At 63.2% G+C, this 57,671-nt stretch carries 48 protein-coding genes and 3 tRNA genes (2 of these 51 cut by a window edge); 9 read left to right on the forward strand and 42 right to left on the reverse strand.

Annotated features, from left to right (window positions below; genetic code table 11):
- The 15 genes from rimM to ftsY form a co-directional block, all read right to left on the reverse strand.
- A protein-coding gene (gene rimM, locus Q4G32_RS05920) for a ribosome maturation factor RimM (protein ID WP_303349957.1) crosses the window boundary here: on the reverse strand, positions 1-370 show its 5' portion. It extends 203 nt beyond the left edge of the window; the window shows 370 of its 573 coding nt (coding positions 1-370); its start codon is at positions 368-370; its stop codon lies off the left edge, out of view.
- 106 nt (positions 371-476) lie between these two features.
- A complete protein-coding gene (locus Q4G32_RS05925) occupies positions 477-719 on the reverse strand; it encodes an RNA-binding protein (RefSeq protein ID WP_303349958.1) in 243 nt (80 codons plus the stop codon).
- Positions 720-740: 21 nt separating this feature from the next.
- Entirely contained in the window at positions 741-1,199 is a 459-nt protein-coding gene (gene rpsP, locus Q4G32_RS05930) for a 30S ribosomal protein S16 (RefSeq protein ID WP_303349959.1), read from the reverse strand.
- A 257-nt stretch (positions 1,200-1,456) separates the two neighbouring features.
- A complete protein-coding gene (locus Q4G32_RS05935) occupies positions 1,457-2,653 on the reverse strand; it encodes an ABC transporter permease (RefSeq protein ID WP_303349960.1) in 1,197 nt (398 codons plus the stop codon).
- Complete coding sequence (locus Q4G32_RS05940; RefSeq protein WP_303350116.1) at positions 2,650-3,510, reverse strand: ABC transporter ATP-binding protein; 861 nt, start codon at positions 3,508-3,510, stop codon at positions 2,650-2,652. Before Q4G32_RS05940 ends, Q4G32_RS05935 begins: the two co-directional genes overlap by 4 nt.
- Before the next feature lie 284 nt (positions 3,511-3,794).
- On the reverse strand, positions 3,795-4,508 hold the full coding sequence (locus Q4G32_RS05945) for a response regulator (RefSeq protein WP_303349962.1): 714 nt from the start codon (positions 4,506-4,508) through the stop codon (positions 3,795-3,797).
- A 120-nt stretch (positions 4,509-4,628) separates the two neighbouring features.
- Positions 4,629-6,128, reverse strand: a complete 1,500-nt coding sequence (locus Q4G32_RS05950) for a sensor histidine kinase (RefSeq protein ID WP_303349963.1) — start codon at positions 6,126-6,128, stop codon at positions 4,629-4,631.
- Between the two features lie 67 nt (positions 6,129-6,195).
- Positions 6,196-7,506, reverse strand: a complete 1,311-nt coding sequence (locus tag Q4G32_RS05955) for a hypothetical protein (RefSeq protein WP_303349964.1) — start codon at positions 7,504-7,506, stop codon at positions 6,196-6,198.
- A gap of 221 nt (positions 7,507-7,727) precedes the next feature.
- The gene (locus Q4G32_RS05960) at positions 7,728-8,429 is read right to left on the reverse strand and encodes a transcriptional regulator (RefSeq protein ID WP_303349965.1); all 702 of its coding nucleotides are present in this window, start codon (positions 8,427-8,429) and stop codon (positions 7,728-7,730) included.
- Between the two features lie 297 nt (positions 8,430-8,726).
- Positions 8,727-9,209, reverse strand: coding sequence for an NUDIX domain-containing protein (locus tag Q4G32_RS05965; RefSeq protein ID WP_303349966.1), 483 nt, complete (start codon positions 9,207-9,209; stop codon positions 8,727-8,729).
- 26 nt (positions 9,210-9,235) lie between these two features.
- On the reverse strand, positions 9,236-10,861 hold the full coding sequence (gene ffh / locus Q4G32_RS05970; RefSeq protein WP_303349967.1) for a signal recognition particle protein: 1,626 nt from the start codon (positions 10,859-10,861) through the stop codon (positions 9,236-9,238).
- Positions 10,862-11,016: 155 nt separating this feature from the next.
- On the reverse strand, positions 11,017-11,670 hold the full coding sequence (locus Q4G32_RS05975) for a GtrA family protein (RefSeq protein WP_303349968.1): 654 nt from the start codon (positions 11,668-11,670) through the stop codon (positions 11,017-11,019).
- Between the two features lie 166 nt (positions 11,671-11,836).
- A complete protein-coding gene (locus Q4G32_RS05980) occupies positions 11,837-12,175 on the reverse strand; it encodes a P-II family nitrogen regulator (protein WP_303349969.1) in 339 nt (112 codons plus the stop codon).
- A 46-nt stretch (positions 12,176-12,221) separates the two neighbouring features.
- Positions 12,222-13,526, reverse strand: a complete 1,305-nt coding sequence (locus tag Q4G32_RS05985; RefSeq protein ID WP_303350118.1) for an ammonium transporter — start codon at positions 13,524-13,526, stop codon at positions 12,222-12,224.
- A gap of 210 nt (positions 13,527-13,736) precedes the next feature.
- Positions 13,737-14,894: a signal recognition particle-docking protein FtsY gene (gene ftsY / locus Q4G32_RS05990; protein ID WP_303349971.1), complete on the reverse strand. Its 1,158-nt coding sequence runs from the start codon at positions 14,892-14,894 to the stop codon at positions 13,737-13,739.
- Between the two features lie 122 nt (positions 14,895-15,016).
- Between ftsY and Q4G32_RS05995 the strand changes: the two genes are divergently transcribed.
- Complete coding sequence (locus tag Q4G32_RS05995; protein WP_303349972.1) at positions 15,017-16,321, forward strand: MFS transporter; 1,305 nt, start codon at positions 15,017-15,019, stop codon at positions 16,319-16,321.
- 20 nt (positions 16,322-16,341) lie between these two features.
- On the opposite strand, the gene Q4G32_RS06000 is transcribed toward Q4G32_RS05995, so the two are convergent.
- Positions 16,342-20,166 carry an AAA family ATPase gene (locus tag Q4G32_RS06000; protein ID WP_303349974.1) on the reverse strand — a complete coding sequence of 1,275 codons (3,825 nt, stop codon included), beginning with the start codon at positions 20,164-20,166 and terminating at the stop codon, positions 16,342-16,344.
- A gap of 159 nt (positions 20,167-20,325) precedes the next feature.
- On the opposite strand from Q4G32_RS06000, the gene Q4G32_RS06005 reads away from it, so the two are divergent.
- From Q4G32_RS06005 to Q4G32_RS06020, 4 genes are all read left to right on the forward strand, one after another.
- Entirely contained in the window at positions 20,326-21,354 is a 1,029-nt protein-coding gene (locus Q4G32_RS06005) for a 3-oxoacyl-ACP synthase III (RefSeq protein WP_303349975.1), read from the forward strand.
- Positions 21,351-24,125 carry an alpha/beta fold hydrolase gene (locus tag Q4G32_RS06010; RefSeq protein WP_303349976.1) on the forward strand — a complete coding sequence of 925 codons (2,775 nt, stop codon included), beginning with the start codon at positions 21,351-21,353 and terminating at the stop codon, positions 24,123-24,125. The genes Q4G32_RS06005 and Q4G32_RS06010 overlap by 4 nt, the downstream gene beginning before the upstream one ends.
- Complete coding sequence (locus tag Q4G32_RS06015) at positions 24,122-25,270, forward strand: NAD-dependent epimerase/dehydratase family protein (RefSeq protein WP_303349977.1); 1,149 nt, start codon at positions 24,122-24,124, stop codon at positions 25,268-25,270. The genes Q4G32_RS06010 and Q4G32_RS06015 overlap by 4 nt, the downstream gene beginning before the upstream one ends.
- Positions 25,271-25,372: 102 nt before the next feature.
- On the forward strand, positions 25,373-26,527 hold the full coding sequence (locus Q4G32_RS06020) for a hypothetical protein (RefSeq protein ID WP_303349978.1): 1,155 nt from the start codon (positions 25,373-25,375) through the stop codon (positions 26,525-26,527).
- 138 nt (positions 26,528-26,665) lie between these two features.
- On the opposite strand, the gene mutM is transcribed toward Q4G32_RS06020, so the two are convergent.
- From mutM to coaD, 5 genes are all read right to left on the reverse strand, one after another.
- The gene (mutM, locus tag Q4G32_RS06025) at positions 26,666-27,718 is read right to left on the reverse strand and encodes a bifunctional DNA-formamidopyrimidine glycosylase/DNA-(apurinic or apyrimidinic site) lyase (protein ID WP_303349979.1); all 1,053 of its coding nucleotides are present in this window, start codon (positions 27,716-27,718) and stop codon (positions 26,666-26,668) included.
- 3 nt (positions 27,719-27,721) lie between these two features.
- Positions 27,722-28,552, reverse strand: a complete 831-nt coding sequence (rnc, locus tag Q4G32_RS06030) for a ribonuclease III (RefSeq protein WP_303349981.1) — start codon at positions 28,550-28,552, stop codon at positions 27,722-27,724.
- A gap of 5 nt (positions 28,553-28,557) precedes the next feature.
- On the reverse strand, positions 28,558-28,761 hold the full coding sequence (gene rpmF / locus Q4G32_RS06035) for a 50S ribosomal protein L32 (RefSeq protein WP_047690457.1): 204 nt from the start codon (positions 28,759-28,761) through the stop codon (positions 28,558-28,560).
- Positions 28,762-28,763: 2 nt separating this feature from the next.
- A complete protein-coding gene (locus Q4G32_RS06040; protein ID WP_303350120.1) occupies positions 28,764-29,309 on the reverse strand; it encodes a YceD family protein in 546 nt (181 codons plus the stop codon).
- A gap of 117 nt (positions 29,310-29,426) precedes the next feature.
- Positions 29,427-29,924 (reverse strand): pantetheine-phosphate adenylyltransferase, encoded by a 498-nt coding sequence (coaD, locus tag Q4G32_RS06045; RefSeq protein ID WP_303349985.1) that lies wholly within the window; start codon positions 29,922-29,924, stop codon positions 29,427-29,429.
- Between the two features lie 61 nt (positions 29,925-29,985).
- On the opposite strand from coaD, the gene Q4G32_RS06050 reads away from it, so the two are divergent.
- Entirely contained in the window at positions 29,986-31,287 is a 1,302-nt protein-coding gene (locus Q4G32_RS06050; protein ID WP_303349987.1) for an aminotransferase class I/II-fold pyridoxal phosphate-dependent enzyme, read from the forward strand.
- A gap of 12 nt (positions 31,288-31,299) precedes the next feature.
- On the opposite strand, the gene Q4G32_RS06055 is transcribed toward Q4G32_RS06050, so the two are convergent.
- From Q4G32_RS06055 to thiL, 5 genes are all read right to left on the reverse strand, one after another.
- Positions 31,300-32,655: a UDP-glucose dehydrogenase family protein gene (locus Q4G32_RS06055; protein WP_303349989.1), complete on the reverse strand. Its 1,356-nt coding sequence runs from the start codon at positions 32,653-32,655 to the stop codon at positions 31,300-31,302.
- Positions 32,656-32,786: 131 nt separating this feature from the next.
- Positions 32,787-33,368, reverse strand: coding sequence for a 16S rRNA (guanine(966)-N(2))-methyltransferase RsmD (gene rsmD, locus Q4G32_RS06060; protein WP_303349991.1), 582 nt, complete (start codon positions 33,366-33,368; stop codon positions 32,787-32,789).
- Positions 33,368-35,656, reverse strand: coding sequence for an ATP-dependent DNA helicase RecG (locus Q4G32_RS06065; protein ID WP_441327473.1), 2,289 nt, complete (start codon positions 35,654-35,656; stop codon positions 33,368-33,370). Before Q4G32_RS06065 ends, rsmD begins: the two co-directional genes overlap by 1 nt.
- Before the next feature lie 83 nt (positions 35,657-35,739).
- Positions 35,740-36,912, reverse strand: coding sequence for a DAK2 domain-containing protein (locus Q4G32_RS06070; RefSeq protein WP_303349995.1), 1,173 nt, complete (start codon positions 36,910-36,912; stop codon positions 35,740-35,742).
- A gap of 10 nt (positions 36,913-36,922) precedes the next feature.
- On the reverse strand, positions 36,923-38,083 hold the full coding sequence (gene thiL, locus Q4G32_RS06075; RefSeq protein WP_303349997.1) for a thiamine-phosphate kinase: 1,161 nt from the start codon (positions 38,081-38,083) through the stop codon (positions 36,923-36,925).
- A 72-nt stretch (positions 38,084-38,155) separates the two neighbouring features.
- Here thiL and Q4G32_RS06080 point away from each other — a divergent pair, with 72 nt between their 5' ends.
- On the forward strand, positions 38,156-38,731 hold the full coding sequence (locus tag Q4G32_RS06080; RefSeq protein ID WP_303349998.1) for a DUF3515 family protein: 576 nt from the start codon (positions 38,156-38,158) through the stop codon (positions 38,729-38,731).
- Positions 38,732-38,747: 16 nt separating this feature from the next.
- On the opposite strand, the gene Q4G32_RS06085 is transcribed toward Q4G32_RS06080, so the two are convergent.
- From Q4G32_RS06085 to leuC, 6 genes are all read right to left on the reverse strand, one after another.
- Positions 38,748-39,905 (reverse strand): D-alanine--D-alanine ligase family protein, encoded by a 1,158-nt coding sequence (locus tag Q4G32_RS06085; protein WP_303350000.1) that lies wholly within the window; start codon positions 39,903-39,905, stop codon positions 38,748-38,750.
- Positions 39,902-41,056 carry an NAD(P)H-dependent glycerol-3-phosphate dehydrogenase gene (locus Q4G32_RS06090; protein WP_303350001.1) on the reverse strand — a complete coding sequence of 385 codons (1,155 nt, stop codon included), beginning with the start codon at positions 41,054-41,056 and terminating at the stop codon, positions 39,902-39,904. Before Q4G32_RS06090 ends, Q4G32_RS06085 begins: the two co-directional genes overlap by 4 nt.
- Positions 41,053-41,883, reverse strand: coding sequence for a lysophospholipid acyltransferase family protein (locus Q4G32_RS06095; RefSeq protein ID WP_303350002.1), 831 nt, complete (start codon positions 41,881-41,883; stop codon positions 41,053-41,055). The genes Q4G32_RS06090 and Q4G32_RS06095 overlap by 4 nt, the downstream gene beginning before the upstream one ends.
- A gap of 13 nt (positions 41,884-41,896) precedes the next feature.
- Entirely contained in the window at positions 41,897-43,216 is a 1,320-nt protein-coding gene (murA, locus tag Q4G32_RS06100; protein ID WP_303350003.1) for a UDP-N-acetylglucosamine 1-carboxyvinyltransferase, read from the reverse strand.
- A gap of 246 nt (positions 43,217-43,462) precedes the next feature.
- The gene (gene leuD, locus Q4G32_RS06105) at positions 43,463-44,062 is read right to left on the reverse strand and encodes a 3-isopropylmalate dehydratase small subunit (RefSeq protein ID WP_303350004.1); all 600 of its coding nucleotides are present in this window, start codon (positions 44,060-44,062) and stop codon (positions 43,463-43,465) included.
- A gap of 103 nt (positions 44,063-44,165) precedes the next feature.
- Positions 44,166-45,629: a 3-isopropylmalate dehydratase large subunit gene (leuC, locus tag Q4G32_RS06110; protein WP_303350006.1), complete on the reverse strand. Its 1,464-nt coding sequence runs from the start codon at positions 45,627-45,629 to the stop codon at positions 44,166-44,168.
- A gap of 112 nt (positions 45,630-45,741) precedes the next feature.
- On the opposite strand from leuC, the gene Q4G32_RS06115 reads away from it, so the two are divergent.
- Entirely contained in the window at positions 45,742-46,524 is a 783-nt protein-coding gene (locus Q4G32_RS06115) for an IclR family transcriptional regulator (protein WP_303350008.1), read from the forward strand.
- Between the two features lie 28 nt (positions 46,525-46,552).
- Here Q4G32_RS06115 and Q4G32_RS06120 read toward each other — a convergent pair whose 3' ends face one another.
- The 10 genes from Q4G32_RS06120 to metG all read right to left on the reverse strand — a co-directional run bounded on the left by Q4G32_RS06120 (position 46,553) and on the right by metG (position 57,367).
- Complete coding sequence (locus Q4G32_RS06120) at positions 46,553-48,238, reverse strand: GTPase (protein ID WP_303350009.1); 1,686 nt, start codon at positions 48,236-48,238, stop codon at positions 46,553-46,555.
- On the reverse strand, positions 48,235-50,040 hold the full coding sequence (locus Q4G32_RS06125) for a dynamin family protein (RefSeq protein WP_441327474.1): 1,806 nt from the start codon (positions 50,038-50,040) through the stop codon (positions 48,235-48,237). The genes Q4G32_RS06120 and Q4G32_RS06125 overlap by 4 nt, the downstream gene beginning before the upstream one ends.
- A 248-nt stretch (positions 50,041-50,288) precedes the next feature.
- Positions 50,289-50,364, reverse strand: a tRNA-Glu gene (locus Q4G32_RS06130).
- Between the two features lie 94 nt (positions 50,365-50,458).
- Positions 50,459-50,531, reverse strand: a tRNA-Glu gene (locus Q4G32_RS06135).
- Position 50,532: 1 nt separating this feature from the next.
- Positions 50,533-50,604: transfer RNA gene (locus Q4G32_RS06140), tRNA-Gln, on the reverse strand.
- 135 nt (positions 50,605-50,739) lie between these two features.
- Positions 50,740-52,335, reverse strand: coding sequence for a glutamate--tRNA ligase (gene gltX, locus Q4G32_RS06145; RefSeq protein WP_303350013.1), 1,596 nt, complete (start codon positions 52,333-52,335; stop codon positions 50,740-50,742).
- 127 nt (positions 52,336-52,462) lie between these two features.
- Positions 52,463-53,239 carry a fumarylacetoacetate hydrolase family protein gene (locus Q4G32_RS06150; RefSeq protein WP_303350016.1) on the reverse strand — a complete coding sequence of 259 codons (777 nt, stop codon included), beginning with the start codon at positions 53,237-53,239 and terminating at the stop codon, positions 52,463-52,465.
- Between the two features lie 103 nt (positions 53,240-53,342).
- Positions 53,343-54,440: a branched-chain amino acid aminotransferase gene (locus Q4G32_RS06155; RefSeq protein ID WP_303350122.1), complete on the reverse strand. Its 1,098-nt coding sequence runs from the start codon at positions 54,438-54,440 to the stop codon at positions 53,343-53,345.
- A gap of 153 nt (positions 54,441-54,593) precedes the next feature.
- On the reverse strand, positions 54,594-55,703 hold the full coding sequence (locus tag Q4G32_RS06160) for a 3-isopropylmalate dehydrogenase (RefSeq protein ID WP_303350018.1): 1,110 nt from the start codon (positions 55,701-55,703) through the stop codon (positions 54,594-54,596).
- A gap of 86 nt (positions 55,704-55,789) precedes the next feature.
- Positions 55,790-57,367, reverse strand: coding sequence for a methionine--tRNA ligase (metG, locus tag Q4G32_RS06165; RefSeq protein ID WP_303350020.1), 1,578 nt, complete (start codon positions 57,365-57,367; stop codon positions 55,790-55,792).
- 176 nt (positions 57,368-57,543) lie between these two features.
- Here metG and Q4G32_RS06170 point away from each other — a divergent pair, with 176 nt between their 5' ends.
- Positions 57,544-57,671, forward strand: partial view of an AIM24 family protein gene (locus Q4G32_RS06170; protein WP_303350021.1) — the start only. The gene runs 544 nt beyond the window's last position; the window shows 128 of its 672 coding nt (coding positions 1-128); it begins with the start codon at positions 57,544-57,546; its stop codon lies beyond the right edge, outside the window.

Consider the following 57,671-nt stretch of genomic DNA (forward strand, 5'->3'; position numbering starts at 1 on the left):
TCACCCGCCGGTCAGGATCGGCCACCAGCACATCCATCTGCAACAGTTCGTGTTCGTACCAGGCGTCATCGGCGTCGTCGTCGGTGTCAGAGGAACCCTCAACGAACAACTGGCTGTCCCGCAGTGCTTCCGCAGTGTTGCGGTCCGTGACCTGCGCAAACCCCACCACCAGAATCTGCTTGTTCCAGCGTGCGGAACGCACCTCCAGTTCGCCTGAAGGCAGCACGGCGCGGGCGGCCTCGGAGGCGGTTTCCACGCTGAGCCTGGCCCCGGGAGCAAACCGCAACTGCGGCTCATCGGTGAAGAGCTGGACCGTCACTTCCCCGCGGATGCCGTGGGGCTTGCCAATGCGTGCCACTTTGACCTTCATTAGCGCTTCTGAACTCCTTGGTGAGGGTGTGGGACGACCGTGGCCCCGCACCCTGGACGGGTACGGGGCCACGGTACGTGCGAGGGCTGCTGACTCCAGACTGGTGTCAGCGTCGGCGGTCGGTGTCAATGACATCCACGCGGACGGATTCGTTGTCCGCCAGAGCGGAAACCACCGTGCGCAGGGACTTGGCAGTGCGGCCTTGGCGGCCAATCACGCGCCCCAGGTCATCGGGGTGAACCCGGACCTCCAGGCTTTCCCCACGCCGTCCGTTTTTGGCCCGGACGTCAACATCATCGGGATTGTCCACGATGCCGCGCACCAGATGTTCCAACGCTTCAGCGAGCATGATCACCCTCCGCCACCATCATCATTCAGCCTTGTCAGCCTCAGAGGATTCCTCGGCTGCAGCTTCCGTGGACTCGGCGTCAGCCTCAACGGCTTCCGCGGTGGGCTCAGCAGCTTCCTCAGCCTTGGGCGTGATGGCTTCCGGGATGATGACCGAGCCCTTGTCCGGGGCCACGAACTCAGCCTTGGCCTCGGGTGCCTTCAGAGTGCCTTCAGCACCAGCTTCACCCTTGAACTTCTGCCAGTCACCGGTGATCTTGAGGATGGCGGCAACAGCTTCAGAGGGCTGAGCACCCACTCCCAGCCAGTACTGCACGCGGTCGGAAACCACGCTGATGTAGGACGGGTTTTCGGTCGGGTGGTAAATACCGACCTCTTCGATCACACGGCCATCGCGCTTCTTGCGAGAATCGACGACGACGACGCGGTAACGGGGATCGCGCATTTTGCCCATGCGCTTGAGACGAATCTTGACTGCCACTGGTGCAATCTCTCCTGGTTCTTGAAATGTGTCGGGTTCACAGTTTTCGCTCCCGTGGGGCGGGCCGAACTGCCGTGGACCCTGTGGACACGAAATACGTGCGGAGAGAGGGTCCGCACGCATCGAGTACCCGGCCATTGTGCCAGAGATGTGCAACTCTTGCAGGCAGCGGGTACTCGATGTCGGTCAGATCAGTGTTCAGGGTCGGCAAGAACACCGTTCAATGTCGGCAGGAACACTGTTCGATGTCGGCAAGATCACTGCTCGATCTTCAACGCCTGACGCCAACTCAGGGATCGACCGCCCTGGAACACCGCCCGTTGATAGATCTTCTCTCCCAGCCTGACCATCAGCCATCCGAAGGCCAAACAGATGGCCAGGGACACAAACGGCTCCCACATCTGGGCTTGCCCCTCCAGGACTCTCACGGGCATGGCAATGGAGGAAATGATGGGGAGGTAGGAGGCCACCGCCAGCCACGGCCCCTGGGCCAGAATGCCGGCGAACATTCCAGCCAGCAGCACCATGGAAATGGTGGTCGAGTTGGACTGCAGATCCTCTGTGCGGGAGGCCAGCGATCCCAGCACTGCCCAGATGGTGGCCTGGGCGGCAAATCCAAAGACGAAGAACACTATGAACCAGCCGGCCGCTTGCAAGGCCCAGCCGAACTCGGAGGTGGCTCCCATGAGATTTGCGGTCAGCAACCCTGTGGCCCCGTACAAGGCAATCTGCCCAAAGGCCAACAGACAGTTGCCCAGCACTTTGCCGTACAGCAACTGGCGGATGGGAATGGCTGTGGCCAGGATCTCCACCACGCGGTTCTGCTTCTCCTCCAGCACCGAGTTGGCAATGGCCATGCCAAAGATCAACGCGGACATGTAGAACAGCATGGCGAACACCAGTCGCATCATGTACGTGGCAAATCCGCGGTCCTGCCCACCGGTCAGGAATTCCACGCGGGCTTGGGCGCCATCGGTGAGCTGCTGCTGGGTCATGCCTGCAGCTTGGGCGTTGCTGCTCATGGCGTACTCGCTCACGGCAGCCGTCAACGTGTTGTTCAGAGTGCCACCCAGCTCTGAGTCCGCCAGGATCACCCATTCGCCGTTCTCCTGGTACACGGCGGCGTCCGCCTCCCCCTCAGCCACGAGGTTTCGGGCGTCTTCCCGGCTGGTTTGTTCAGCTGAGAGTGAGTCCTCCCCGGAGAGCATGCCCGCAGCCATGGTCACCAGGTCCGTGCCTTCCGCGCTGTCCGTGGCCACGGTGAAATCGGAACTTCGGTTGGCCATGAAGGCGTTGAAAACCACCAGTCCCACAATCAGGACCACAGTGAACAGCGTGGAGAACAGGAAAGTCTTGTCCCGCACTTTCACCATGACCTCACGGATGAGAACAATCCGCCAGGGTTGTTCAGCGCTGTGGGTCGGCTGCTGCGGTGAGTCAAGCGTGGTGCTCATCGGGTCACCTCACGGTAGATCTCGGACAGGGTGGGGGTCAGGTCAGTGAATTCCAGTAATCCGTGTTCCACGGCGCGGCCCAGGAGGGCTTCGCGTGCTGCGGCGTCGGCCAGGATCACGGTGGCCCGGGTGCCTTCAATGTCTTCAACCTGCACCCCGGGCAGTCCACGTACCCAACCCACATCTCGGCTGCAGCGCAACAGATGGCGTTGCGGGCGGGAGGCGCGCAAGTCCTTGGCCGTTCCAGCGGCAAGGACCTTTCCCTGATCCAGAATCACCATGGAGTCGCACAGGCGATCCACCAGATCCAGTTGGTGGGAGGAAAACAACACCGGGACGCCACGATCCAGGTGCTCGCGGAGCAGATCCACCATGGAGTCCACCGCCACGGGGTCCAGGCCGGAAAACGGCTCATCCAGAATCAAGGCCTTGGGCTGATGCAACAACGCAGCCGCCACCTGGACCCTCTGCTGATTACCCAGGGACAGGGTTTCCAATTTGTCCTTGATCCGGTCCCCCAGTCCAAAACGATCCAGGAGACGCCCGGATTCAGCCAACGCATCCGCCCTGGACATTCCGCGTAGCTGCCCCAAATATCCCAGCTGATCAAGGATCGCCTGCTTGGGGTACAACCCACGTTCTTCCGGCATGTACCCGGTGGCCGCGCGATCAGCAGCGGTGATCGGACGGCCATCCCACAGCACTTCACCAGCGGTGATCTTCAGAACACCCATGATCATGCGCATGGTGGTGGTTTTCCCCGCACCATTGGCTCCGATGAATCCGGTCATCTGCCCGGGTTCCACGGCAAAGGAAACCTGATCCACCACAGTTTTGTCACCGAATGTGCGGCTCAGGCCGTGGACCTCAAGACGATGCCCGCTGCCGCCGGGGTGATAGGTGGTGGTGCTGTGGTTCCAACGGGGCTGGCCGTCCTGCGTGCCATCACGGTCTTGCTGACCTGGCTGCGCGGACACTGGTTCTGAATCGGTGGTGGACCGCTGGCTGGTCACGGGTACCTCCTGGTTGCCAAAAAGGATGCACAGGTTGCCACATGTATGTTCTGGCTGCTGACATGTGCTCTTTCAGCCAGCTTAGAAAGCCACACCGGTCAGGGGATCCGCCGCAAGGTGGAACTCGGTCAGGGGTTTGCTCCCCCGCGGGGATGGTTGACCAACCCCGTTCGGTAGGCAAAAACCACAGCCTGGACCCGGTCTCGGCTGCCCGTTTTGGCCAGCACATTGGAAACATGCGTTTTGACGGTGGCAGCACCCAGAAAGAGGGCCTGGGCGATCTCCGCATTGGACATGCCATCCGCCACCAGGCGGAGTACCTGCGTTTCCCGTTCGGTCAGCGAGTCCACGGACCTTTGTTCATCTGCTGTGCGGTGTACCTCGGAAGTTGCCGGCGGTGTGGTTGGTGACTCGGAGGTGGCGGAGCGGGTGCTCAGTTCCCGAATGACCTTCAGGGTGGCCTCCGGGGCCAACAGTGCGTGGCCGTCTGCCACTGCATGCAGTGCGTCAATCAGATCATCAGGGTCAGCATTTTTGAGCAGAAATCCGCTGGCCCCGGCCTGCAGAGCCGCAAACAGGTAGTCGTCCCGATCAAAGGTGGTCAAGATGATCACCTTGGTGCCGCCTGCAGCCACGATCTGGCCAGTGGCTTCAATGCCATCCATGACGGGCATCTGCACATCCATGAGCACCACGTCCACGTCTCCGCGAGCAGCGCGTTGCACCGCCTCCAATCCGTTGACAACTTGATCCACCACCTGAATGTCGGATTCGGTGGAGAGCACCATGGAGAAACCGGAACGCACCAGGGCATGGTCATCGGCAAGCAGCACGCGAATCATGTCTCAAAATCCTTCCATGCCGTGGCATCCATAAGGCCAGCGACATCCATGTGGCCAGCGACATCCGTTACGCCGGGTACATCCACTTGGCCAGCGACATCCGTTGGACCAGCAGTTCGCCTAGCCGGCTACCTCCGCCTGGCCAGTCACCTTCATCTGACCAGCGGAGCTCCCCCGATCGACGTCGGAGGAGTACCGGACCAAGGGAAAGTCAATGCGGACCCGCCATCCTGGGCCCGGAGTTCTGGGGCCAATGTCGCAACTTGCGCCGTGGATCTGCGCACGTTCGCGTATTCCCACCAGACCGTACCCGCTGCCGGAGGTGCCACCGCGTGGGCGACCGTTGTCCAGAACCTCCAATTCCAGAATGCGACTGGCCCCGGGTGAAACTTGGCGGGCTTCCTGTGAAGGATCGTGGGCTTCCAAACTGCGCACCACAACGGAAACCTGGCGTCCCGTGGAATGGCGGACAACGTTGGCCAATGATTCCTGGACGCAGCGGTAGAGGGAGAGCCCAAGTCCCGGCGGGAGATCGGCCAAGTCCTGGGATTCGATGGCAAGTGTCAGCGTTACCGAAAGCCCCATGTCAGCGTATTGGCGCACCAAATCCTGCAAGTCTTCGGCACCGTGGGCCGTGAATGCAGTGTGCTCAGGACCGTCTTCCCGTAGCACCCCCAATAATTGCCGAGTTTCTGTGACTGCGTGACGGCTGGAGGCTTCTACGGTGCGCATGGCCTGTTCAGCGGCTTCCGCGTTTTGGTGCAGCATCTTGCGGGCGGCACCTGCTTGGATGCCGATCGCAGAGACGTGGTGGGCCACAACATCGTGCAGTTCCCGGGCAATGCGTAGCCGTTCATCCACCACCGCACGGTGGGCCAGTGCATCGGCCTGTTCAGCGATTTTTACGGATTGCCGTTGAATCTGCTCTCTACGCCACGCGGCTCTCCAGGAGGCACGCCCCGCATAGACGGCACCCCCGAAAAAGGCGAGATTCACCAGCACCATGAGCAGGATGTAGCCGCTCAAGGGGTCAAAGGGGCCATCTCCCGCGTCAAAGTTTTCGGCTATGTCCCGAAAACTGGAGGCCACGGCAAGATCGATGGTGCCCCAAGCTGTGATCACCAGCCCCAGGGCAACAACCGCTATGCCGGCTGCTTCCCGGGATCGGCTCCACGCCACTGCCGCATAAATGGAGGCGAAATACACCACCTGCGTGGCCAAGGCCAAGGTGGACAAGATGTTGATGTAGCTACCCACCATGAACGCCACCGTGGAGATGGTCATGACCAGGATGGGCCAGCGTCGCCGGAAGATCAGCGGCAGTCCAATGGCCAAAATCACGGCGTAGCCCCACCAGCGCTGACTGCCCTCTGTGACGCCGTAAAAACTCTCCGACAACGCCAGGTTCAGAAGCGCTGCGGATGTGAGCAGCATGGCACCCACGGCATCACGGCGGTTCCCCTGCGGTCCGGGATCTGGCCGCTGCCAGGCACCCGCCTCCGGGTGTCCCATCAGCCCGGCCAACCCCACTTCTGGCCATCTCCGAACCCGTTGACGTGTTGTGGACTGAGCAGGCTCAGCCCCCGGGTCCACAGTGGTGACGGTGGTTTCAGTACTCACCCGCACCACGTTAGCGCTGCCAGACCGGCCGCGGATCCGCCTGGGGGCGGAGTTGGACTCGGCGCAGTTACCTGCGTTCTCCACCACGACGACGAATCGCCGAGTACCACGCCGTCATGCTGGCGGCATCCGTGAAGGCCAGTGCTGACAATGCACCCAGCGCCGGGGCAGCCTGTCCTGACCTGCGAGCCAGCGCGGCAAGGCCCGTACCGGCTGCCACTTCCAGCCCAGCTACGGCCAACAGGATTTCTGGCCGCTTCAACACCGCCCGGTGAAGACTGGGAACCACACCGGCTGCAGTGGGCTTCTGGGTCAGCGCCTGGACAAAAGCCTGCGCCGTGGTGCCCGGCTCCCAGTGGGTCACACCTTCGACGTCGTTGATGTCCTTTGCACCCTCCACAATCTTTGCTGCCAAGGGCGGAAGTCCCAGGAGTTGCAGCACAGATTCCAGAACCAACGGAGTGGAGGGCCCGTCCACGTAATTGGCCAGGCGTTTGGTGTCCACCGGATCCAGATCAAGTACAGAAGCCACAGATTCAATCTGCACCTGCGTGGTCCGGGAACCACAGATCCCCACCACCTCCCGGGTCAAGGCCGCCGCGGCAGAGGCATCCTCCGCACCGGACACTGCCGTCCACTGCGGCCCCCAGGACAGTCCGCAGACGGCATCCACGTGGTCCATGTCCGTGTAACTCGCAGGGTCTTCATCCCCCAGCAGCACTTCCAGGGAACGGGCCGAACCATCTGAGGAGACCGCAATGGCAGGTTCCGCCAAACCGGTGCGCAGGGCCCACCAGCCGTTTTCGTCGTCGGGAATCACCACGGACCAACCATCCCGGGAAACCGCCGTCAACCCAACCTGTGCAGCGGCCGCCAGCAGGGGTAGCTCCGGGGCGTCCAGGTGGACCACCAGGGCCCGGCGCAGGTGCGGGTGCACGGGTTCCAGCAATTGACCGGTCATCCGGTGCACAGTGGCTGCCAATTCCTCCACGGCGTCACCGGCCACCACGGATCCGTCTGCTCCCACGGTTGCCGTTCGGCCGTCGTCGTCCACCAGAACTGCAACCTGGAGGTAGGAAGGCCCTTCAGCACAGGCTGCCACTGCACGGTGGTACCCTAGAACGCTGCGAATCCCGCGCGGGGTGGGCACCAATTCCGCGGGCTCATCACCCGCTGGGTCACCCGGCAGGGTGTAGGGCTGAACACCGTCAATGCGGACTGCCAGCGGCAGGATGTTCCATCCGCCCAGCGCACGATCCCCAGCGCTCTGGGCAGCTCCTGTGGGCACGGCGCGATCCGGATCGTCAGCACCCATGCCGCCCGTGGGATCGGGCAGTGCATCGGACCCGCCGGCAGGTCCGTGATGTGAAGGTGTCATGTCCGTCATCGTACTAGCGCGCCCTGAATGTCCGCCTGCCCAAAACTAGATGATGTTTCTTACCGAGATACCCGCCTTCTTGGTCATGGAAAGGACCGTGGACCCGGTGCGTTCAGCAATCCGGGCCCGCGGTCCTCACCCATGTCTAGGAGCAGAAATCAGGAGATGATGACATCAACACCGATTCAGCGGATCTCCCAGCTGACCTTTGGCGTGGTTGGTCATGCGGCCGGTATTTCAAATTCCGTGGTGAACTCGTCAATGGTCTCGTCCGAGCCGATGACATCAGCGCCACGGCGGGTGTACTCCACCAGGTAGGTGTCCGCGCGCTCATCCGCCACGAATGCGATCCACCCTGTGTGCTCACCGCCGTCACGCCGTGATACATCCTCGAAGGGGGTGAATCCGGCCGACTCCATTTCAGACTCCACCGAGCGAGTCTTGTTGTTCCAGAAGTCAGCGCCATCGTCCCAGGAGATCTTGAAGTTCCCAGCCGAGACCAACCCACCGTACTCCGTACCCGGTGTGACCTTGACCTCCATGAGCACCACCTCGCCGCCGGCGTCAATGGTCTCGGCCTCTTCCTCCGACTGGAAGTCACGAACCACCGAGACCACCTCAATCGAGTCCCCCATGTCCGGATCCTCGATGGTTTCACCGACCTCAACTTCAGTCTGGTCGCCGCTGGCATCAGCCGCGGAACCTGCCTCGGCAGTCTCGGTCTCCGAGGCCTCATCAGTTGCTGCATCGGTGGGCGTGGCCGTGGTGTTTTCATCCGTGGCGGTTTCGGTGGCCGTCGTGGTCGTCTCAGTTTGAGACTCGTCTGTGCTGGAGTCCCCATTGCTGCCGCCACAGCCAGTGATCAGAAGCGTTCCGCTGAGGACGGCGGCTAGTGCGATGGACGAATGCTGGAGGTTTTTCACGGTCTCCCCTTTGAAGCGCGATGTGGATTCGGTGCTTTTTCATGTAGAGAGGTCCGCAGCAACAGAAGCACTTTCGATGTCGACGACCACCAAGCAGCGGACACACGCGGCTTGTAGCCCCTGATGGGTCGACTACTTGGCTAGACATCAAAATGTTTGCGCTGGCAAACCACGTCTACAAGCGCAGATTATTCACTCACCTTCGGCCAGTGCAAGGTGATTTGCTTTTGTTACGCCACCCATCCACCGGCTGTGGTTGAAGCCACCAGCTCACGCAGGGCCTGGTGAGCTGCTGCGTCAGTGCAAAGAACCGACTTCCACCGTGGTGCCATCGGCAATGCACGCAATGGCCGTGCGGATACGCTCGGCCACCCGTGGCGGCAGATAGGAATCCAGTTCCTCCGGGGCCACCCACTCATGGCCCAGTAGTTCTTCTTCCTGAACCGTGATGGTGGTGTTGGACGGGATCTGGCCGCCGTCGTAAAGGAAGGAGACGGAGTCTCCCCAGATGCCCTGGTTGATCCCGTGGGCCACCAGCAGGAGACGACCCTCCGGCAGTTGGAGACCCACTTCCTCCACGACTTCCCGGAAGCACCCGGTCCGGGGATCTTCACCGGCCTCTGTGGTGCCGCCGGGCAGCGTCCAGCCGTCCTTGTAGTTGGGCTCCACCAGCAGAACCCGCCCGGACTCGTCGCGGATCACGGCAGCTGAGGCCAACCGGCGGGTGGGCAACGAGTCGATGAACGTTTTCAGCTCGTGTTCAGGCAGGTGGGAACTCATGGCGCGGCGCTGGCCTTCCGTGGTTGTTACTTCAGGAATTTCTCAAAACCCTTGGGCAGATCCTTCAGATCCGGCTGCTGCTCCTGTGGCATACCGAAAGCAGAACCCGCTGCTGACTGCTTGGTGGTGGCTGCCGCATTTTCCTGAGCTCGCTTGGCCGGATTGCCGGAACGAGAGCCCTTCTTCTTGCCCTTGGCGTTCTTGGCCTTGCCCTTGCCCCCGGCCATGCCAGGCATTCCGGGCATCCCGCCCATGGCAGGCATACCACTGCCGCCGCCAGCACCCATGCCTGGCATGCCGCCGCCCATACCGGGCATCCCCGGCATGCCCTTGCCCTGCGCCATCTTTTTCATCATCTTCTGGGCCTGCATGAACCGCTCCATGAGCTGATTCACCTCAGAGACGGTGGCTCCGGAGCCTTTGGCAATGCGGGCGCGGCGGGAGCCGTTGAGAATCTTGGGCGCAGCACGTTCGTGCGGGGTCATGGAACGGATGATGGCCTCAATACGCCCAATGGAGGATTCGTCAAAAGCCTCGATCTGCTCACGCATCCCGGCCATGCCGGGCATCATGCCCAGCAGCTTCTTCATGGAGCCCATCTTTTTGAGCTGCTGCATCTGGACCAGGAAGTCATCAAAGGTGAAGTCCTCCTGATCGGCGAACTTCTGGGCCATTTTCTGGGCTTCTGCCCGGTCCCAGTTCTGTTCGGCCTGCTCAATCAGGGTGAGGACATCGCCCATGTCCAGGATGCGGCTGGCCATGCGGTCCGGGTGGAACTGTTCAAAGTCCTTCACGCCTTCGCCGGTGGAGGCGAACATGATGGGTTTGCCAGTCACGGAGGCCACGGACAGTGCGGCACCTCCGCGGGCATCGCCGTCGAGCTTGGAAAGCACCACGCCCGTGAAATCCACGCCTTCGTTGAACGCCTGTGCGGTCTGGACGGCGTCCTGACCGATCATGGCGTCAATCACGAACAGGACTTCCTGCGGGTCCACGGCATCTCGGATGTCCCGGGCCTGGGCCATCAGCGCCTGGTCCACGCCCAGGCGTCCCGCGGTGTCCACGATGACGACGTCGAACAGTTTGGCGCGTGCGTGTGCCACACCATCGCGGGCCACCTGGACGGGATCACCCGTGGGGTCGTCGAATTCGGAAGTGGTCCCCGGATGCGGGGCCCAGACCGGAACCCCCGCACGGTCGCCCACCACCTGTAGCTGGGTCACGGCGTTGGGACGCTGGAGGTCGGAGGCCACCAGAAGTGGTCGGTGCCCCTGTGATTTCAACCAGTTGCCCAGTTTTCCGGCCAAGGTGGTTTTACCGGCGCCTTGCAGGCCGGCCAGCATGATCACCGTGGGGCCGGACTTGGCCATCCGAATACGTCGGGTCTCCCCACCCAGAATGTCCTGGAGTTGGGTGTTGACGATTTTGACGATCTGCTGAGCCGGGTTCAGCGCCTCATTGACCTCCGCACCCAAGGCGCGTTCCTTGACCGCGGCGGTGAACTCGCGGACAACGGGGACGGCAACGTCAGCATCCAGCAAGGCACGCCGGATCTCACGCACGGTGGCATCAACGTCTGCCTCGGTGAGCTTGCCCTTGCCGCGCAGGTTCTTGAACGTGGCTGTGAGGCGATCGGAGAGGGAGTTGAACACGGGTTCCTCGCTGTGCGGTACGGCAAAAAGACAAAAAGGGAAACGGCTCTGAGCCGCAGTGGGCCACGATCACGGACCGCAGTGGGTTACGGCCGCAGGTGGCAATGACCCAGGTTAACAACCTTCCCCCGTGCGGGCGCATTCGCGCCCGGGTCTTACGCGGAGAGCCGCTGCTGATCCTGGGTCTGCACCACCGGAAGTTCCTGCGTGGCACCCCCGGTACCACGAGCATTCTGAGTCCTGGCACGCTGAACTCGGATCTCTCCGGTGTTCAGGGGCGTCACAGTGGCCACGTACTGCTGGCGGCCATCCGCATCCACTCCCGCGGGTTCAGCCACCACGGTTTTGCGCACCTTGGGGAAGACGAATTTGTCCATGGCCCACCAGCGGAACACCATGGCAAGAGCGGTGCCCAGAATGGGCCCCGCGATGAAGTCAGCAGTCTCCTGGACCAGCAGGCTGTAGGCGGGGGTTTCCAGCCCGATCACATACCGGGAGACGTAGACCGGTGCGCTGTTCAGCAGAATGCCGATGCCGCAGACCGCAGCGAACAGGATCATCTCCAGTCCCGAGTTGTGCGCACCCTGCTGGGAGAAGGTCCACTTCTTGTTCAGGTAGTAGGAGACAACGCTGGCCACCGTGGTGGCCACGATCATGGACGTGGTGGGGTTGGAACTGAGCACCGTCCACTTCAAGGCAAAGTTCAGCACCACGGTCAGGGCAAAGCAGGTCCCGCCCACAGCCAAGAACCGCATCTGACGGTTGTACTTGCTGCGCATGGATGCCGCGCGTTGGGCAATCTGAGTCACGTCCGGTGGCCACCTCTCCCACAGTGCGTGGGATCCCCGCACGCGATTCACCAGTCTATGAAAGAACCTGGCCATACACCGGAAGGATCCTGTGATTTTGACGACGCCGGTGGGCCCGGTCCGCAGACCGGGCCCACCGGCGTCGTTCAATTCCGTGGACCGGTTCTCAGATGGCGGTGTCGTCCCGTTCGCCGGTGCGGACCCGGACCACCTCCGCGATGTCCACCACCCACACTTTGCCGTCGCCTGCGCGTCCGGTATTGGCCGAGGACACCAGAACACCTACAACGTCCTGCTCCGCTGCATCCTCCACCAGAATCTCAATGCGGGTTTTCTCCAGCAGATCCACGGTGTATTCAGCTCCGCGGTAGACCTCCGTGTGCCCGCGCTGCTGCCCGTACCCGTGGACGTTTTGAACGGTCATGCCCTGGATCCCGTATTCCTCCAATGCAGATTTGATCTGGGGGAACTTCTCCGGGCGCACAATCGCTGTGACGAGTTTCATCAAGGAGCCTTTCGGTACAGAAGACAAAGAGCTTGCGGGTCAGTGATCAGAAGTGTTTGGGTTTGCCGGACTCGGCGGGACGCATACTGGCGCCCGTGGTGGTGCGCGGCAGGAAAGAACCGGAAGCATCACCGGCCAGGTTGTACCCGGATTCCGCGTGAGTGGTGACGTCGATTCCCTGGATCTCTTCTTCTTCCGTGATGCGGAACCCAATGGTCTTGTCGATCACCACGGCAATGATGGTGGTCAGCACCGCGCAATAGGCAACGGAGATCACAACCGCCAGCACCTGTGTGCCCAACAACCCGAAACCGCCACCGTAGAACAAGCCAGCGGTACCTTCCGAAGGCAGCGCAATGAAGCCCAGTGCCACGGTGCCCACCAGCCCTGAAACCAGGTGCACGCCGATCACGTCCAGCGAATCGTCCATCTTCAACCGGTACTTCAGACCCACGGCAATGGCTGAGGCAATGCCGGAGACAAAGCCCAGGACCATGGCCCAGATGGGGGAAATGTTGGCGCAGGCGGGGGTGATGGCCACCAGACCCGCCACCACTCCGGAGGCACCACCCAGGGAGGTGGCGTGACCATCGCGCATCCGTTCGGTCAACAACCACCCCAGCATGGCAGCAGACGGTGCTGCCATGGTGTTGACCAGGATCAGACCGGCTTGTTCGGGGGAATCAGCGGCACCCACGTTGAAGCCGAACCAGCCGAACCACAGAATGGCGGCGCCCAGCATGACCAAGGGCAGGTTGTGCGGACGCTGGTTGGGGTCCTTGCCAAAGCCCTTGCGCGCACCCACGATCACAATCAGGATCACCGCTGCCACACCGGCGTTGATGTGCACCACCAAACCGCCGGCAAAGTCAATTGCCTCCCCGAAACGGGAGCCGATGGCGCCATCTTCCGTGAGCAGCCCACCACCCCACACCATGAAGGCAAGCGGTGCGTACACCAAGGTGGCCCAGATGGGCACGAACACGGCCCAGGCACCGAACTTGGCGCGGTCTGCAATGGCCCCGGAGATCAAGGCCACGGTGATGATGGCAAAGGTGGCACCAAACGCAGCCCCCAGCAGGTCGCCGGTGCCAATCAGGTTGTTCAAACCGAAGGCGGAGGTTGGATCGGCCACCAGACCACCCAGAATGGAATCCCCACCAGACATCGAGTAACCCCACAGCACCCACACCACTGTGACCAGGCCGATGGAAATGAAGCTCATGAGCATCATGTTCAGAACAGCCTTGGCGCGAGTCATCCCGCCGTAGAACAAAGCCAAACCGGGGGTCATGAACAGCACCAGGGCCGAAGCCACCACCGTCCACACGTCGCCAGCTGTCAGCGTGATCGAATCCACGCTGCCTCCCTTCCTGCCCATCCGGCTCACAGCCGAATCACGGTGAATCTTTCACCTGCATTCAAGAAGGGGGATGTTTCCGTTCTCGGTTGGCCCTGTTGCCGTCATGTTTCGTGCGGGGTGTGCGTGTGACGGTCAGATGACGCGGCCGGTCAGCTTGGCCATCTGATCCAGTTCGGCCATCCAGATCGGCCGCCCAGTTCAGTCGAGCAGTGCGTCCACAAATTGCTCCGGGTCAAACGGAGCCAGATCATCCGGGCCCTCACCCAATCCAATGAGTTTGACCGGAACACCCAGTGCCCGCTGAATGGCCACCACAATGCCGCCTTTGGCAGTGCCGTCCAGTTTGGTCAGCACAATGCCCGTGACATCCACAGCTTCGGAAAACACCTTGGCTTGGACCATGCCGTTCTGTCCCGTGGTGGCATCAATCACCAGGAGTACTTCATCCACTTCAGCGGCTTTGGAGACCACTCGCTTGATCTTGCCGAGCTGGTCCATGAGCCCAGCTTTGTTCTGCAACCGCCCGGCGGTGTCCAGCAGCACCACATCAGATTCAGCTTCAATTCCGGCCTTCACGGCATCAAATGCCACCGAGGCCGGATCTGCACCTTCAGCTTCCGAGCGCACGGTCACCACGCCCACGCGATTGCCCCAGGTCTGGAGTTGATCGGCGGCGGCGGCGCGGAAGGTGTCCGCAGCACCGAGCACCACGTCTTTGTCCTCGGCCACCAACACACGCGCCAGCTTGCCCACCGTGGTGGTTTTGCCCACGCCGTTGACTCCCACCACAAGAACCACTGCCGGGGCCAGGTCTTTGCGGTCGATGGCAAGGGAACGATCCATGGCCGGGTCCACCAGTTTGAGCAGTTCTTCGCGCAGCATGGCCTTCACGCGGGTGGGGTCTTGGGTGCCTTCCACCTTGACTCGCTGCTGCAAGGACTCCACCAAGTCCGTGGCGGCATCCGCGCCCAGATCTGCCAGCAGCAGGGTTTCTTCGATCTCGTCCCAGACATCTTGGTCAACGCGGTCACGCGACAGCAGTGCCAACAACCCGCGGCCGAACACGTTGTTGGACTTGGCCAGTCGACCGCGCAGGCGGGCCATGCGGGTGTTCACGGACTCCGGGCGGTCCACACTGGGTTTGGTGGGTGTGGGCGTGGCGGTGGCCTCGTCCGTCGTCGTCGTGGATTCCTGTCCTTCAGCATCCCCGGCGCCCTCCGGTGCGGGGTCATCGGCATCTCGGGTGGAGGTGTATCCACCGGGGGGTGCCTTGGGGCCGCGCAGCAGCACAAAGCCCAAGATCGTCAGGATCACGACGGCAACGATCACGTACACAAACACGGGTATCTGGTCCACGTGCTTATTGCATCATGGTCGGCACGGCCCGCGCAGCTTGGTTCACCGCATGACACCACCAACCCCCGCAGCCCAGGGCGAACGATCACGGCAATACGTGCAAGCCCTCCTAGACTTCTGGCGTGTCCCCAGCCAAGCGTGCGGCCCGCAACCAGGCCCCCAAACAACCCATTCCGCAGGAAGTCAAAGTCCTGATTGCTGCGGCCTTTGCCATTGCGCTGGGCTTCGGCATTGTGGTGCCCGTGCTGCCGCAGTACGCCGCCAGCTTCAACGTGGGTGTGGCAGCGGCTTCCGCTGTGATCTCTGCCTTTGCATTCTGTCGGCTGATTTTTGCCCCGGCGGGCGGCCGAATTCTGGACAAGATTGGCGAGCGCCGCACCTACATCACCGGCTTGCTGATTGTGGCGCTGTCCTCCTTTGCCACCGCTTTTGCCGGGGACTACTGGCAGTTGTTGATCTACCGCGGTCTGGGTGGGATTGGCTCCACCATGTTCACGGTCTCCGCCATGGGGCTCATTGTGCGTCTCTCCCCCGTCTCCGAACGCGGGCGGATCTCCGGGCTCTACGGTTCCACGTTTCTGATCGGCGGCATTTTGGGTCCGGTGATTGGCGGCCTGCTGGCCGGCATTGGGTTGCGTGCACCGTTCCTCATCTACGGCGTGGCGATTCTGATTGCCGCAGCCGTGGTGTACTTCCGCATTGCACCTGATGCTCTGGGTGACCGAAAGAGTCGAACGGCGCAACCGCGGATGTCCTTCCAAGAGGCTTGGGCTTTCGGGCCGTACCGCGCCGCGCTGGTCTCTGGCTTTGCCAACGGCTGGACCTCCTACGGCATCCGCGTGGCTTTGGTTCCCCTGCTGGTTGCAGCAGCCTTTGGCGCGGGCCCCGTGCTCTCCGGCGTCGCTTTGACCATCTATGCCGCAGGTTCGGCCGTTGCCCTGACCTTCACCGGGCGACTGGCCGATCAGCTGGGGCGTAAGCCCTTGGTCATCACGGGCCTGCTGGTGGCAGGTGCCATGACCATCGTGGTCGGGGTGACGGAGAATGTTTACGTCTTTGCCGTGGCTTCCTTCCTGGCCGGGGTGGGTTCGGGCACGTTGAGCCCGGGACAGCAGGCCGCCGTGGCAGACGTGGTTGGTCCTCATCGTTCCGGCGGACAGGTCTTGGCCCGGTTCCAGATGTCCATGGACGCCGGGCAGATCGTGGGCCCCATTGCCGCCGGTGCAATCGTGGATGCCGCAGGCTTCGGATGGGCATTCGGGCTCTCCGGTCTCATGCTGCTGCTGGCCAGCCTGGCCTGGATTCCAGTCACGGACACCACCAAACGCCACGACGTCGATGCCGTTCCCACCGGCTCCATTCCCCAAGTCCCGTTGCGGGAGGACTCCGAGGGTGACGCCGCCGGCCCTCAGTCCCCCAAGTCATGAAAGTTGACCGCGTCAGCACCTCAGCGGAGGTCTTTGAGTCGCTGTCCCAGCACCGTGGTCACGCCGTCACGCATGGTGACCCCGTACACGGCGTCGGCGATTTCCATGGTGCGCTTTTGGTGCGTGATCACAATGAGCTGTGAGGACTCCTGCAGCTGTCGAATGATGGTCAACAACCGTCCCAGGTTGCGGTCGTCCAGAGCCGCCTCCACCTCGTCCAGAACGTAGAACGGCGATGGCCTGGCCTTGAAAATGGCCACCAACATGGCAATGGCCGTCAGGGACCGTTCTCCACCGGAGAGCAGGGACAGGCGCTTGATCCTCTTGCCCGCAGGCCGGGCTTCCACCTCGATCCCGGTGGTGAGGTAATCACTGGGATCGGTTAACCGAAGACGCCCCTCACCCCCCGGGAACAAGGTGGAGAACACGCCGGTGAACTCTCGTTCGACGTCGTGCCATGCCTCCGTGAAGACCCGCTCCACGTGTTCATCCACGTCCTTGATGATCTGGCGCAGGTCAGCGCGGGACTTCTTGAGGTCTTCCAACTGTTCCGAGAGGAAGGAGTGCCGTTCCTCCAAAGCAGCGAACTCTTCAAGCGCCAGGGGGTTGACCCTCCCCAGCTTGCTGAGATCCTTCTCCGCAGCCGCCAGGCGCTTTTCCTGTTCAGCGCGGACGTACGGTGTGCCCAGTGCCGCACCGGGATCGGCCTGAGGAGCCTCCACTGCGGCCGCTGTGCCCAGATCCTCTGCGGTCGAATCATCCCCGCTGTCAGCAGAGGTAGCCGCAAGTTCCTGCGGGTCCACTCCGTCCCGTTCGGCCTCCAACTCCCTACGGGCTGCGGCTGCAGCCGCCCGCTCATCACGCTGCTGAGCCACCTCCAGGACGGCATCCGCATCCGGGACCAGCAGGTGTGGCCCGTAATTCTCCACCAGAGCATCCGGAGTCAATCCCAGATCATCCAGAGACTTGGCCTCCAGAGACTCAATCCGAGCGCGCTGTTGGGCCCGGGCCAGCTCATCCCGGTGCACGCTGTCCGTGAGTTCGTGAACGCGCGTGGCCAAGGCATCGTTGGCGGTGCGCACTCCTGCCAGTTCGGTATCAAGCTGCGCACGTATCCGCTCTGCCCGTTCCCGCTGCGCTTCCGCAAGCTCCACGGAGGCGTCAATGCGCACCACAATCTGCTCCACGGCCTCCACCGTGGCTTGGGCATTGCGGGCCTGCAAACGACGCCGTTCAGCCCGTTGCGCCGCCTCTTCACGGGCGCGGCGCTCGGCAGCCGCCGCCCGTTCTTGTGAATGCGCACGGTTGCCCAAGGCACGGGCCTGTTCCTCCAGCGAACGCAGTGCCAATCGTGCCTCGGTCTCTGCAGACCGTGCGGTGGAGGCCGCCGTTTGGGCCGTGTCGCGTGCTGCCACCGCCACCAGGTGACGTTGCTCATCGGCGTCGTCATCAGTGGTGTCCTGAGCTGCCTCCAAGCGATTGAGGGCATCGACCAAGGCGCGCTGGTGGGCAGCCACCTGGTCTTGCGCTTGATGAACCTGGCGGTCGAATCGTTCGGATTCTGCTTGGGCGGATGCCAGCACGGCCTCCGTGCGGGAAAGAGCAGACTGCGCGGCTTGGTGGGCGCGTTCTGCTGTTTGGGATTCGGCGCGCGCTGCCTCGGCCTCCGTGCGCAAGCGGTCACGTTCGGCGTGTGCCTGTTCTGCGGCAGCCGTGGCTTCCGTCAAGGCCACGGCCAGTTCGGCCAGCAGGGTCTCGGCTTCTTCTGCTCGCGCCAAGGTTTCCATGGAGCCGGCGGCCTCTGTGGCGCCGCCCCACGCGCTGCGCGGGGAGAACACATCACCCTGGCGGGTGACCGCACGCACCCCGGGGTGTTCGGCCAGAACCCGCAACCCGGTGGCGGCGTCCTGGACCAGCACGGTGGTGGCCAATTCGGCGCGGACCTGGGCCACCACGGCCGGTGCCACGCTCGCGTGATCGGCATGGTTTTGGTGGCCGGCGACGGAAACAACATCTGCTGCGGCTCGAACTCCTGCCAGACGATGAATCTCGGACGGCAAAGCGGTGTGGGTACCCGCACCGCCATCTGCAGCCGTTCCCGCACCGGGGTTGCCCCCCGATTTCGCGGTGTCGGGGCTGACCACCAGAACGTGGGCCCTACCGGAACCGGCTTCACGCAGGGCTTGGAAGGCGCTGGCCGCTGCCGTGTGTGAGCGCACCGCCAGGGCTTCGGCCAGTGGGCCCAGGGCAGCCGTCACGGCTTTTTCCCACCCGGTTTCCACCGCGAGCAGTTCAGCCACAGCGCCCACCACGGTACCTGCGGCTTGGGCACGCAGCACATGTGAACCATCCGGTTGCTGCACGGAGGAACGTAGCGCCTCCGCACGGGCAGCCTGGGCATCGTGGGACCGCAGCGCTTCCGTCCGAGTCGCATCTGCCGCTCGGGCAAGATCCCGCGCAGTCTCATAGGTCTCCACGGCTTGATCCCGCCGTGACTGGGCGCGCTGGAACACCGCCGTGGCATCATCTGCGGCCACCCGCAGTGCCTCCACTTCACCCGTTGCCCGGTGCCGCCGCTGCGCGGCCTGCGCCACTGTGTCGCGCAGGCGTTGCAGTTCGTTCTCAGCGGCTTCCACCCGGGAACGGGCCGATCCCACGCCCCCGGAAAGTTTGGCCATCCCCTCGCGGCGATCCGCAGCAGCCTGCAGGATCGCGGTCACGGCAGCCTCGGCCTGTTTTGCCTCGGCCTCCGCATCCTCCCGGTCCTGGATGGCCTCCGCCAGAGTGTCCACGGCTGCTTCCACCCGGGACAACATCTGACGTTCCTCTTCCCGGGTCCGCTGCGCCTGTTCGGTCAATCGTTCAGGATCACGGTCACCGGCTGGAGCCTGCTCCGTGGTGCCCAACAACCGGCGTCGTTCAGCGGCCAGCTGATGCAAGGAACGGTGCCGTTCACGCACGGCAGTGAGTTCGTACCAGGTCTCACGCGCCGCGGTCACGGCCGGGATGGCTTGAGCGGCGCGAGCCTCCAACTCGTCCTGCCGCTGCCGCCCTTGGGCCAGATCCCGTTCGGCGGTCTGCTTTTCTTCACGCAACCGACGTTCTGTTTCAACATCAACAGCCAGTGCGGCCTGTGCCTGCACCAGATCATCGGCAAGCAAGCGCGCCCGGGCGTCGCGGACGTCGTACTGGATGCGCTGAGCGCGCCGAGCCACCCGGGCCTGGCGTCCCAGCGGGGTGAGCTGGCGCCTGATTTCGCTGAGCAGGTCCTCCAGACGGTCCAGGTTGACCTGCATGCCTTCCAATTTGCGAACCGTGCGTTCTTTACGACGCCGGTGCTTCAGAATCCCCGCAGCCTCCTCAATGAAACCGCGGCGTTCCTCCGGTGTGGCATGCAGAATGCGATCCAACTGCCCCTGGCCCACCACCACGTGCATCTCCCGGCCCAAACCGGAATCGGACAGCAATTCTTGAATGTCCAGCAAACGGCAGGACTGACCGTTGATGGCATATTCGGAACCACCTGTGCGGAACAGAGTCCGGGAAATGGTGACTTCCGTGTATTCGATCGGCAGGGCGCCGTCGGTGTTGTCAATGGTCAGGGCAACATGCGCTCGGCCCAGGGCAGCTCGTCCGGAGGTACCGGCAAAAATGACGTCTTCCATCTTGCCGCCGCGCAGGGTCTTGGCCCCCTGCTCCCCCATGACCCAGGACAGCGCATCCACCACATTGGACTTACCCGAGCCGTTGGGCCCCACCACACAGGTCACCCCGGGCTCGAACTCAAACGTGGTGGCGGAGGCAAAGGACTTGAAGCCACGCACGGTGAGGGTCTTCAAGTGCACGGGGGTTATCTCCTGGTCAGGGGGCGTCCGCAGAATCCTAACGCTCGCCGCTGCGGCACTGCGCCACGGGAGAACACAGGCACCGATGCGCAGGGGGCTTCACACCGGTGGCTAGACTGACCCAAGCTGTCCGTATCCGTTCTACGAAAGCGCCGTGCTTTGCCAGGAAACTCGATCATCCGCCATCAAAACGCCTCCCTTCTGTCCATCAAGAAGGTGGAAGCGGACGTGGTGGTGGCCTCGGAGACTGCCGATCAAAAGCTCGCGGACACCTTCAACAGGTTGAAGCTGCCCACCGGGTTGCTGGAACGCCTGGCTGGGGTGCGCGAATTCCGTGTCTGGTCAGAGGGTCGGCACTACACGGACGCCGCCGTGGAAGCCGCCCAAGCGGCCATGGAGGAAGCCGGTGTGACCCCGGATCAGGTGGGCCTGTTGGTCAACTGCTCGGTGACCCGCGACGGGTACGAACCCGCTTTGTCCGTCTCCGAGCACGCACGCCTGGGGCTGCCCACCTCCACGTTGAACTTTGACATCACCAACGCGTGCCTGGGTTTTGTGAACGGCTTGACCGTTGCCTCCACCATGATTGACGCCGGAGCGGTGGACTACGCCGTCGTTCTGGCGGGTGAAGACCCCACCCCCTGGCACCGTGAGGCTTTCGAGCGACTGCAGCAGCCGGATGTGACGCGCGCGGATGTGATCCGGGAATTCGCCACCCTGACCCTGGGGTGCGGTGCCGCAGCGGCAGTGGTGGGCAAGGCGGATGCTCACCCGGAGGGGCACCGAATCCGCACCTCCGTGACCCGCTCGGCCACCGAGCACCACGGGCTGTGCATCGGCGGCTTCGATGGCATGTTCACGGATGCCTCCGGGCTGCTCAAACACGGTGTTGGGCTGTTGACCACCACGTGGGAGGAAGCCCGCACCCAGGGCTTTGAATGGGATGACTTTGACTGGGTGATTGCCCACCAGGTCTCCACGTCCCACACGGACAAGACCGAAAACGACATCGGCATCCCCCCGCACAAGCTGCCGCGCACCTTCCCCTTCTGGGGCAACGTGGCCGCAGCTGCCCTGCCCATGACTTTGGCCCAGCAAGCGGAGGGCGCCTTCCAGCCCGGACACCGGGTGCTGGCCATGGGCGTGGGCTCCGGATTGAACGCGACTTTCATGGAGATCGACTGGTGAGTCACACGGGCAACACTTCCGCACCGACCAGCCCCCACCTGCCTTACACGGACACTCCGCTGCCGGGTATTGACCCGCGGTGGTCCACCACGGTGGAGGTGGCCTCCAATGCGGCGTGTGAGCCCGTCCGCGGCCGCCTGCGCCGCTGGCACGTCCTGGACAACCAGTCGGTGTTGGAGGCAGAGGGCAAGCAGCCGGTGGGCACCGTCCTGGCCGTCCACGGAAACCCCACTTGGTCCTATCTGTGGCGTGATGTGATCACAGCCGCCACTGAAGCCGAGCACCCGTGGCGCGTTGTGGCCGTGGATCAGCTGGACATGGGTTTTTCCGAACGCACTGGCCTGAACCGACGCTACGACGATCGCATCCAGGATCTCAGCGACCTCACGGCTGCCATGGGAATTGACGACGACGACCCCGTGGTCACCCTTGCCCACGACTGGGGCGGGCTGATTTCAATGGGCTGGGCAGAACTGCATCCGGCCGTGCACGCGGGCATCATCATGACCAACACCGCCGTCTACCACGACCCTGCCACCGGCGCCATCCCAGCACCCCTGCGGCTGGCCCTGGCACCAGCCGTGCACGGATCGCTGACCTCCAAGTCCAAGGCCTTCTTGAACGTTTCCGTCACTTTGGTGGAGTCGGGAATCTCGGAGGAAGTGCAGGAGGCCTTTGAAGCCCCGTATCAAACTGCCGAACGCCGTCAGGGCATCCAGAACTTTGTGGCGGACATCCCGGCCTTTGACGGGCATCCCTCCAACTCCCGGTACGAGCGCACGGCTCAGTGGGTCTCCACCGCCACCGTTCCCGCCCTGTTGCTGTGGGGTACCAAGGATCCGGTGTTCAAGGAGCAGTACCTCCAGGATTTGATCCAGCGCCTCCCGCAGGCCACGGTGCATCGGTATGAAGGCGCCAATCACCTTCTGCCCCAGGACCGCCCGGTTCAAGAGCCCATCATGCGGTGGTTGACCGAGAACTTTGTGGATGATCACACTCACCGTGAGCAACACCAGGCCGTTCGCCCCGGCGGAACCGCGGACCCGCTCCCCGCCGATTTCAAACCCTTCCACACTGGGCTGACCGAACGTGCAGCCCAGCAGGCCCACGCCTGGGAAGTGGCCACGGTGGACATGGGACCGGCCACCAATGACTCCGAGCCGGCGGTGAAGAAGCGGCTCTCCTGGACCGAGCTGGATCAGCGGGTCAATTCCATTGCTGCGGGGTTGCTCAACATTGGTGTTCGCCCCGGGGACCGCATCAATCTGATGATTCCCCCGGGCACTGATCTGACCACGTTGATGTACGCGTGTTTCCGGATCGGTGCTGTGATCGTGGTGGCGGACACCGGCCTGGGCGCCAAGGGGCTCTCCCGTGCACTGAAGGGCGCTGCCCCCCGGTGGCTGGTGGGCATCCCCCGCGCGCTGGCGGCTGCGCAAGCCTTTGGCTGGCCGGGTACCCGGATCAGCGTGACCGACTTGGACCCTGTCCGGACCAAGGCCCTGGGGGTGGCGCACACGGTTGCCGAGCTGGCCAAGACCCCACCCATTCCGTTCCCCGTCTTGGACCCGGAAGCTGATGCAGCGGTGCTGTTCACCTCCGGCTCCACCGGGCCCGCCAAGGGCGTGGTCTACACCCAACGTCAGATGGCCGCCATGCGCGATGCCGTTGCTGCCGTCTGTGACCTGCGCCCCGGGACCGGCCTGGTGGCGGCCTTTGCTCCGTTTGCTCTGTTGGCCCCGGCCATGGGCGCTGCCTCCGTGACCCCGGACATGGACGTCACCAAGCCGCGGACACTGACAGCTCGTGCTCTGGCGGATGCCGCCGGTGCCATTGAAGCGACCTCGGTCTTTGCCTCCCCCGCCGCCATCGTCAATGTGCTGGCCACGCAGAACGAACTCTCCGCGCACCAGCGTGAGGCCCTGGGCAACGTCAAACTCATGCTGTCGGCCGGCGCCCCGCTACCTCCCACGCTGTTGGAGGATCTGCAGGATCTTCTGCCGAACGCTGTGTTGCACACCCCCTACGGCATGACCGAGTGTCTGCCCCTCACGGATGTTGACCTTCCCACCATCCGCGAGGCCGCCGTGGACTCACAGCCTCAGAACCCGGAGGCCGGGCTGCACGGTACGCCGCGCGTGGAAGGTGCTGGAGGTGGTGTGTGCGTAGGGACCCCAGTACCCGGGGCCACCATCCGCATCCGTCCGTTGAATCACGACGGCGTCCCAGCAGGAGAGCTCACGGATCAACCCGGCATTCTGGGTGAAATCGTGGCGCAGGCACCACACATGAAGGACCGCTACGACCACCTGTGGGTCACGGAAAATGAATCCACCAGGCTTCCCGGATGGCACTCCACCAGCGACGTCGGACACTTTGACGCCAAGGGACGCCTGTGGGTGGAAGGGCGGCTGAGCCACGTACTGCACACCGCCGACGGCGTGGTGGCCCCCGTGGCGGCCGAACACGCCGCAGCGGAAGTTCCGGGCGTGGGCCGCACCGCGATCGTTGGTGTGGGTCGCAGAGGCGCCCAGGTTCCGGTGGCCGTGTGCGAAACGGAGCCGGCCTCACGGTCGGTGGGTCTGGCCCGGCCGGCGCTGGCTGCCAAGGTGAGGGCCGCCGTCGCCGAAGCCACCGGACTGGATCTGGCTGCCGTGCTGGTGGTCAAAGCCCACCCCACGGATGTTCGCCACAATTCCAAAATTGACCGAACCCTGCTCGCCGACTGGGCTGAGGCAGCCCTTGGCGGGGGAAAGATCAAGAACCCATGAGTCCAACACCCACCACACCCGCCAAAGCGCACGCCCCGCGCCGTGCCCACAGGGCCACACCGGCTGAATTGCGCGATGTCTCGGCGCTGCGCGGTGAGGGACGCCGCGTTCTGGTGACCGGTGCCTCCGGAATGCTCGGTGCCGCCGTGGCGCGTCTCCTGCGCGATCGCGGATGGCAGGTACGCATCATGCAGCGCAGCCCCGCCGCACTGGCCCAGGAGGACGGGATCGAGCAGGTCTTGGGCTCCATCACGGACCCGGAGGCCGTGGAAGCTGCCATGGAGCGGGTGGACGATGTGGTGCACCTTGCCGCCAAAGTTTCATTTGCCGGTGACTGGGACGATTTTGTACACACCAACGTCACGGGCACTCGCGTGATCTTGGAAACTGCTCGAATGGCGGGCGCGCGCAATGTGGTGTTCGTTTCCTCGCCATCGGTGGCCCACACCGGAGAATCCATCCAAGGCGACGGCGCCGAACCGGCTGACCCGCGGCATGCCCGTGGCAATTACGCCCGGTCCAAGGCCGCTGCAGAATTGCTGGCCCTGGAAGCCGATTCACCCAACTTCCGCGTGACTGCCATTCGCCCGCACATTGTGTGGGGCCCCGGAGACACGCAGCTGGTGGAACGCATTGTGGACCGCGCCGCCAGGGGTCGTTTGCCCCTGCTGGACGATGGCGCCGCACTCATTGACACCACTTACATTGACAACGCGGCCGAGGCGATTGTTCGCGCCCTGGAACGGATCGAGGTCAGCCACGGAGAGGCCTTTGTGGTGACCAACGGGCAGCCGCGCCCGGTGGGTGAAATCATTGCGCTGATGTGCAAGGCCGGTTCCGTGGCCCCTCCCACCCGTAAAGTCCCCGCCGGGTTGGTGAAGTTTGCGGGCAGGGTCATTGAAAAGATCTGGCCGATCAAACCCGGTCAGGATGAGCCGCCCATGACTGAGTTCCTGGCCGAACAGCTCTCCACGGCGCACTGGTTCGACCAAAAGCGCACCCAGGAAGTTCTGGGGTGGAAGCCTGCCGTGTCCCTTGAAGAAGGCATGGCTCGGTTGAAGGCCTACTACACCCAGAACCCCATGCCGGTGGTGGCTGAAATCCGGGAAAAGCGGTTGGAAAAGACCCGGCGCAAGGTCAGCTGATCCGCCGTGGAACCTTGGGCATGGCGAATGCGCTGTGGGGATTCCTGGAGCGCATTTGCCATGCCCAAAGTTCTGCGCACTCGGCACAAGGCTTGAGGTGAGATGAAATCCACAGCCATGCGGCGCTTACGAGTCACCGGTCCCGGACAGTCTGCGCAGGTGCTTCTGGCCGAGCGGCTACGGCAGCAAGGTCTACCCCTGGTGGTCCGGCCCAGCCAACGACGCCGCGAACTCATCCCCTACACCGGCCCCATGCTGGTGGTGCTCGGTCTGCTGTTGCTGACACAGGCCATCGGATTGCGAGTGCTGGTGGCTGCCGAACGCCGCGCCGGTGTGGACTACCTTCAGGCTGACACTCTCCCCGATGACCTTCTGTGGACCACAACCATTGTGGCGGGGGTGGTACTGGTCATCCACCTGTGCTCACCCCTCATGTTGTGGGCGGTGGCATTGGTGGTCCGGCGTGGGCGGACACGTGTCCGGGCCGGCGTGGTCCTGGCAGGGCTACTGATCACCTTGTTGGCGGTGATGGTGGCACCCTGGGAAATTGGACTTGGGATCAATCTTCTCACCGCCGTGACCCTGGTGGCGGCTCTCCTGGTTGGTGCCTATTTAGGGCTGGGCGTGATCACTTTGTGGTCCATTCAACGCATCATCCAGGAATTGCAAAGTGTTGGGGCCATGGTCATCCGAGCCTTGCCACTGCTGATGTTGGTGCTGCTGTTCCTGTTCTACAACTCAAACATCTGGCAGATCGCCGGGGCCATATCGTGGCTCAACATCACGTTGACCGCCGTCGTTCTGCTGGTCCTTGCCAATGTTCTGAACATGGTGCTCACAGCGGAGATTGTGCGCGGTTCGCACCTTCAGGCCCACTTGAAATCCTCTGCCACACCACCGCGGCTGATGGAACAAGCCAATATCCTGGCTGTTCCCACCCTGGTGGTGACCATCCAGGCAGGGATTTTCAGCCTGCTGGTTTTTGCCTTTCTGGTGGGTTTCGGCATGCTCTCCATCCCGGTGGCCACCATTGCGCAGTGGACCGGACAGGCACCCCACATCGTGTTTCCGTGGCTGATGCCCGGTCTGCCGCTCAGCCAGGAACTGCTCAAGGTCTGCCTGGTGCTTGCCGCCTTTGCGGGTCTGAACTTTGTGGCCTCCATGACCACCGACCACCATCACCGCAAGCTGTTCATGCAAGGTGTCCTGGATGAGTTGGAAGAGGGTTTGAAGGTCCGCGAGCAGTACCTCCGCTGATTTCCATGGGCTGACACAACCTTTCAACGCGCGACATGCTGCTTGGCTGCCGATCCGAACTTGGACGCGCCAAATGCGTTTTCGGGGTCGGCGCAGCGCATTTGCCATGCGCAAGTTGGCTGACGAGCTGGCCTGGGCTCAGAAACGAGCGTTGCGCGGTTTCCGCTGGCAGACAGAACACCGGAAGGACGAGCGGTTCATGAACTGCTCCCGCACAATCACGCCTTCCCGCCCGGCTGCAGCGCATCGCGGGCACGGTTCACCGGTCTGCCCGTAGGCGTTCAGGGACAGCGCAAAGTACCCCGACTCCCCGTTCACATTCACGTAGAGGGAATCGAAGCTGGTGCCGCCGGCCTCCAGCGCCCGGGTCATCACCGTCTGCACGGCTTCCAGAACGCGCCGGGTCTCCGCCCGCGTGAGAGTTTCCGTGGGGCGGGCGTAGTGCAGGCGCGCCTCCCACAGTGCCTCGTCCGCGTAGATGTTGCCAATGCCGGACACCAAACCTTGATCCAGCAGCGCTCGCTTGATTCCAGTACGACGACGCCGCAGCCGCTCGTGCACCGCGTCCATGTCAAAAGCTGGGTCCAACGGGTCGCGGGCAATGTGGGCGGCGTGTTCGGGAATCAGGGCATCACCGCGAAGACCCTGTCCGGCGGGGGCGCCATCTGCGGTGGGCACCAGATCGTCAATGAACATCCCGCCAAAAATTCGTTGATCCACAAACCGCAATTCACCCGGCAGAGTCGCACCGGGGTGCTCGGGGTCCGGGGCTTCAGACAGGGTCAGGCGGATACGCAGGTGGCGATCATCCGGCAGTTCGGAATTCTTCACCAACATCTGCCCGGACATCCCCAGATGAGCCATCAGCGCCAGCGCGGGTGCAGGTGCAGCAGCAGCAGAGTCCTGTGCGGCAGGATCAGAGCTGAGGCCGCCATCAAACGTGGCGTCAGCATCAAACGTGCCGCCGGCACCACCTTGTTCCGGCGGCTGCAGCGGCATCCACAGGAACTTTCCACGGCGGACAACATCCAGCACTCGGCAACCGGTCAGGTCCTGCACAAAGGCATCCGGTCCCTCAACGTGCCGGCGTACGGAGCGGGCATCCAGAACGTGGACGGATTCCACCACGCGCCCTGCCACCCACCGGGCCAAACCGCGGCGGACCACCTCTGCTTCGGGCAGTTCAGGCATCCGTCAATCCCGCGGGAAATCGGACGCGGCTCCACCGGGGCCACGCCGCGCGCGCCGGGACTTCTTCTCAGCCACAGACTGCTCCGAAACCGGGCTGGCCGGCACGGTCTGGGAGCCGGGGGCCTGGACAGGCCGACCGTGACCATCGGTGAGGGTGGTACCCGTCAAATTGAGATAAGCAGCCGCAGCAGCCCGCCGCTCGGCTTCTTTCTTGGACGTACCTTCACCCGCGCCGGCGTCGTCGTCACCGATCACGCACGTGGCCACAAACGAACGGTTGTGATCCGGTCCGGCACCCACCACCGCATAGCTCACGGCGCCCAGGTGGCGCATGGCGGCCAACTCCTGGATTTCGGTCTTCCAGTCGCGGCCTTCGTGAATCACAAAGTCATCTTCCAGCAGCGGCACAATCATGCCCAGCACAAAGCTGCGGGCGCGCTCGATCCCGTGGGTCAGATACACGGCACCGATGATCGACTCCATGGTGTCCGCCAGGATGGAGTTCTTGTCCTGACCGTCCGTGCGCACTTCACCCTTGCCCAGCCGGATGAACGGACCCAAGTCCAGACCCCGTGCCAGTTGCGCCAGGGTCCGTGTGGAGACCACGGAGGCGCGGATCTTGGCCAGTTCGCCCTCTGAGCGCGCCGGATAACGCCGGTAAATCTCATCGGTCACCGCGAGCCCCAGCACGGAGTCGCCCAAGAACTCCAGGCGTTCGTTGTGCACCTGACCGGGATGCTCGTAGGCGTAAGAGCGGTGCGTCAGGGCAATGAGAAGCGTCTCGGCGTCGATGTCGACGCCGAGACGCTTCTCAAGATCCTGAAAATCGTTCACCGTTTTCAGGCGTCGGCTACCTTGCGGCCCTTGTACTCGTAGTACAGGGCGGTGCCCGCGGAGTCGGTGACCAGCTTGGCCTGGTGCGGCAAGCTGTAAACGGTCTTGCCGTTTTCTACCGAACGGACCAGCTTGGGGGCCTTTGCCTTCCACTGTGAACGGCGCATGCGGGTGTTTGCACGCGAGAGCTTCCTCTTGGGAACAGCCACTGCTATCTCTCTTCTCTCGTGGTGTCGGAATCCGCACCGAACAGCCCTTCCAGGGCGCTCCAGCGCGGATCAAGCACTTCATGGTGGTGACCCGGGTGCTCCTCCAGCCGCACGCCACATTGGGCACACAGACCTTCGCAGTCCTCCCGGCACACCGGTTGGAACGGCAGCTTGGTGATCGCTGCGTCCCGAAGCATGGGTTCCAGGTCGATGGTTTCGTCCTGGACTTCGTACATTTCGTCGGCTTCGTCGTCGTCCTCCGGAACTTCGGAGGGGGCGTCGAACAGGAAGAGTTCCTGCACCTCCACCACCAGTTGGTCGGTGATGGGGTCGAGGCATCGACTGCACTGGCCTTCAAGGCTAATGGTCACGTCCCCGGAAACCAGGATTCCGTCATGGACGGATTCGAGTCTCAGATCGCAAACCATCTCAGAGCCTTCGGGGGCCCCAATCAGCGCATTGCCGAAATCACTCGGCGCGGGCACTGTCTCCTGCCAGGTGCGCATGGTCCCCGGACGGTGTTCCAAGTCCCTGACGTTGATGCTCAGGGGTGATGGGGTGGCACGTACGATGATCTGCTCCTGTGGGTCCAATACCAGCGGCCTATCCTACTCGGTTGCTCCGCTCAGGCTCAACCGAGTCGGCACGGCGTGGCGAATCTCTCGTCACACACCAGTCGAGCGCGCCGTCAGCGCTGCGTACACCGGCTCGGGCACGAACGGCGCCACGTCTCCCCCCAGCCCGTGCACCTCCTTGACCAGGCTGGAGGAAATGTGCAGCAGATCGGGATTGGCCGGCAGAAAAACCGTTTCCACCGCTGTCAGCGCCCGATTCATGGCGGCCATGGGCAGCTCGTAGTCATAGTCCTGCCCGGAACGCAGCCCCTTGACCAGGGCCACGGCTCCCCGATCCGCCGCATACCGCGCCAGTAATCCTTCCTCCAGAGGTTCGACGACGACGCCCGGGATGCCCCGCAGAGAAGCCTCCGCCAAGTCCAGCCGTTGCTGCCGGTCAAAGAAGTAGGACTTCTTGGGATTGTCACTCACGGCAACCACCACTTCCGGAAACAGCAACGCGGTACGGCGGATGATTTCCACGTGCCCGCGGTGAATGGGATCAAAGGATCCGGGGCAGATGGCACGGCGTGCGCTGGTCGGTGTCATGGGCACCACGCTAGCGGTTTGGTGACCGGTACGCGGTGCCGGTGTTTCTAAACTCGAAGGCATGAGTGACTGCATGGATGATCGAGCACCCCAACGCCTTCTCCCGTGGCGCGCCATGGCTACCGGAGGCGGCTTGCTGGACGCCCAGGGGCGGTTTCGATCCACCATCTTTGATGAAACCTCTGCCCAGGCTGCCCGCCACGGTGCAATCAATTTGGGACAGGGCTTTCCGGATGAGGACGGCCCGCAGGTCATGCTGGAAGCCGCGGCCGCAGCCATTGGATCGGGGAAGAATCAGTACACCCCTGCCGTGGGTTCCCTTGCGTTGCGCCAGACGGTGGCCGCTCAGCAGGCCAGGACTCAGGGACGCGCCCTGGACCCGGACACTGAGGTTCTGATCACGGTGGGCGCTGCCGAAGGCCTCACGGCAGCTTTGCTGTCCACGGTGTCCCCGGGCCAAGACGTGGTGGTCCTGGAGCCTTATTACGATCTCTACGCAGCCGTGGTCTCCTTTGTGGGCGCCAATCTGCGCACCATTCCGCTGCGGCCCCCAGCCTTCCGCCCGCAGGCCGAGGACATTCGTGCAGCCTTTGGGCCGCGCACCGCCGCGGTGGTGCTCAATGATCCGCACAATCCCACGGGCACCGTCCTGGACCCGGACACCGCGTTGTTGATAGCCCAGCAGGCCATTGCCCATGATGCAGTGATCATCACCGATGAGGTGTACGAACATCTACGTTTTGACGGCAGCCACACCTCCCTTGCGGCTGCGAAGGACCGTTCGATTTTACTGACCGGCAGCGGCCATCAGATGTCCGAAACAGACAGAGCGCGCCTGATCACGGAAATCACCGAACGAACGCTCGTGGTCTCTTCAGCCTCCAAGACGCTGCGCGCCACAGGGTGGCGGATCGGCTGGGTCACAGGCCCGGCTGAGCTGATCACCGGGGTCCGAGCGGTGAAAACGTACCTGACGCACTCCCCCGCAGCACCGTTACAGGATGCCGTGGCCACCGGCTTGCAGGACCCGGCCTGGGCCGGCGCACTGGCAGAACAGCAGGGACAGCGATCACATCTGGTGGTCAACCACTTACGTGCTCTGGGACTGAACGTGGCCACTCCGTCCGGCTCCTATTACGTGGTGGCGGACTTCCGGCCGTTGTACGAACGCCTGGGCGTCACGGACAGCCCGGGGCTCTCCACCGCACTCATTGAACAGGCCGGTGTGGCACTTCTACCGGTGGCAGCTTTCGCTTCGGCTGCCCATGGCGAGCTGTACGACGGTTGGATGCGCGTGGCCGCGTGCAAGCAAACGGACACGCTGGAGGCTGCCATGCAGCGGCTTGAGCGGCACCTGGTCTGAAATCGCGGGGTGTCAACCCTTGCGGCCCAACGCCCGATAGGTCCAGCCTGCCCCTTCCCACACCTGCGGGTCCAAGACATTGCGGCCGTCCAAGATCTGTTTGGCCTTCACCAAGGGACTCAACTGGTCGGGAGTCATGGTGCGGAACTCCTGCCATTCCGTGAGCAGCAGGACCACTTCCGCGCGAGCCACGGCTTGGGGTAGGGAGTCCACGTAGTCCACCCGAGGGTAGCGCTCAGCCGCGTTCCGGTTGGCCTGGGGATCATAAACGTGCACATCCGCACCGATTGAATGCAACCGCGCCGCAATGTCCAGCGCGGGTGAGTCGCGGACGTCGTCGGACTCCGGTTTGAAAGCCGCCCCCAGAACGGCCACCTGACGGCCCATGACAGAACCGCCCAGCATGTCCGTGACCATGCCCACCGTGTGATCGCGGCGGCGAGTGTTGATGTCGTCAATTTCCACCAGGAAACGCACGGACTGATCCAGACCGAGCTCGGAAGCACGCGCCCGCAAGGCGCGGATGTCCTTGGGCAGGCAGCCACCGCCAAACCCCACCCCGGCGTTGAGGAATTTGCGGCCGATGCGCTCGTCCATGCCAATGGCGTCGGCCAGAGTGCGGATGTCGCCCCCGACAGCCTCGGTGAGCTCAGACAGGGAGTTGATGAAACTGATTTTGGTGGCCAAAAAGGCATTCGCCGCCACCTTGACCAGCTCAGCGGTCTCATAGTCGGTGATGATCAGCGGAATCTCGGCTTCCAGCTGCTGGGCGTACACCTCCCGCATGACGGCTTCCAAGCGCTGGTCCGTGAGCTGATCGGCGTCGTCGTGTTGCCCTCCGTAACCGGGCAGCCCCAGGACCATCCGGTCCGGACGCAAGGTGTCCTCCACCCCGTGGCCCTCCCGCAGAAATTCCGGATTCCAGACCAGGTCAACCACCACACCATCCGGTGCGTTCTCCCGGACCAGGGCCCGCAGCCTGCGAGCAGAACCCACCGGGACGGTGGACTTTCCCACAATCACAGCATCGCGCTGGGAGTGCCGGGCAATGGAAGCCACGGCGGAGTCCACGTAGCTCATGTCTGCGGCGTAAGAACCGGGGCGCTGCGGGGTACCCACACCCACAAAGTGCACGTCCCCGAAAGCACCGGCTTCTGCGTAGTCAGAGGTGAAGCGCAATCGGCCGGAGGTCACGTGCTTTTTCAGAAGTTGGCCCAAGCCTGGTTCGTGAAAGGGCAACACCCCGGCGGACAGCGCCTCCACCTTGGCGGGGTCAACGTCCAGGCCCAGGACCTCAAAGCCCATTTCCGCCATGGAGGCCGCGTGAGTTGCCCCCAGATAGCCCGTGCCCAGAACCGTGATCTTCATGCGGTGATCCTCCTGGCCCGCTGCGGGCCTGCTCCGTGGTGCGGTCCGATTCGCCTACCGGCCGCGGGTCGGTGACAACAGTGCCCCGCCCAGATGAACCCCGGATGAAAAGGCCACGACGCTGCGTGGGATCAGCTCTCCAGAGAGCGTGCGGAGCATTCCTCCGCGAACCACAGTGCGGTTTCCCCGTGCTTGGAGGATTCCAACCGCCGCAGCCCGGTGGGCCAGGCAGGTTCCGGGGAGCGTGCTGAACGTTCCACCACAACCACCGCACCGGGGCCCAGCCGGCCGGGCAAGGGTGCCAAGAACTCGGTGACCTGTTCCTCCGTCAGAGGGTAGGGAGGATCGGCCAAAACCAAGTCCCACGGGCCGGTGTGCGCCGTCAAAAAACTCAAGACACTGCCTCTGTGGGCAACTGCGATGGTTTCTCCCAACGCCCGATTGACCACCTCCGCATTGGCGTGAGCCACGGCCAAGGCCTTCCGATCCCGTTCCACCAGGTCCACGGAATCCGCACCGCGGCTGGCAGCTTCACAGCCCAAGGCCCCTGAACCGGCGTACAGGTCCAACACACGTGCTTGGCGGAGCATCCCCCAAGCCTCCAGACGGGAGAACAGGGATTCCTTGACCCGATCCGTGGTGGGCCTGGTCCCGGTTCCCGGCACGGAATGCAACCGCAGTCCCCCCGCTGCCCCGGCAATGATCCTGCTCATCAACCACGCTCCAGGTATTTTTCGGTGTTCTCATCCAGGTAAGCCTCAATGGCCAGAGCCAGCCCCCAGTGCCGCTCCAGCGTGGGGTCCACGTCCAGGATCTCCATGGCCTCCCGGCGAGCGCTTTCAATGACTTTGATGTCATCCAAGGCCCGCAACAGCCGCAAGGTGCTGCGCCCACCGGACTGGGCATCACCCAAAATATCGCCTTCACGCCGCAGGTTCAGGTCCGCCTGAGCCAGTTCAAAACCGTCAGTGGTGGCAGCAACGGCGTCGATCCGTTCCCGTGACGGGTGCCCCGGTTCCCTGCGGGTCACCAGCAGGCACGTACTGGCGTGTTCACCGCGGCCAATGCGTCCGCGCAGCTGGTGAAGTTGGGAGATCCCGAACCGATCGGCATCAAAAACCACCATGAAGGTGGCGTTGGGAACATCCACGCCCACTTCCACCACGGTGGTGCACACCAAGAGGTCAATCTCCCCGGCGGCAAACTCCTCCATGGTCTGTGTTTTTTCCTGGGCATCCAAACGTCCGTGCAGCACGGCGGCACGGATGCCGCTCAGTTCTGGGGAGTCGGCCACCAACTCTTCCAGCCACCGCGTGGACACCATGCCCTCACCCGGTTCCAGGCCGGCCGGTTCCCGCAACGCATCGGAAGGTGGATTGTCCCCGCCGCGTGTGGTTCGCGTGGCTTTTTTCTTGGCTGATTCACGTTGCGCGCGCAGCATGGGAGCGGCGGCCAGAACCTGGACGGATTCGGCCAGGGACATGGGTGGGACAGGGGCGTCGTCGCCAATTTTTGGGGCCACAAAATAGACCTGACGGCCCGCCGCTATCTCCTCCCTGGCTCGCTGAAAAATTCGTTGCTCCCAGCGGGGGTGTTCGGACAGCCCCACCACGTGCGTGCTGATGGGCTGGCGTCCGCCGGGCAATCCCTCCAGCACGGAGACATCCAGATCACCGAATACGGTCATGGCCACTGTGCGCGGAATGGGTGTTGCGGTCATGACCAGAAGGTGTGGTGCCATCTGGCCGGAATCACGCAGACGGTCACGCTGCTCCACACCAAAACGGTGCTGTTCATCCACCACCACCAGCCCCAGGTTGAAGAACTGCACCTTTTCGGACAGGAGGGCGTGCGTACCGATCACCAACCCGGCCTCCCCCGTGGTGATTTCCAGCATTGCCTTCTTGCGGGCTGCCTGCGGCATGGAGCCAGTCAGCAGTACTGCCCGGGTGCCATCTGCATCACCGCCCAGTGTTCCGGCCTGGGCCAGCGGCCCCATGGCAGCCTGAACGGAGGCGTAGTGCTGGGCGGCCAAGACCTCTGTGGGGGCCAGCAACACCGCCTGCGCCCCGGAGTCAACGGCCTGCAGCATGGCCCGCAATGCCACCACAGTTTTACCGGCTCCCACATCTCCTTGCAGCAAGCGATTCATGGGGTGCTCGCGGCCCAAATCCCGGGACAGTTGCTCCCCCACGGCACGCTGCGCGGGGGTCAGTTCAAACGGAAGCTGGGCATCGAATCGCTGCCGGATGCCGTGTTCAACTCCCGGTAAGGGTGCGGCCGGCCGCAGATTCACTGCACGACGACGCCGCACCAGAGCCGTTTGCAGCATCAAAGCCTCTGTGTGCCGGAAGCGGGCTTTGGCTCGATACCAACTGCGCTCATCCGGTGGCCGGTGTAGATGCCGGTAGGCCGTGGCAAGCTCCGGGTAGCCGTGGCGATCAGCCACACCGGCGGGGAGGGGATCCGGGACGGTGGACCAGTCAGTGGCGTGAAGAACCTGTTTGACGGCCGCCGCAATGCGGTCACTGGTGAGCCTGGCGGTGGCGGGGTAGACGGCAATGGGGCTGCCTGCATCCGCCAGAACTTCCAGGGAGCCGATTTCATCTTCGGTGTCCAGCGGGGCGTAATGCGGATTGGTCATGGTCCGATGACCTTTGTAGAGACCCACTTTGCCGCTGAAGAGCGCATGACTGCCGCTGGAGAGCTCACGGGCGGCGGTATAAGCATTGAAAAAGCTGAGCGTCATGCTGTCATCACCGGCCTCGGTGAGCACCGCGTGATCGTTGTGGTGGGAGCGATCCGTGATCACCACCTCCGTGATGGAGCCTTTGCGGTTGCGCATCCGCCGGGTGTTCACGGACACCACCTCTGCCACCAGGGTGGCGTGCGTGTCCAGTTCAAGCTCGGCAAAGGAACTCAGCTCTCCCCGCTGCACCAGACGCCTGGGTACGTGGTCCAGAAGGTCCCCAAAAGTATGCAGGTTCAGACTGTCCCCCATGATGCGCGCCTGGGTGGAGCTGAGAATTTCCGCCAGCGCCCGGTCAAGATCACCACGGCGGGGATGTCCGGGGGTACTCACACTCAATCCAGGCCAGCCGCAGTGTTACCCGGACCAGTCGCAGGGTTACCCAGGCCGGTCACCGTGATGTTGCGTGGGGAACCGTGGCGCCGCAGGATTTCCAGGGCCATCTGCTGTTCCGGGACGTGGACATGAACACGCCATCGCCACGTCTGCTCATCAATTTCAGACACCGCGGAGACAATCACGCTGTTTCCGGTCTCATCCAGTTCATGCCGAATGGTGGCAGCCGCCAGGGCACTCATGTCCATGGTGGCCATGACCTCAACGCCCGTGGTGGCAGCTTTCAGAGCATCCATGGCAGCGGCGTCGGCATCTTCCACCGGCGGGTACAGGTCATAGCCGATCAGGGTCAACACCTGACCCACAGGCTCAAAATCTTCTGAGTCGTAAGTGTCCTGGCCTGACTCACCTGTTGTCTGAGTAGCATCCTCTGCGCTCTGGACAGCATCCTCCCTGACCTGGGCGGCACCGTCTGGGACCGTGGTCCCGGCCTGGGAGGTATTGCTCTCCGCTGTCCCAGCGCCAGTCGCCTGAGATTGCTCCGCACCACCCCACAGTTCGGGGCCGGTGGGATTGTGCCCCACAAGAGCTCGGCGCAACGCGTCCAGGATGATCAGCAGACCCAGCGCCCCGGCATCCACTTTTCGGGTTCCGCGCAGGACTTCCAGTTCTTGGGTGGAGGCCACCACGGCGTCTTTGGCCGCAGCAACCATGGTGCGCAGGTACCGGGTGAGTTGCTGTTTGGACCCGGGTTCACCGTGGTCCGGTACGGGTACCGCTGCTGCAGCGGCCAGCACGGAAAGCATGGTTCCCGGTACGGGATCGGTCAGGACGGACCAGGCCCGTACAGATCCAGCGCTGAGCCCGCTGACAAGAGCCTCCGCATGGAGCCGCTCTGCCGATTGCAGGCCATCTCCCATGGCCGTCAGGAACACTGCAAAAAGGGTGCCCGAATTTCCGCGGGCTTCTTCCAACGCTGCTTGTCCGGCCAGGGTGACCAGTTCACTCAGATCGGGGGTTTCCAGCATCTCCGTGGCCAGTGCGGCAGTTTCCACGGTGGCCGCCAAATTGCTCCCGGTGTCCGCATCTGCCACCGGAAATACATTGAGGGCGTTGAGAATCTCCGTGTGGTCCCGCAGATCACCAGCTGCCATCTCCAGCCATCGCTGCACGGCCGATGTGCTAGAAGCCGTCCTCTGATTCAAAATGGTCCCATCCCTGCCCCCTGACTCCTTCAGGGAGCTGACTCACTGGTGTGTTGGCCACCCACACCGGCTGTTGGGCCGCTGCTGACCCCGGTTCTGATGCTGCCGCCGTGGGTGCGGCCGATGCCGTGGGCCAGCCCTTGGCTGCAGCCCGCACCGAGCCTAACGGACGTACCCCGTCAGGTAGCTGATGATGCGGGGGCACTGTGGATAACAATCCGTGATCTTCTCCGCCGTTGAGTACCCAGTACAGCGGATCACGCCCCGTCAACCGCGCCGCAGGTTGCAACTCCCGCGCCAGTGCCTCCAGGGCATGGGGGTCCAGGACCATCTCCACACCGGAGGCCCGTGCCACCCGGCTCGCATCCCGCACCAGCCCATCTGAGACGTCAATCATGCTCGTGGCCCCGCAGCGCGCCAGCTCAGCTCCCAGTTGCACCGGTGTCACCGGCCGCAGCTGCGATTGAACCAGGGCGTCCACAGCCGCGTTGTCTCCGGGCCGGTATGCGCTTTCCCGCAAGATCTCCAGCCCCGCCGCAGCGCGCCCCACGGTACCTGCCAGCACAACGACGTCGCCGGGTTGGGCGCCGTTACGCCGCACCGGTGCCCGCCCCTGAAGGTCACCCGTCACGGTGGCAGTCACCGAAATCTCCCGACCAGCGCCCAGGTCACCCCCCACCACTCGGCAGCGGTCCGCACCGCAGGCCACCATGCCTGCCCGAAGGCCCCGGGCAAAGTCCTCCACCCACTGCACCGGGGTGGTGCTGGGCAAGGTCAAGGACACCACCAAGGAGGATGGCACCGCACCCATGGCCGCAGCGTCCGCCAGGTTCTGGGTGGCACATTTGTGCCCGGTGTCCAGCCCTGAGGAGCGAAAACCGCTGGGCCACTGCAGTTCAAAATCCTGGCCCTCAACCTGGGTGTCCGTGGAGATCACGAATCGCCGGTCCGGGGCGGCCACCACCGCACAATCATCGCCTGGGCCAAGGATCTGATAGGGGCCACCCGATTCTGCCCCGCCGCCATCTGGTTCTGCCCAGTCACCGTCCGTTTCTGGCCAGCCAGCATTGAGCAAGGGGGCAAAGCGCGCTATCAACTGCGCCTCACTCAACGCTGCCACCGTCAGATTCTCCGTCACGCCCTCACGGTAGCCCAGCGCTCGGACAGCACAGTCAATCCGACCGCGCTGGATACCGCCTAGACTGAGCTCATGCCTGCAGACAAACCGCTTCTTCAGCGTGCCCGGCTTTCTGGTCGACACCCATCAACCGGTGGCCACACGGACTCACCACAGCGCCGGGGAGGGCAACACCGGAGGGTGGGGTTCGGCGTCGTCGTGGTGCTCTCCGGGATGCTGCTCACGGCGTGCGGTGCGGGACCGGTTTCCGTGGATGCTGCAGAAGATGCCGCCAATCCTGATTGCGCGCCAGCCATGATGGCCATGCCGGAGTCCATTTCGGAGCAGGATCAGCGCCAAACCACCAGCCAGGGCACCACGGCCTACGGGGAGCCGGCGGCTCTGGTGGTGCGGTGCGGAGTGACGCCACCGCAGCCCACCACGGAGATGTGCAGTCGGGTGAATGGGGTGGATTGGATCATTCGGGAAACCGATGAACCCAATCAATGGCAGGCCACCACCTACGGGCGCGATCCAGCCTTTGAAGTCACCTTTGACACCACGGTGGTGCCGTCCTCCACCGCCCTCATTGACTTGGTCAGTGCGGTGTCAACGGTGGATCAGGACCGCGAATGCCTGTCCGTGGAGGAAACTCTGGACGGTGCCTGAGCGGCTGACCGCGCTCTCAGCGCAAGCCAATGGGCCGTTCCAAGGCCAGGGTGATCAGTTCGTCCAACAGTGCCGAATAGTCCAATCCGGAAGCCGCCCACATCCTGGGATACATGGAAATGGGCGTGAAACCGGGCATGGTGTTGACCTCGTTGATGATCACCCGCCCGTCCGGGGTCACAAAAAAGTCAGCCCGGCACAGCCCTTCACCCTCAATGGCGTCAAAGGCTTGGGCGGCACGCTCGCGGATGGTGGCAATCACGTCCTGGGGAACATCCGCCGGGCAACTCAACTCAGCGGAGGCTTCCGAGACGTACTTGGCCTCAAAATCGTAGAAGTCGTGGTCATCAACCACCTGAATCTCTCCCGGCAGAGAGGTTCTGGGGGCCTGGGTGCCGTGGCCTTCCAGAACCGCACACTCGATTTCGCGGCCTTCAATACCCGCCTCCACCACCACCTTGAGGTCAAAGCGGTGTGCTTCCTCAATGGCTGCTCGCAGTGCCTCCCGATCAGTGGGGTCCTCCACCCGCGTGATGCCAAATGACGAACCGGCGCGTGCCGGTTTGACGAATACCGGCCCGCCCAGCGGCGCCACGGCATCCAGGGCAGCTTCCGGGTCACTGCGCCACGCACGGTCACGCAGCACCACGTAAGGGCCCACCTCCAGTCCGGCAGATTCAAAAGCCATCTTCATGAAGTGCTTGTCCATACCCACAGCAGAGGCGGTCACCCCACAGCCCACGTAGGGCACGCTGGCCAGTTCCAGAAAACCCTGCAAGGTGCCATCTTCACCGTACGGCCCGTGCAACAACGGCAGCACAACATCCACGTGGCGCCCCCGCGAAACCTGCGGTGTTGCGGCGGACACATCCCGGACCAGCAATTCAGTGTCGTTGTGCCCCAGCGGCAGGGAAACGCGTTGATCGCCAACAGGCAGTTCGGTGATCGGCTCGGCATCCAGGAGCGCTTCAAGTTCCTCCTGGGAGTAAAGGAACCACTCACCGGTGCGGGCAATGCCCACCGTCACAACATCCCAGGTGTCCCGGTTGATCGCACCCAGGACACCGCGCGCGGTGATCAGGGAGATGCTGTGCTCAGAGGAGATTCCGCCAAAAAGTACGGCTACACACGGTTTGGTGTGCTGTGCTGTTGGGGCGGTGTCCGGGGAGTTCATGCTGGGGTTGCCTCCGATTTCAGTTGCCGGCCCAGGAGCAGCGGCGCCAAATTCTCTACGGTGATCCGACCTTCCAGGATAGCCACCACAGCCTGGGTGATCGGCATGTCCACTCCCCTGTCCCTGGCCAACGCCAGAACCGCCGGGGCCGATTTGAGACCTTCAGCCGTTTGGGTCATTTCCTGGCGGATCTGCTCCAGGGTCTTGCCTTGCCCGAACAGTCTCCCGGCCGTGTGGTTCCTGGACAATGGAGACGAGCAGGTGGCCACCAGGTCACCAATTCCAGCCAGACCGGACATGGTTTCAGGTTTGCCGCCCAGTGCCAGCGCCAACCGGGTGGATTCCGCCAGACCTCGCGTGATGATGGAGGCCTTGGAATTGTCCCCGTAGTGCCGCCCTTCACAGATTCCCACACACACGGCAATCACGTTCTTGGTCAATCCGGCAATCTCTGTGCCCACCACATCTGTATTGGTGTAGGGCCGGAAATACGGGGCCGCACAGGCCTTGGCCACCGCCGCTGCCAAGTTGGGATCAGCGGCGGCCACCACAGATGCGGTGGGCTGTTCATCAGCAATCTCCATGGCCAGATTGGGCCCGGAGAGCACACATGTTTGCTGAGCCCACCCGTGTTCATCATGGCCGCCCGCAGCCGGTGACCGGACCTCACCCAGGACTTGGGCCACCACTTGGGTCATGCGCAGGCCCGTACCTTGTTCCAGACCTTTGGCCAGGGAGACCAAAGCTGCTGTGGACTCCAAGTGCTCAGCAACAGCGGGTAGTTGGCTGCGCAGTACCTGAGCCGGCAGTGCCAGCACCACCAAGTCAGCGCCGTCCAGAGCCGAGCTCAGGTCGTCCGTGATCCGCAGTGGATCCGGTAGGTGCAGTCCCGGGACATAACGCTGATTCACCCGCGTACGAGCCATGCGGGTCATGGCTTCCGAGTCACGACCCCAGAGGTGCACCTCCAAGGCGGGTTCTCCACCCGGTTGCACCGGTTCGCTCAAACTGGCGTCCACCAGCACCTTGGCAAAGGTGGTACCCCAGGAACCTGCCCCCAGCACGGCTGCCTTGCGGAACGTGAATGACTTGTGGTCCGGCAGCGTGCGCGGCAACTCCCGATCCTGGGTTTCCGTGGTGTGTGCACTCATCTGCGTTCCGCTCGTCGTCGATCCCAACGTCCGGCGGGTGGCTGCTCCCCGCGCAATTCGGCCAGCAATCCTGTGATGTCATTCATGATCGCATGGGTGGCCGCCACAGTCTTGCCGTGCGGCACGGCGCTGAGCCACTGCTGAGCACTCAGCCCCGCCACGTCGTCGGTGTCCACGGCCCAGGCTGAGAGATCGACGGCGGGCCCAAAGGCCACTCTCACGGTCTTGCGTGGCAAGGGGCGGAACCAACGCTTGCGCTTGGGATCAGGCCCACGGCCCAAAATCTGTTCATCGCCCCAGTGCGCCACGGGAATCACGGGCAGATTCATGGCCAGTGCCAGCCTGGCGGCCCCGGGGAATCCGTGCATGGGCCACTGCTCGGGATCGCGGGTCAGCGTGCCTTCCGGATAAATGATGACTGAGCCGCCGGAGGCCAGGTGCTCTTGTGCTGCGGCCAGGGCCTTCACGGAGTCCGCTGTCCCCCGGTGCACCGGAACCTGCGCGGTCCGGCGCAGAATGGTCCCCAACACGGGAATCTTGAACAGGGAATCCTTGGCCAAGAAGGTGGGGTTGACCCCGAATTCATACAGCGGCATGGCCACGGTCATGGGGTCCAGTTCGGAGGTGTGATTGGGGGTCACCACAAACGCTCCGGTGCGGGGAAGGTTCTCCAGCCCTTGGTACACGGGCTTGCCCAGCAGCCGATAGGTGGGGATCACCACCGTGGCCACCAGCCGAACCAGCCGGGTGATGTCCACCTGATCCCTCCGCAGCCGCCGCTTGCCACCGCGGCCAACTTCCGGCCCGGAGCTTGTCTGTGACCTCACCGTGCCGCGCCTGTCAGGCATCAACGACGTCGAAGTTCGCGCCCAACGTCTCCAGCTTGCTGGTGAAGCGCTCATACCCGCGCTGAATCAGCTCCACCCCGGTGACCTTGGACTGTCCCTGAGCACCGAGTGCTGCGATCAGGTGGGAGAAGCCTCCGCGCAGATCCGGGACGTGAATGTCCTGGGCTTTCAAGGGCATCCGCCCGGAGATGATGGCCGAGTGCACAAAGTTGGACTGCCCAAACCGGCACGGGGTGGAGCCCAGGCAGTCCCGGTGCAGTTGAATGTTGGCCCCCATGCCGTTGAGTGCATGGGTGAATCCAAAGCGGTTTTCGTACACGGTTTCATGGACTATGGAGACGCCATCGGCTTGGGTCAGGGCCACCACCAACGGCTGCTGCCAGTCGGTCATGAAGCCGGGGTGAACATCCGTTTCCACCACCAGCGGGTTCAGGGAACCCCCCGGGTGACTGAACTGGATGCCGTTGTCCCGGATGTCCAGTTTGCCGCCGGTTTTGCGAAAGACATTCAGGAAAGTCATCATGTCCGACTGCGTGGCACCCTCCACAAAGATGGAGCCGCCAGTCACCAGGGCTGCCGATCCCCAGGAGGCCGCTTCAATGCGGTCACACATGGCGCGATGGTTGTAGCCCTGAAGCTCCTCCACACCTTCAATGTGGATCACGCGGTCAGTTTGCACCGTGATGATCGCGCCCATTTTCTGCAGGACGGCAATCAAGTTCATGATCTCCGGTTCCGTGGCTGCACCGCGCAGTTCGGTCCGGCCACGGGCCCGCGTGGCGGAGAGCAACACCTGCTCGGTGGCACCCACGGACGGATACGGGAGATCCACTTTGGCTCCGTGCAAGCCCTTGGGCGCGGACATCTTGATCCCGGAGTCCAACTTTTCCACCTTGGCGCCAAAATTGCGCAGCACATCAAGGTGGTAGTTGATGGGACGGTCACCAATTTTGCAACCGCCCAAGTCGGGGATGAAAGCCTCCCCCAGGGTGTGCAACAGGGGACCGCACAGCAGGATGGGGATTCGTGAATCACCGGCGTGGGCATCAATGTCCGAATGCCGCGCCTTGGTGACGTTGGTGGGATCCAGGGTCAGTGCACCCTTGCCGTCGTTCACCACGTCCACACCGTGCAGAGCCACCAGATCGGTGACCACCTGGACGTCCTTGATTTCCGGCACGTTGTGCAGCACGGAGGGGGTAGAGCCCAGTAGCGCTGCAACCATGGCTTTGGGAACAAAGTTCTTGGCCCCGCGCACCTCAATGGTGCCTTCCAGGGGAACGCCGCCGGTGATCTGCAGTGCGCTGGTCATGGTCTCCCGATCTGTAGTTGAGGCCCCACTATGTCTTGTGCCCCTGATGTCTGATGCCGCAGTACACGGTCTCATGCTGCTGGACACGGTTTGTTCTGGCTGCATCCGGCTCGTTCTTGGCTACATAGTGCTTCGGACAGCGCCAATCCCTGCCCCTGGATCAGCACTGGCCCATCCTATGGGGCATTCATGAGGGATTCCTGACGCCGCGCGCGTCACCGTTTGCGGCCGTGCAGGTTCGGGGCTTCAGGTCCGCGCCGGAATGGTGGTGGGCAGCCACGCGGGCCTGGTGGCCTCATACGCGGCAATGTCCGCCTCGTGCTGCAAGGTCAGGCCAATGTCGTCCAGACCTTCAGTCAAACGCCACCGCGTGTAGTCATCAATCTGGAAAGGGACCGTGAGCGATCCCACGGTCACCGTGCGAGCCTGCAGGTCAACCGTCACCTGGGTGCCAGGGTCTTGCTCGATCTGCTTCCAGATCAGTTCGACGTCGGACTGCTCCACCTGCGCGGCCAGCAAACCTTGCTTGCCGGAGTTCCCGCGGAAGATGTCCGCGAAACGGGAGGAGATCACCACTTTGAAGCCGTAGTCACGCAGTGCCCACACGGCGTGTTCGCGGGAAGAGCCCGTTCCAAAATCGGGCCCGGCCACCAGAACCGTGGCATGGCGATACGGCTCCTGGTTGAGCACAAAGTCATTGTTCTTGCGCCAGGAGGCAAACAGTGCGTCGTCGAACCCCGTTTTGGTGATGCGTTTGAGGTAAACGGCCGGGATGATTTGGTCGGTGTCCACGTTGGACTGGCGCAGCGGCGCGGCAATCCCGGTGTGGGTGGTGAACTTTTCCATGGTGACTCCTGGGGTGTGCGAACAGGTGCCCGCGTGAAAGTGACTGGATGCGATCAAGCGACCAAGTGGCCGGCGTGTACTGAGGAGGGCCTGCGGCGGCCCCTCAGACCGCCACCGGGTCCAGATCGGATGGTGCCGCCAAGGTTCCGCGGACGGCGGTGGCGGCAGCCACCACCGGGGACACCAGGTGGGTGCGCCCGCCCTTTCCCTGACGGCCCTCAAAGTTTCGGTTGGAAGTGGAAGCACACCGTTGCCCCGGGGCCAGTTGATCCGGATTCATGCCCAAGCACATGGAGCAACCGGCAAAACGCCAGTCCGCACCGAACTCCTTGAACACGCGGTCAAGGCCCTCCGACTCTGCCTGTAGGCGCACTTTTTGGGAGCCGGGCACCACCATCATGGTCACGCTGGGGGCCTTTGTCCTGCCCTTGACGATCTCCGCGGCCAGACGGAGGTCTTCAATCCGGGAATTGGTGCAGGAGCCCAGGAACACCACGTCCACGGGAATCTCCTTCATGGGCGTCCCGGGCACCAGGTCCATGTAATCCAGGGCGCGCTGGGCCGCGGCTTTGTCGTTGTCTTCACCAAAGTCTTCGGGATCCGGAACCGCCTGAGACAGTGACACCCCCTGCCCGGGATTGGTCCCCCAGGTCACAAAAGGTTCCAGGTCATCGGCATTGATGACCACCTCGGCGTCGTAGGTGGCGCCGTCATCCGTGCGCAGCGTCTTCCAGTAAGCCACCGCGTCCTCCCAGTCCTGACCCTGCGGAGCGTGCGGGCGGCCCTGGACGTAATCGAACGTGGTCTGGTCCGGGGCAATCATGCCCGCCCGGGCACCGGCCTCGATGGACATGTTGCAGATGGTCATTCGTGCTTCCATGGACAGTTCCTCAATCGCGGAACCGCGGTATTCGAGCACGTAACCCTGTCCCCCACCTGTGCCGATCTTGGCGATCACGGCCAAGATGATGTCCTTGGAGGACACTCCGGGCCGCAGGTGCCCATCCACCCGGATGGACATGGTTTTGAAGGGTGCCAGCGGCAGCGTCTGGGTGGCCATCACATGCTCCACCTCGGAGGTTCCGATCCCAAAGGCCAGGGCACCGAAGGCTCCGTGGGTGGAGGTGTGAGAGTCGCCGCAGACCACCGTCATACCGGGCATGGTGACGCCCAGCTGAGGTCCCACCACGTGCACAATGCCTTGTTCGTCGTCGCCCAGGGAGTGGAGACGCACCCCGAACTCCTGGGCATTGGTGCGCAGAGTTTCAATCTGCTTGCGGGAGGTTTCATCCGCAATCCGCGCAAAAATGTCTTGGGTGGGCGTGTTGTGGTCCTCCGTGCCCAAGGTCAGATCAACGCGACGCAGCGGACGGCCCGCCAGCCGGAGTCCTTCAAAGGCTTGGGGGGAGGTGACCTCATGGATCAGGTGCAGGTCAATGTAGAGCAGGTCAGGTTGACCGTCTTGTCCCTTACGCACCAGGTGGGCATCCCACACCTTTTCTGCCAGGGTTTTGGGACCGTTGGCGGGATCCGTGGCTGCAACGAACGGGTCTGACGAGTTCAACATTTCTTGTCCTTTACGGGCTGCTTTCAGCGCTGCATCCTAGCTTCCGCGCTGCGTGAGCAGCGCGCCACCACTTTCGCTGTGTTCTCGAATGCTGAGACAGTAGTATCAACACATGGACACTCTGGGTACCTCCCCCGCCGCTTCACGGGCCGATCGCAGCACCCGCGATCCCGATTCTTCGTTCTCCCCCAGCGGTGTGGGCGTGATCGACAAGGCCTCTTTGATCCTGGACCTGCTGGAAGCCGGCCCGGCCTCCCTGTCCCAGCTGGTCTCCGCCACCGGCATCTCCCGTCCCACGGTGCACAGGTTGGCCTCCGCCTTGGCGCATCACCGCCTGCTGGGGCGGGATATTCAAGGGCGCTTTGTCCTAGGCTCCCGGCTGGTGGAACTGGCCTCCGCCGCCGGAGAGGACCGGCTGATTGCAGCGGCAGGCCCCGTGTTGATCCAGTTGCGGGATGCCACCGGGGAGTCCGCGCAGATCTTTCGCCGCCAGGGCGAATGGAGGGTGTGCGTGGCGTCCTCGGAGCGGCCCATTGGGCTACGGGACACCATCCCCGTGGGCACCCAGCTGTCCATGAAAGCAGGTTCTGCCGCCCAGGTGCTGATCGCTTGGGAGGATCACGACCGGTTGTTGGAAGGTTTGCATGCCGCACGCTTCACGGCCACCATGCTGGCCGGTGTACGGCGACGCGGCTGGGCTCAGTCGATCGGTGAACGCGAGTCAGGCATTGCCTCCGTTTCTGCCCCTGTCCGCGGCCCCGGTGGCCGCGTGATTGCCGCTGTGTCCATCTCCGGTCCCATCGAACGCCTCACCCGCCAGCCCGGGCGCCAGCATGCTGAAACCGTGGCACATGCAGCTCGGCAACTCACTCAGGCCATTCGTCCCGCTGGATAAGGGCCTTCGGCTGCGCACGTGAGCCGGGTCATTTCATTTTCATGGCGGCAGCACGGGCCAGGCCGTGGCCCACCCGGTCATGCACGGTCAGTTCTTCCTCAACGGGCTGGATCACATTGTGATGGGCCGCCACGGCAATCTGTTGGCGCAGACGCTTGCTCACGCCACGAGCGCGCCATCGGCCACCCCACCGGGCAAAAATGGCGCTCAGCACACCCAGCACCAATCCCACCACAAGGCCGGTGACCACCAGCAGCGTGGGAACCGGGACACCTGTCCCTTCCACTTCCGGTGTCTGAGGTACCGGAATCTGCAGGTATTGCAGCGCGAACAGACCGGTCAACCACAGCAGTCCGGCCACTGCGGTCAACAGAGCCAACCACTGGATCACGTCCAGGGGAATCCACCACCAGGACTTGGCACCGCGGCGCAGATCGGTGTGCGCCAGAGCTTGATCCAGGTCATCCGGCAAATCCTGATGCCTGCTGCGTGCCGCCTCCCGAATGGAACGCTCCCACACGGCAGTGGAGCCTTCTGAAACTTCATCCGCAAATCGCCGCACTGCCGTGTCTGCTGATGCGCGCTGCGCTGCGGACATGGGTGGTAGCGAAGATCGGTGCAGGGAAGGATCCTTGTGGTCATCGTGAAGACCCTGTAGATGCAGCCTGCGCAAGGGGTCCTTACGGAAGCCACCGACCCACCGCACCGGAAGCCATCCCGTACGTTTACCTGCATTGAGCACGTAGGAGCGGCGCGCAGCTTGTGCGATCCCGTCGGCATTGGCGGCTCTGACCAGACCTTCGGTCAGTGCCTCTCTGGCGAACGGGGTGACCCCCGCGGGCTGGCCCGTGCCGTGGGACTCCTGTAGCTGCTCCACCGCGCCTTCCAGGTCAGCCGACAAGCGTGCGGCGGCGGCTTCCTTCCCGTTGACCACCTCAGTGATGCGTGCGCGGACGGCACCAATGCCCATGCCCGTGGCCGCGGATGTTGCCACCGGAGCTGACCGCCCGGTGGCCGCCAGACCGTCACGCTGCAACAGCTCTGTCAGAGAGCTCATCACGTTTCGGATGTGGTCACCGGCCAGCCGATCAGCCTGGTTGAGTACCACCAGTGTCACCGCGGCATGCCGGGACAGCGGGGCGATGAAATCGTCATGGAGCACGGCATCCGCGTATTTCTGCGGATCCACCACCCACACCACCACATCCACCATGCCCACCAGACGTTGGGCGATCTGACGATGTTCCTGCACGACGGAATCCACATCCGGCAGATCCAGCAGAACAAGCCCTTGCGGGATGTCGGTCCAGAGACCGGCCACACCTGCCGACCACGGTGATCCCTCCGCTTGCTCCAAGACATACCGCGATTCAATGCCCAGCCAGTCCAACAGGGGTTCGGCACCGTGCTGAGAACCCAGAACGGCCAAGGGCGCGGTGGTGGTCGGTCGGCGAACCGCAGCCTGGGCCACCGGGCGGCCCACCACGGCGTTGAGCAGCGAGGACTTACCGGAACCGGTGGCGCCAAAGAACCCCACCACCGTGTGATCCGCGGAGAGGGACCGGCGAGTGACCGCGCGCTCCAGGATGGCTTCGGCACGTTCGACGGCGCCGTCATCCAACCGTCCGCGTCCGGCTTCCACCGTCTCCTGGAGGCCCAGGAGACGGTCATCAATGTTGAAGGTCTTGACCTTCTGACGGCCCAGTTTGATCACAACTGCTCCCCCGTGCTCAGCACGCGCTGGGCGGCATCATGGATGGTTCCCGCAGGCGGGTCCTGGAGGATGGTGAGGCGTTCCAACCACGGTTCTTCCAGGGATTGCACCAGTTCACGCAGTCTGATCTCCAGATCCTTACGGGCTTTTTCTGCCAACCGGCGCACTCCGTCCTCACCGAAGACGGCTTCCAGCAATTTGGTGCCGACCACGCCGGAGGCACCGGCAATACCGATTTCGGCCCCGGTGAGACCGGCAGACATGGAGAACACGGTGATCATCAAGGCCACGGTCACCACGTTGAGTCCGATGGAGAGCACTCTGGCCTGGGTCCGTTTACCTGCGCCCTCCCGTTGAATCAGCTCCATCACGTCGGTTTGCCACGCTCGGATCATGGCCGCGGAACGCTCCGGAGTGTCCTCCGGCAACTTTCCAAGGTCTTGGTCCCCCAGCAAAGCACGGCCAGCTCGTTCGGAACGCCAACGGCGTTGCGCGTTCTCCCCGGCCTTGGCCAGTTCCTCCACGATCACGGCCTGCAACCCGGTTTCCAGCGCCTGCTCCACCTGAACCTCGGGGGCGGGTTTGCCGCGCAAGGCCGATCCCAACCGGTCCCGCAGCCGCCCAATACGCGCTTCCACCGAACGGAAGAACTCACCGGTACCCACAAAGTCTTGCCAGCGGGCCAGGACTTCGTCCCGCAACAAGGAACCGTCCTTGGTGGAGGCGATGATTTCTTGCAGGGCTCGTTCGTGGGCTTCCACCACGTCCGCGCGCAACTGTCCGGTCACGGTGTGCTGCGCCGCCACGTCCTCTGCAATCTCCGTCCCGTGCTGGGCCACCTGACGCAGGGCTCCGCCCACGGTACGCCGTGCCACCTCAGCACGGGCCAGCGAGTCTGCAGCCAGGTCATTGAGCCAGGTGCGCAGCGGTTCCACCACACCGGCGGGCAGCATCCCTGCGGCGTTGAGCGGCGCTTCCGGGACCACGAAAATTGGGGCTTGGCCCAGTCCGTGATCGGCCAACATACGCTGGAGATCCGGCACTATTTCACCGTCAACCCCCTGCGGAACCCGGTCCAGGATCACTGCCACCGTGATGTCCCGTGTACCGGCCTCCACCAAAAGCTCCCACGGCACGGCATCCGCATACCTGTTGGCGGTTGTGGTGAACAGCCACAGATCGGCAGCAGCCAGCAGTTGATTGGCCAGTTTCCGGTTCTGCTCGGAGACAGAGTCGATGTCCGGGGCATCCAGCAATGCCACCCCCCGGTGCAGGCCATCGTCAGCCAGCAACACCAAACTTTGGACAGCCTCCTGAGCCCCGTCATGAGTCAGTGAACCATCCACCGTGGAACGTTGCACGGCAGGTGCCGTTGAAGCCAGTTGACCGCGGACTCGGGCCAGGTGTGGCAGCACACGGGTTCCCTCAAAAGCGTTGGCATCAAGCGGGTGATGGATCAGCATGGGTTGCCGCGTGGTGGGGCGGACGGCGCCGGCGCGTGTCACGGGGCGTCCGATCAAGGCATTCACCAGCGTTGACTTACCCGCGCCGGTGGAACCACCCACCACGGCCAAGAGGGGTGCATCCAGAGATTTCACCCGGGGAAGCACGTAATCCTCAATTTGAGCCAGTGTCCGGCGCACGGCCTCACGCCCGGCCTCAGCGCCGGGGGTTTCCAACGGTAGTTCGGTGCGGACCAGCAGGTCTCTGAGATCTTCCACCGCCAGGGCTGTGGCTTCCGCCCCACCCTCCGGGCGAGCGCGTGAGGCCGTGGGCGGCGTCGTCGTTGCTGGTTCCGTCACCCCCGTGGCATCCGAGGCGGAGATGGCACCGGCCGTTGCACCGGCCCATGGAAGGTGCGCAGGCTGGGGTGGTCGCCCGCTGGGTGCGGCTGGGCCTGCCGTGCGGGGGGAGCCCTGCGGGTCCAGCTCATGATCAGATGTGCTCACAGAGTTCATCATGCCTCATCACCGGGTACCAGCGGGGTGCCTTCGGTACCCAAACACAACATGCCCGGGACATCCGTGGATGTCCCGGGCATGTTCCTCGGTGGTGACCCCAACCGGATTCGAACCGGTGTTGCCGCCGTGAGAGGGCGGAGTACTAGGCCGCTATACGATGGGGCCGAGGTTGGCCGATGAACGTTCAGCCGGACGCTCCCAAACACATTGGGAGACACCACAGACCGCAGGATGCGTGTCTGTGGAAGATGTAGCGGAGTGACCCCAACCGGATTCGAACCGGTGTTGCCGCCGTGAGAGGGCGGAGTACTAGGCCGCTATACGATGGGGCCGCTGGGGTACCAGGACTCGAACCTAGAATGACGGTACCAGAAACCGTTGTGTTGCCAATTACACCATACCCCACTGCACACGTGGCCTTCGGGCTCAACAAAAACCCACCGGCTGCGCGCAACGAGCAGAAACTATACCTCTCCGCATGGGGCCCGGCAAATCATCCGGGCCCCGTCATGCGGATTGTGAGGGTGACTACACGGGGACTCAAGACTGAGCGCTGAGCCGGGCTTCCAACAGCGCGCCCAACATGTCCAGCCGAGCCAGGGCAGCCTCCTTGCCCAGAATCTCCAGGGATTCAAACAACGGCGGGGAGACCTGACGCCCGGACACCGCAACACGCGCCGGCCCAAAAGCCAATCGCGGCTTGATACCCAAATCCTCCACCAAGGCTTGCCGAAGTGCCGCCTGAACATTCTCCGTGGTGAACTCGTCCACAGATTCCAAGGCGGCACGGGCCGCCGCCAAAACCTGCGGGGCGTTCTCCTTCAGTTTGCCCACCGCTTGCTCGTCGTAATTGAGCACCTGATCGCGCAGGAACAGGAAGCCCAGCATGGGAACCGCATCCGCCAGCAGATCCATGCGGGTCTGCACCAGGGGTGCCGCAGCATCCAGAATCTGATTCTCCCGCTCGGACAGGTCCCGGCCCAGCACTCCCCCGGATTGCAAGTAGGGGATCAACCGATTGCGGAACTCTTGCGGCTCCAACGCGCGGATGTGATCGCCGTTGATGGCTGTGGCCTTCTTGAGGTCAAAGCGGGCTGGATTTGCCAGGACATCGTGCACGTCAAAGGCATCCACAAATTCTTGCTGGCTGAAAATGTCCTGGTCTGCCGACAACGACCAACCCAGCAAGGCCAGATAGTTCAGCAGCCCCTCCGGGATGAAGCCGGCATCACGCAGGTTGAACAGGCTGGATTCCGGATCACGCTTGGAGAGCTTCTTGTTGCCCTCCCCCATCACGTACGGGAGGTGCCCGAACTCCGGCACTCGCTCAGCCACCCCCACCGCCACCAGCGCGCGGTACAGCGCAATCTGGCGCGGGGTGGAGGAGAGCAGGTCTTCACCGCGCAGCACGTGAGTGATGCGCATCAGGGCATCGTCCACCGGGTTGACCAGGGTGTAGAGCGGCTTGCCATTGGCGCGCACGACGACGAAGTCGGGGACCGAACCCGCCCCGAACGTGATCTGGCCACGGACCAAGTCCGTGAAGGTGATGTCCTCATCTGGCATCCGCAATCGCAGCACGGGCTCGCGCCCCTCCGCGCGGAAGGCTTCCACCTGCTCCGGTGTGAGTTCACGGTCAAAGTTGTCGTAACCCAACTTGGGGTCACGCCCTGCAGCCTTGTGCCGAGCCTCCACCTCATCCGGTGTTGAGTAGGACTCGTAAATGGCTCCGGCATCCTTGAGTTTGGTGATGACCTCTCGGTAGATCTCACCGCGCTGGGACTGCCGGTATGGTTCGTGCGGTCCGCCCACAGTCACGCCTTCATCCCAGGTGATCCCCAACCAGTCAAGGGCTTCCAACAGCTGGTTGAAGGATTCCTCCGAGTCCCGGGCGGCGTCCGTGTCTTCAATCCGGAAAATCAGCTTGCCCCCCGTGTGCCGTGCGTAGGCCCAGTTGAACAAAGCGGTGCGGACCAAGCCAACGTGTGGTGTCCCCGTGGGGGATGGGCAGAACCGGACACGAACATCGCTGCCCCGGGCTTCAGCCGCACCAGTGGCAGCAGCCTGAGCCGAGGTGGGAACAACGTGGTCCACGGGATGTGACGTGGAGGAGCTGACATTGTGGTTTTCAGTCATGACGTGAGTAAATCCTTACGATCCGTCAGCGGGGAACACGCTTGTGGGCGTTTCCGCCGGATACATGGCGAATAAATGGGTTGAACAGAATTACAGGGGTGGACCCTTCTGGCAGCGGTCCGCGCCGTCAGCGGCGCAGAAGGGTGGCCAACGTACCGATGCCTTCCACCTGAACTTCAAGGCGGTCACCCTCATCAACGGTGCCAACTCCTGCCGGCGTACCCGTGAGGATCACATCACCGGGCAGCAACGTGAACGCGCTGGATACATAGGCAATCAAGTCGGCCACCCCAAAGATCATGTCTGCGGTGGTGCCATCCTGCTTGATCTCTCCATTGACGGAGGACCGTACGGAGAGATCGGCAACGTCCAGCTCGGTCTCAATCCACGGCCCCAGGGGGCAGGCACCGTCAAACCCCTTGGCGCGCGCCCATTGGTTGTCCGTGCGCTGCGCGTCCCGCGCTGTCAGGTCATTGGCACAGGTGTAGCCGAAGATCACGTCATCCACCTGGTCCACCGGGACGTCCTTGCAGATTCTCCCGATCACCACGGCCAACTCAGCCTCGTAGGAAACTTCCTCGGTCCAAGCGGGCAAGGTCACGGGATCGCCCGGGCCCGTCACGGAGGTGTTGGGCTTGAAGAACAGCAGGGGGCTGCTGGGCAGTTCATTGCCCATCTCCTTGGCGTGCTCAGCGTAGTTCCGGCCCACGCACACCACCTTGGACCGTGGGATGACCGGAGCCAACAACCGCACGTCCTCCAGGGGCCAGGACTGCCCCTCCACCGGTTGGATGCCGTTGAAGAATGGGTCACCCACCAGGGGGATCACCACTGCTTGGCTGTCCTCCCCCTGCACCACGCCGTAGTGAATCTGGTCATCTGCAGTGAATCGGGCAATACGCATGTCTTTAGGCTAATGCTGTTCGGGAAGTGGTGCGCGCCGGGTTGGTGAGTCGGGTGCCGTGTCAGACCAGCATTCTGCGAACACAGGCTGGCAGCCGCCCAACTCAGGCCAGCTGAGTCAGCCAACCGTGACGGTCCTCACCCTTACCGGTTTGCAGGTCCAGCAACTCTTCACGCAGAGACAGAGTGACTTCACCGGGTTGAGCATCCTCCGGGCCGATGGTCTCGGTGTCACTGATCAGACGCCCCACCGGGGAAATCACGGCTGCGGTGCCGCAGGCAAACACCTCCGTGAGCCGTCCGGAGTTCGCACCGTTACGCCACTCATCCAATGTGAAGGGCCGCTCCTCCACGGTCAGGCCGCGGTCTTGGGCCAACTGGATGATGGATTCTCGGGTCACACCTTCCAGAATGGTGCCGGTCAATTCGGGGGTGACCAACGTGCCGTCGTCGAAAACAAAAAACACGTTCATGCCGCCGAGCTCTTCAATGGCGTGGTCTCGATCGGGATCGGTGAAAATCACCTGCTGGCAGCCGTGAGCATTGCCCTCCATCTGGGCAATCAGGGACGCGGCGTAATTTCCACCGCACTTGGCATCACCGGTGCCTCCACGGCCGGCGCGTGCCCAGTTCTTGGACAACCAGATGTCCACGGCGGTGGCCTCACCAAAGTAGTTGCCTGCCGGGGAGGCGATCACGGAGAACAGCACCTCCCGGGAGGGCCGCACCCCCAGGAACGACTCGGTGGCGATCATGAAGGGACGCAGGTACAAGGATTGTCCCTCGCCGGAAGGCACCCAGCTCTTGTCCTGGCCCACCAATGTCTGGAGGGACTCCAAGAACAGTTCTTCGGGCAGCGTTGGCAGCGCCATGCGGGTGGCGGAGCGGTTGATACGGGCGGCGTTCTTCTCGGGACGGAAGGTCCACACCGAGCCGTCGTCGTGCTTGTACGCCTTCAGCCCCTCAAAAACCTCCTGACCGTAGTGCAGCACCGCAGCCGCTGGATCCAGGGTCAGCGGTCCGTAAGGAACCAGGGCGGGCTGCCCCCACTGCCCCGTGCCCTCCTCCACATTGCCGTTCCACAGAATCTGGATCATGTGATCGGTGAAGTGCTGGCCAAAGCCCGGAGAGCTCAGAATCTGCTCGCGCTCTTCGTCCGAGAGTGCGTTCGGGTTGAGCTGCTTGGTGAATGCGGTGGTCACGGTGGTCTCTTCCACGTTGATGTGTGTGCTCTGTGAGGGTCTCGCGTGCACTGACTCGGGTCGATGTCTCCCACCGCCCGCTTGAGCCCGCACAGGAGCCGGGTGTTACTCATGCAGCCTACGCAATGGCAGCGCACGCTGAGGGAAACGGCGCTAGTTCCCCAGGGCCGCCACGACGTCGTCGCCGATCTGTGCCGTGCTGCGGGCGAGAGATCCGTTGGTCTCCAGATCGCTGCGCACAGCGGTCCTGATCTGCTCCGCCTGCTGGGGGTGCCCCAGATGGTCCAGCATCATGGCAGCGGCCAGGATGCTGGCCACAGGGTTGGCAATCTGCTGACCGGCAATGTCCGGGGCCGAGCCGTGGACGGGCTCGAACATGGAGGGCGCCGTGCGGTCGGCATTGATGTTGCCGCACGGCGCCAAGCCGATTCCGCCGGTGATGGCTCCGGCCAGGTCCGTGATGATGTCTCCGAACAAATTGTCCGTGACCAGGACGTCGAACCGGGCGGGGTCCGTGGTCATGAAGATGGTGACTGCATCCACGTGCAGGTAATCCACGGTCACCTCCGGGTACTCAGCGGCAATCTTGTTGACGGTGCGCTGGTACAGGTGACCCGCGTTGACCAGCACGTTGTGTTTGTGAACCAGCGTGAGCTTTTTCCGGTCACGGCTGTTGGCCAGTTCAAAGGCAAAACGCACCAGGCGCTGCACGCCGTGAGCGGTGTTCAGAGAAACTTCCGTGGCAATTTCCTGGTCCGTGCCGTGGCGCAGCACTCCCCCGTTACCCGCGTACGGACCTTCCGTACCTTCCCGCACGACGACGAAGTCGATCTCCCCCGGATCCCGCAGCGGGGAGATCGCCCCGGGGAACAGCTCGGAGGGCCGCAGATTGATGTAGTGATCCAAGCTGAAGCGAAGTTTGAGCAGAATCTCCCGTTCAATCAGCCCGGAGGGAATGCGGCTGTCCCCGGGGGCTGCTCCCACGGCGCCAAAAAGAATGGCGTCATGGTCCCGAATCTGCTCCAGTGTCTCTTCCGTCAGGGTTTCCCCCGTGGCAAGCCAATGCTCCGCACCCAGCTGGAAATCCTGGGTGCTCAGCGTGATTCCGGCGGGTTCACACACGGCGTGTAACACCTTCTGCGCCTCAGCCACCACCTCCGGGCCAATTCCATCCCCCGCCACCACCGCAATACGGTGATGGGAGGTTGCGGAGTCGGAGAGGTTGGACGCTGCGGGGGTGGCCGGGGTGCTCTGCTCGCTCATGATGGAGACTGTACGTTGAGAGCCAGATCTCATCCCACATGGCGGATCAAGTTCTCACTATTCGGACCTGGGTGCTGGCCTCACGGTCAGCCCTTCAAGGCATCCGGTTCCTCATACCGCGGGAACACGGGGGTGGGTTTGGGCAGCGCCGTTCCGGGCTGGATCCGCTCAGCAATGGCGCTGAACTCTCGCTTCTGCTCCGGCTGGCCCAGAACATCCAGCAGCTTGGCTGCGGAATCTGGCATGAACGGCTGAATCAGCAGAGCCACCACCCGGACCACTTCCAGGGTGGTCCACAACACCGTCTGCATGCGCTCCGGATCGGTCTTGCGCAAGACCCACGGCTCCTGTGCGGTGAAGTACCGGTTGCAATCGGCCACCACCCGCCAGATGGCTTCCAGCGCGCGGTGGAACTGCAGGCCGTTGAAGGCCTCCCGGACGGGGCCCAACAGGTCATGCGCCGCATCCAGAATGGCGCGATCTTCAGGTGTCAGTTCCCCCATGGCAGGCACTTCACCGGCACAGTTCTTGGCCACCATGGACAGCGAGCGCTGCGCCAAGTTGCCCAGATCATTGGCCAGGTCCGCGTTGATGCGGCTCACAATGCCGTCATGCGAGTAGGAACCGTCCTGGCCAAAGGAGACTTCCCGCAGGAGGAAGAACCGCACCGGGTCCAATCCGTACTCGCCGATCAGAGCGTGGGGATCAATCACGTTACCCACGGACTTGGACATCTTTTCGCCCTGGTTGTAGAGGAACCCGTGGGCAAAGACCATCTTGGGAAGGGGAAGTCCCGCTGAGAGCAGGAAGGCCGGCCAGTAGACGGAGTGGAACCGGGCAATGTCCTTGCCGATCACGTGGACATCAGCGGGCCAGAACTTCTGGAACAGTTCGGAGTCCGTGTCCGGGAAGCCCACACCGGTCAGATAGTTGGTCAGGGCATCCACCCACACGTACATCACGTGTTCGGGGTCTCCGGGCACCGGAACGCCCCAGTCAAAGGTGGTGCGTGAAATGGAGAGATCGCGCAGCCCGCTGCGGACGAACTCTGCAATTTCATTGCGCCGAGTGGCTGGGTACAGGAAGCCCTCACGATCGTAAAGTTCCAGCAAACGGTCCTGGTAGGCCGAAAGCCGGAAGAAGTAGGAGGCCTCCTCCGTCCAGGTCAGTTCGGTTCCGGTCTCCTTGGAGTAGCGCTGGCCATCGGCACGGACTTCCGTTTCGTCTTCACCGTAAAAGGCTTCATCCCGCACGGAGTACCAGCCGGAGTATGAGTCCAGATAGATGTCTCCGGCTTCTTCCATACGTCGCCATATCTCCTGCGACGCCGCGTAGTGATCCTCATCCGTGGTGCGGATGAAGCGATCGTAGGAGATGCCCAGCGCATCATCCATGGCCTTGAAGGCCGCCGCGTTGCGGTCGGCCAGTTCCTTGGCCGTGATGCCCTCTTTTTCGGCGGTCTGCTGCATCTTCTGTCCGTGCTCATCCGTTCCGGTCAGGAACCGGACGTCGTAGCCGTCCAAGCGCTTGAAGCGGGCCAGCGTGTCCGTGGCAATGGCCTCATAGGCGTGACCAATGTGGGGGGCGCCGTTGGGGTAGGAGATCGCGGTGGTCACGTAAAACGCGGGGCGGGCGGCGGATGCAGAAGTTACCTCGGAAGTCACGCGCTCCATGGTAACGGGCCAGTTGCGCATCCCGGTCACGTCCGGGGTCACGTACAGGTGGTCATGAAGTACCGCACCGGCGTCACTGATTTACATTCGCAATCTAGGGTGTCAAGCTATGACCGTTCCGCAGGATTCCTCACTGGGAACACCTCATCACCCGCGAAAGGGACGTCATGCGCAGTGAACTTTTTGCCCCCGAACACATGGAACGCCAAGTCCAGGACCAGTGGGCGCTGCAATCCAAGAAGATGCTGCGGGTCAACATGACTCAAGACATCATTGCAACCAAGGGAGCCATGGT

Origin of the sequence: Kocuria sp., from assembly GCF_030538595.1 — a bacterium.
Taxonomy (GTDB): domain Bacteria; phylum Actinomycetota; class Actinomycetes; order Actinomycetales; family Micrococcaceae; genus Kocuria.

Bases quoted from the DNA above. Each gene is read 5' to 3' on its own strand.
- Q4G32_RS05955 (WP_303349964.1), bottom strand. From the start codon at position 7,506: ATGACACCTTCACATCACGGACCTGCCGGCGGGTCCGATGCACTGCCC.
- Q4G32_RS06115 (WP_303350008.1), top strand. From the start codon at position 45,742: ATGGACACTCTGGGTACCTCCCCCGCCGCTTCACGGGCCGATCGCAGC.
- Q4G32_RS06050 (WP_303349987.1), top strand. From the start codon at position 29,986: ATGAGTGACTGCATGGATGATCGAGCACCCCAACGCCTTCTCCCGTGG.
- Q4G32_RS05925 (WP_303349958.1), bottom strand. From the start codon at position 719: ATGCTCGCTGAAGCGTTGGAACATCTGGTGCGCGGCATCGTGGACAAT.
- Q4G32_RS05980 (WP_303349969.1), bottom strand. From the start codon at position 12,175: ATGAAACTCGTCACAGCGATTGTGCGCCCGGAGAAGTTCCCCCAGATC.
- leuC (WP_303350006.1), bottom strand. From the start codon at position 45,629: ATGTTGAACTCGTCAGACCCGTTCGTTGCAGCCACGGATCCCGCCAAC.
- Q4G32_RS06150 (WP_303350016.1), bottom strand. From the start codon at position 53,239: ATGCGTATTGCCCGATTCACTGCAGATGACCAGATTCACTACGGCGTG.
- rsmD (WP_303349991.1), bottom strand. From the start codon at position 33,368: ATGAGCAGGATCATTGCCGGGGCAGCGGGGGGACTGCGGTTGCATTCC.
- gltX (WP_303350013.1), bottom strand. From the start codon at position 52,335: ATGACTGAAAACCACAATGTCAGCTCCTCCACGTCACATCCCGTGGAC.
- Q4G32_RS06080 (WP_303349998.1), top strand. From the start codon at position 38,156: ATGCCTGCAGACAAACCGCTTCTTCAGCGTGCCCGGCTTTCTGGTCGA.
- mutM (WP_303349979.1), bottom strand. From the start codon at position 27,718: ATGCCTGAACTGCCCGAAGCAGAGGTGGTCCGCCGCGGTTTGGCCCGG.
- Q4G32_RS06085 (WP_303350000.1), bottom strand. From the start codon at position 39,905: ATGAACTCCCCGGACACCGCCCCAACAGCACAGCACACCAAACCGTGT.
- Q4G32_RS05935 (WP_303349960.1), bottom strand. From the start codon at position 2,653: ATGAGCACCACGCTTGACTCACCGCAGCAGCCGACCCACAGCGCTGAA.
- leuD (WP_303350004.1), bottom strand. From the start codon at position 44,062: ATGGAAAAGTTCACCACCCACACCGGGATTGCCGCGCCGCTGCGCCAG.
- Q4G32_RS06055 (WP_303349989.1), bottom strand. From the start codon at position 32,655: ATGAAGATCACGGTTCTGGGCACGGGCTATCTGGGGGCAACTCACGCG.
- Q4G32_RS05965 (WP_303349966.1), bottom strand. From the start codon at position 9,209: ATGAGTTCCCACCTGCCTGAACACGAGCTGAAAACGTTCATCGACTCG.
- Q4G32_RS06090 (WP_303350001.1), bottom strand. From the start codon at position 41,056: ATGAGTGCACACACCACGGAAACCCAGGATCGGGAGTTGCCGCGCACG.
- Q4G32_RS06020 (WP_303349978.1), top strand. From the start codon at position 25,373: ATGAAATCCACAGCCATGCGGCGCTTACGAGTCACCGGTCCCGGACAG.
- coaD (WP_303349985.1), bottom strand. From the start codon at position 29,924: ATGACACCGACCAGCGCACGCCGTGCCATCTGCCCCGGATCCTTTGAT.
- murA (WP_303350003.1), bottom strand. From the start codon at position 43,216: ATGACCAGCGCACTGCAGATCACCGGCGGCGTTCCCCTGGAAGGCACC.
- Q4G32_RS06065 (WP_441327473.1), bottom strand. From the start codon at position 35,656: ATGGGGGACAGTCTGAACCTGCATACTTTTGGGGACCTTCTGGACCAC.
- Q4G32_RS05945 (WP_303349962.1), bottom strand. From the start codon at position 4,508: ATGATTCGCGTGCTGCTTGCCGATGACCATGCCCTGGTGCGTTCCGGT.
- Q4G32_RS06015 (WP_303349977.1), top strand. From the start codon at position 24,122: ATGAGTCCAACACCCACCACACCCGCCAAAGCGCACGCCCCGCGCCGT.
- Q4G32_RS06160 (WP_303350018.1), bottom strand. From the start codon at position 55,703: ATGAGCGAGCAGAGCACCCCGGCCACCCCCGCAGCGTCCAACCTCTCC.